At 52.1% G+C, this 57,078-nt stretch carries 52 protein-coding genes (2 of these 52 running past the window's edge); 25 read left to right on the forward strand and 27 right to left on the reverse strand.

Translation table 11 applies throughout. The annotated features are described in order from the left end of the window. The 3 genes in view from LGT44_RS15030 to LGT44_RS15040 are tightly spaced (at most 27 nt apart) and all read left to right on the forward strand, a layout consistent with a single transcriptional unit that may run on beyond the window. A protein-coding gene (locus LGT44_RS15030) for a GNAT family N-acetyltransferase (protein WP_230331159.1) crosses the window boundary here: on the forward strand, nucleotides 1-454 show its 3' portion. It extends 164 nt beyond the left edge of the window; 454 of the gene's 618 nt are visible here — the last part of the coding sequence; its start codon lies off the left edge, out of view; it ends in the stop codon at nucleotides 452-454. Then, nucleotides 451-981: a GNAT family N-acetyltransferase gene (locus LGT44_RS15035; RefSeq protein ID WP_230331158.1), complete on the forward strand. Its 531-nt coding sequence runs from the start codon at nucleotides 451-453 to the stop codon at nucleotides 979-981. The genes LGT44_RS15030 and LGT44_RS15035 overlap by 4 nt, the downstream gene beginning before the upstream one ends. Before the next feature lie 27 nt (nucleotides 982-1,008). Continuing rightward, the gene (locus LGT44_RS15040) at nucleotides 1,009-1,794 is read left to right on the forward strand and encodes a hypothetical protein (RefSeq protein ID WP_230331157.1); all 786 of its coding nucleotides are present in this window, start codon (nucleotides 1,009-1,011) and stop codon (nucleotides 1,792-1,794) included. Between the two features lie 92 nt (nucleotides 1,795-1,886). Here the strand turns inward: LGT44_RS15040 and LGT44_RS15045 are convergent, their stop codons facing one another. Then, entirely contained in the window at nucleotides 1,887-2,603 is a 717-nt protein-coding gene (locus LGT44_RS15045; RefSeq protein WP_230331156.1) for a hypothetical protein, read from the reverse strand. A 198-nt stretch (nucleotides 2,604-2,801) separates the two neighbouring features. Here LGT44_RS15045 and LGT44_RS15050 point away from each other — a divergent pair, with 198 nt between their 5' ends. Continuing rightward, complete coding sequence (locus tag LGT44_RS15050) at nucleotides 2,802-3,434, forward strand: glycoside hydrolase family 25 protein (RefSeq protein ID WP_145470910.1); 633 nt, start codon at nucleotides 2,802-2,804, stop codon at nucleotides 3,432-3,434. A gap of 39 nt (nucleotides 3,435-3,473) precedes the next feature. Here LGT44_RS15050 and LGT44_RS15055 read toward each other — a convergent pair whose 3' ends face one another. Beyond that, entirely contained in the window at nucleotides 3,474-4,661 is a 1,188-nt protein-coding gene (locus LGT44_RS15055; RefSeq protein WP_230331155.1) for an ABC transporter substrate-binding protein, read from the reverse strand. Between the two features lie 190 nt (nucleotides 4,662-4,851). Next, nucleotides 4,852-6,888, reverse strand: coding sequence for a TonB-dependent copper receptor (locus tag LGT44_RS15060; protein ID WP_230331154.1), 2,037 nt, complete (start codon nucleotides 6,886-6,888; stop codon nucleotides 4,852-4,854). A 238-nt stretch (nucleotides 6,889-7,126) separates the two neighbouring features. Here LGT44_RS15060 and LGT44_RS15065 point away from each other — a divergent pair, with 238 nt between their 5' ends. From LGT44_RS15065 to LGT44_RS15095, 6 genes are all read left to right on the forward strand, one after another. After that, nucleotides 7,127-7,627 carry a FecR family protein gene (locus LGT44_RS15065; protein WP_230331153.1) on the forward strand — a complete coding sequence of 167 codons (501 nt, stop codon included), beginning with the start codon at nucleotides 7,127-7,129 and terminating at the stop codon, nucleotides 7,625-7,627. Nucleotides 7,628-7,813: 186 nt separating this feature from the next. Further along, nucleotides 7,814-8,344, forward strand: coding sequence for an RNA polymerase sigma factor (locus tag LGT44_RS15070; RefSeq protein ID WP_186436034.1), 531 nt, complete (start codon nucleotides 7,814-7,816; stop codon nucleotides 8,342-8,344). A gap of 53 nt (nucleotides 8,345-8,397) precedes the next feature. Next, nucleotides 8,398-9,438, forward strand: a complete 1,041-nt coding sequence (locus tag LGT44_RS15075) for a FecR family protein (protein WP_230331152.1) — start codon at nucleotides 8,398-8,400, stop codon at nucleotides 9,436-9,438. Nucleotides 9,439-9,451: 13 nt separating this feature from the next. Then, nucleotides 9,452-12,370, forward strand: a complete 2,919-nt coding sequence (locus tag LGT44_RS15080) for a TonB-dependent receptor (protein ID WP_230331151.1) — start codon at nucleotides 9,452-9,454, stop codon at nucleotides 12,368-12,370. 457 nt (nucleotides 12,371-12,827) lie between these two features. After that, entirely contained in the window at nucleotides 12,828-14,939 is a 2,112-nt protein-coding gene (locus LGT44_RS20195) for an autotransporter-associated beta strand repeat-containing protein (protein ID WP_328296355.1), read from the forward strand. 185 nt (nucleotides 14,940-15,124) lie between these two features. Beyond that, nucleotides 15,125-16,849, forward strand: coding sequence for a jacalin-like lectin (locus LGT44_RS15095; RefSeq protein ID WP_230331325.1), 1,725 nt, complete (start codon nucleotides 15,125-15,127; stop codon nucleotides 16,847-16,849). Between the two features lie 76 nt (nucleotides 16,850-16,925). Here the strand turns inward: LGT44_RS15095 and LGT44_RS15100 are convergent, their stop codons facing one another. Next, nucleotides 16,926-17,594, reverse strand: a complete 669-nt coding sequence (locus LGT44_RS15100; protein ID WP_230331326.1) for a replication protein P — start codon at nucleotides 17,592-17,594, stop codon at nucleotides 16,926-16,928. Next, complete coding sequence (locus tag LGT44_RS15105; protein WP_230331327.1) at nucleotides 17,503-18,702, reverse strand: DnaT-like ssDNA-binding domain-containing protein; 1,200 nt, start codon at nucleotides 18,700-18,702, stop codon at nucleotides 17,503-17,505. The genes LGT44_RS15100 and LGT44_RS15105 overlap by 92 nt, the downstream gene beginning before the upstream one ends. 244 nt (nucleotides 18,703-18,946) lie before the next feature. On the opposite strand from LGT44_RS15105, the gene alr reads away from it, so the two are divergent. Both alr and LGT44_RS15115 read left to right on the forward strand, forming a co-directional pair. Then, nucleotides 18,947-20,062 carry an alanine racemase gene (gene alr, locus LGT44_RS15110; protein WP_230331328.1) on the forward strand — a complete coding sequence of 372 codons (1,116 nt, stop codon included), beginning with the start codon at nucleotides 18,947-18,949 and terminating at the stop codon, nucleotides 20,060-20,062. Nucleotides 20,063-20,090: 28 nt separating this feature from the next. Further along, nucleotides 20,091-20,480 carry an MmcQ/YjbR family DNA-binding protein gene (locus LGT44_RS15115; protein WP_230331329.1) on the forward strand — a complete coding sequence of 130 codons (390 nt, stop codon included), beginning with the start codon at nucleotides 20,091-20,093 and terminating at the stop codon, nucleotides 20,478-20,480. A gap of 62 nt (nucleotides 20,481-20,542) precedes the next feature. On the opposite strand, the gene LGT44_RS15120 is transcribed toward LGT44_RS15115, so the two are convergent. The 4 genes from LGT44_RS15120 to LGT44_RS15135 form a co-directional block, all read right to left on the reverse strand. After that, entirely contained in the window at nucleotides 20,543-21,817 is a 1,275-nt protein-coding gene (locus LGT44_RS15120) for a hypothetical protein (protein ID WP_230331330.1), read from the reverse strand. 204 nt (nucleotides 21,818-22,021) lie between these two features. Then, a complete protein-coding gene (locus tag LGT44_RS15125; RefSeq protein WP_230331331.1) occupies nucleotides 22,022-23,494 on the reverse strand; it encodes a hypothetical protein in 1,473 nt (490 codons plus the stop codon). 235 nt (nucleotides 23,495-23,729) lie between these two features. Next, a complete protein-coding gene (locus LGT44_RS15130; protein ID WP_230331332.1) occupies nucleotides 23,730-25,040 on the reverse strand; it encodes a hypothetical protein in 1,311 nt (436 codons plus the stop codon). Between the two features lie 341 nt (nucleotides 25,041-25,381). Beyond that, nucleotides 25,382-25,933: a YdeI/OmpD-associated family protein gene (locus tag LGT44_RS15135; RefSeq protein WP_230331333.1), complete on the reverse strand. Its 552-nt coding sequence runs from the start codon at nucleotides 25,931-25,933 to the stop codon at nucleotides 25,382-25,384. Between the two features lie 215 nt (nucleotides 25,934-26,148). Between LGT44_RS15135 and LGT44_RS15140 the strand changes: the two genes are divergently transcribed. Further along, on the forward strand, nucleotides 26,149-26,877 hold the full coding sequence (locus tag LGT44_RS15140) for a tellurite resistance TerB family protein (RefSeq protein WP_230331334.1): 729 nt from the start codon (nucleotides 26,149-26,151) through the stop codon (nucleotides 26,875-26,877). A gap of 176 nt (nucleotides 26,878-27,053) precedes the next feature. Here LGT44_RS15140 and LGT44_RS15145 read toward each other — a convergent pair whose 3' ends face one another. The 6 genes from LGT44_RS15145 to LGT44_RS15170 all read right to left on the reverse strand — a co-directional run bounded on the left by LGT44_RS15145 (nucleotide 27,054) and on the right by LGT44_RS15170 (nucleotide 31,080). Then, nucleotides 27,054-27,476, reverse strand: coding sequence for a hypothetical protein (locus tag LGT44_RS15145; RefSeq protein WP_230333646.1), 423 nt, complete (start codon nucleotides 27,474-27,476; stop codon nucleotides 27,054-27,056). A gap of 80 nt (nucleotides 27,477-27,556) precedes the next feature. Further along, complete coding sequence (locus LGT44_RS15150) at nucleotides 27,557-28,006, reverse strand: hypothetical protein (RefSeq protein WP_230331324.1); 450 nt, start codon at nucleotides 28,004-28,006, stop codon at nucleotides 27,557-27,559. Nucleotides 28,007-28,090: 84 nt separating this feature from the next. Continuing rightward, complete coding sequence (locus LGT44_RS15155) at nucleotides 28,091-28,597, reverse strand: SMI1/KNR4 family protein (RefSeq protein WP_230331323.1); 507 nt, start codon at nucleotides 28,595-28,597, stop codon at nucleotides 28,091-28,093. Between the two features lie 101 nt (nucleotides 28,598-28,698). Then, the gene (locus LGT44_RS15160; RefSeq protein WP_230331322.1) at nucleotides 28,699-29,034 is read right to left on the reverse strand and encodes a leucine-rich repeat domain-containing protein; all 336 of its coding nucleotides are present in this window, start codon (nucleotides 29,032-29,034) and stop codon (nucleotides 28,699-28,701) included. Between the two features lie 63 nt (nucleotides 29,035-29,097). Beyond that, the gene (locus LGT44_RS15165; protein ID WP_230331321.1) at nucleotides 29,098-29,820 is read right to left on the reverse strand and encodes a DUF4261 domain-containing protein; all 723 of its coding nucleotides are present in this window, start codon (nucleotides 29,818-29,820) and stop codon (nucleotides 29,098-29,100) included. 228 nt (nucleotides 29,821-30,048) lie between these two features. Next, nucleotides 30,049-31,080, reverse strand: a complete 1,032-nt coding sequence (locus LGT44_RS15170) for an IS110 family RNA-guided transposase (RefSeq protein WP_230331320.1) — start codon at nucleotides 31,078-31,080, stop codon at nucleotides 30,049-30,051. 1,416 nt (nucleotides 31,081-32,496) lie between these two features. On the opposite strand from LGT44_RS15170, the gene LGT44_RS15175 reads away from it, so the two are divergent. The 4 genes from LGT44_RS15175 to LGT44_RS20200 all read left to right on the forward strand — a co-directional run bounded on the left by LGT44_RS15175 (nucleotide 32,497) and on the right by LGT44_RS20200 (nucleotide 36,158). Next, nucleotides 32,497-32,934, forward strand: coding sequence for a MarR family winged helix-turn-helix transcriptional regulator (locus tag LGT44_RS15175; RefSeq protein ID WP_145471108.1), 438 nt, complete (start codon nucleotides 32,497-32,499; stop codon nucleotides 32,932-32,934). Between the two features lie 171 nt (nucleotides 32,935-33,105). Next, nucleotides 33,106-33,528 carry an organic hydroperoxide resistance protein gene (locus LGT44_RS15180; protein WP_230331863.1) on the forward strand — a complete coding sequence of 141 codons (423 nt, stop codon included), beginning with the start codon at nucleotides 33,106-33,108 and terminating at the stop codon, nucleotides 33,526-33,528. 107 nt (nucleotides 33,529-33,635) lie between these two features. Further along, on the forward strand, nucleotides 33,636-34,637 hold the full coding sequence (gene ahr / locus LGT44_RS15185) for an NADPH-dependent aldehyde reductase Ahr (protein WP_225692477.1): 1,002 nt from the start codon (nucleotides 33,636-33,638) through the stop codon (nucleotides 34,635-34,637). Between the two features lie 222 nt (nucleotides 34,638-34,859). Beyond that, nucleotides 34,860-36,158: a methyl-accepting chemotaxis protein gene (locus LGT44_RS20200; protein ID WP_274704269.1), complete on the forward strand. Its 1,299-nt coding sequence runs from the start codon at nucleotides 34,860-34,862 to the stop codon at nucleotides 36,156-36,158. Here the strand turns inward: LGT44_RS20200 and LGT44_RS15200 are convergent. Beyond that, entirely contained in the window at nucleotides 36,149-36,646 is a 498-nt protein-coding gene (locus tag LGT44_RS15200; RefSeq protein WP_230331864.1) for a MerR family transcriptional regulator, read from the reverse strand. The two genes, LGT44_RS20200 and LGT44_RS15200, sit on opposite strands and share 10 nt — an antisense overlap. An 82-nt stretch (nucleotides 36,647-36,728) precedes the next feature. Between LGT44_RS15200 and LGT44_RS15205 the strand changes: the two genes are divergently transcribed. Beyond that, nucleotides 36,729-37,958 carry an NADH:flavin oxidoreductase/NADH oxidase family protein gene (locus tag LGT44_RS15205; RefSeq protein ID WP_230331865.1) on the forward strand — a complete coding sequence of 410 codons (1,230 nt, stop codon included), beginning with the start codon at nucleotides 36,729-36,731 and terminating at the stop codon, nucleotides 37,956-37,958. A 47-nt stretch (nucleotides 37,959-38,005) separates the two neighbouring features. On the opposite strand, the gene LGT44_RS15210 is transcribed toward LGT44_RS15205, so the two are convergent. The 3 genes from LGT44_RS15210 to LGT44_RS15220 all read right to left on the reverse strand — a co-directional run bounded on the left by LGT44_RS15210 (nucleotide 38,006) and on the right by LGT44_RS15220 (nucleotide 39,784). Further along, entirely contained in the window at nucleotides 38,006-38,446 is a 441-nt protein-coding gene (locus LGT44_RS15210; protein WP_145471102.1) for a hotdog fold domain-containing protein, read from the reverse strand. A 65-nt stretch (nucleotides 38,447-38,511) separates the two neighbouring features. Continuing rightward, nucleotides 38,512-39,354, reverse strand: a complete 843-nt coding sequence (locus LGT44_RS15215) for an alpha/beta hydrolase family protein (protein WP_230331866.1) — start codon at nucleotides 39,352-39,354, stop codon at nucleotides 38,512-38,514. A 16-nt stretch (nucleotides 39,355-39,370) separates the two neighbouring features. Next, on the reverse strand, nucleotides 39,371-39,784 hold the full coding sequence (locus tag LGT44_RS15220; protein ID WP_230331867.1) for a MarR family winged helix-turn-helix transcriptional regulator: 414 nt from the start codon (nucleotides 39,782-39,784) through the stop codon (nucleotides 39,371-39,373). A gap of 240 nt (nucleotides 39,785-40,024) precedes the next feature. On the opposite strand from LGT44_RS15220, the gene LGT44_RS15225 reads away from it, so the two are divergent. Genes LGT44_RS15225 through LGT44_RS15235 form a run of 3 tightly spaced genes read left to right on the forward strand, consistent with a single transcriptional unit; the run spans nucleotide 40,025 to nucleotide 42,120 of the window. Next, entirely contained in the window at nucleotides 40,025-40,738 is a 714-nt protein-coding gene (locus LGT44_RS15225; protein WP_186436051.1) for a TetR/AcrR family transcriptional regulator, read from the forward strand. Next, the gene (locus LGT44_RS15230) at nucleotides 40,725-41,270 is read left to right on the forward strand and encodes a PaaI family thioesterase (RefSeq protein WP_230331868.1); all 546 of its coding nucleotides are present in this window, start codon (nucleotides 40,725-40,727) and stop codon (nucleotides 41,268-41,270) included. Before LGT44_RS15225 ends, LGT44_RS15230 begins: the two co-directional genes overlap by 14 nt. Nucleotide 41,271: 1 nt before the next feature. Further along, a complete protein-coding gene (locus LGT44_RS15235) occupies nucleotides 41,272-42,120 on the forward strand; it encodes a patatin-like phospholipase family protein (protein WP_230331869.1) in 849 nt (282 codons plus the stop codon). Here LGT44_RS15235 and LGT44_RS15240 read toward each other — a convergent pair. After that, nucleotides 42,112-43,164: an AraC family transcriptional regulator gene (locus LGT44_RS15240; RefSeq protein WP_145471096.1), complete on the reverse strand. Its 1,053-nt coding sequence runs from the start codon at nucleotides 43,162-43,164 to the stop codon at nucleotides 42,112-42,114. The genes LGT44_RS15235 and LGT44_RS15240 overlap by 9 nt on opposite strands. 172 nt (nucleotides 43,165-43,336) lie before the next feature. On the opposite strand from LGT44_RS15240, the gene LGT44_RS15245 reads away from it, so the two are divergent. The 4 genes from LGT44_RS15245 (at nucleotide 43,337) to LGT44_RS15260 (ending at nucleotide 47,201) form a co-directional block, all read left to right on the forward strand. Further along, nucleotides 43,337-44,410, forward strand: a complete 1,074-nt coding sequence (locus LGT44_RS15245; protein WP_230331870.1) for a 2Fe-2S iron-sulfur cluster-binding protein — start codon at nucleotides 43,337-43,339, stop codon at nucleotides 44,408-44,410. A gap of 26 nt (nucleotides 44,411-44,436) precedes the next feature. Continuing rightward, nucleotides 44,437-45,651 (forward strand): alkane 1-monooxygenase, encoded by a 1,215-nt coding sequence (locus LGT44_RS15250; RefSeq protein WP_230331871.1) that lies wholly within the window; start codon nucleotides 44,437-44,439, stop codon nucleotides 45,649-45,651. A gap of 217 nt (nucleotides 45,652-45,868) precedes the next feature. Further along, entirely contained in the window at nucleotides 45,869-46,420 is a 552-nt protein-coding gene (locus LGT44_RS15255; protein WP_230331872.1) for a PepSY-associated TM helix domain-containing protein, read from the forward strand. Nucleotides 46,421-46,961: 541 nt separating this feature from the next. Continuing rightward, a complete protein-coding gene (locus LGT44_RS15260) occupies nucleotides 46,962-47,201 on the forward strand; it encodes a hypothetical protein (protein WP_145471093.1) in 240 nt (79 codons plus the stop codon). Nucleotides 47,202-47,226: 25 nt separating this feature from the next. Here LGT44_RS15260 and LGT44_RS15265 read toward each other — a convergent pair whose 3' ends face one another. From LGT44_RS15265 to LGT44_RS15295, 7 genes are all read right to left on the reverse strand, one after another. After that, complete coding sequence (locus tag LGT44_RS15265; protein WP_230333647.1) at nucleotides 47,227-53,064, reverse strand: PKD domain-containing protein; 5,838 nt, start codon at nucleotides 53,062-53,064, stop codon at nucleotides 47,227-47,229. Nucleotides 53,065-53,500: 436 nt separating this feature from the next. Beyond that, nucleotides 53,501-54,421 carry an AgmX/PglI C-terminal domain-containing protein gene (locus LGT44_RS15270; protein WP_145471092.1) on the reverse strand — a complete coding sequence of 307 codons (921 nt, stop codon included), beginning with the start codon at nucleotides 54,419-54,421 and terminating at the stop codon, nucleotides 53,501-53,503. A gap of 1 nt (nucleotide 54,422) precedes the next feature. Then, nucleotides 54,423-54,926: an ExbD/TolR family protein gene (locus LGT44_RS15275; RefSeq protein ID WP_145471091.1), complete on the reverse strand. Its 504-nt coding sequence runs from the start codon at nucleotides 54,924-54,926 to the stop codon at nucleotides 54,423-54,425. Between the two features lie 5 nt (nucleotides 54,927-54,931). Further along, nucleotides 54,932-55,420, reverse strand: a complete 489-nt coding sequence (locus tag LGT44_RS15280; RefSeq protein WP_145471090.1) for an ExbD/TolR family protein — start codon at nucleotides 55,418-55,420, stop codon at nucleotides 54,932-54,934. Then, a complete protein-coding gene (locus LGT44_RS15285) occupies nucleotides 55,420-56,109 on the reverse strand; it encodes a MotA/TolQ/ExbB proton channel family protein (protein ID WP_145471089.1) in 690 nt (229 codons plus the stop codon). Before LGT44_RS15285 ends, LGT44_RS15280 begins: the two co-directional genes overlap by 1 nt. Nucleotide 56,110: 1 nt before the next feature. Next, entirely contained in the window at nucleotides 56,111-56,392 is a 282-nt protein-coding gene (locus tag LGT44_RS15290; RefSeq protein ID WP_145471088.1) for a hypothetical protein, read from the reverse strand. 3 nt (nucleotides 56,393-56,395) lie between these two features. Beyond that, on the reverse strand, nucleotides 56,396-57,078 hold the 3' portion of the coding sequence (locus LGT44_RS15295) for a tetratricopeptide repeat protein (protein ID WP_230331874.1). Its footprint extends 46 nt past the window's final position; only the last 683 of its 729 coding nucleotides appear in the window; its start codon lies beyond the right edge, outside the window; its stop codon occupies nucleotides 56,396-56,398.

Below are 57,078 nucleotides of genomic sequence, written 5' to 3' on the forward strand. Positions count from 1 at the left end.
GATGGCCGCCACCCAACGCGGCATGATGTGGGCTCTGGAAGTGGATGGTGCCATCACCGGCATGGTCAGTGCCTTTGACTGGCAGCCGTCATTGCTGCGCACCATGTTGCGCGTTGATGGTCTGCCACAATTAACGCTGGCGCAGCGCAGTTCCGCGTTAAAAGTGTGCATGGATTTTATGGCGGAAAAATATCACCTGCGTAATTTTGGTTATCAGTGGATTGAAGGCCAGAACGAAGAATTTAAAACCATGCTCACGGAGCTGGGCTTTAAACAAAGTGCGGTGATGCGTGATGCCTGGCGCAGCGGTGAAACATCCTTCGCTAATGTGGTGCAATTTAACATCGTACTGGATAAGAAAAAGCCGGTTGCCGGTCGCCTGGGTGAAGACAGTGATATTAATCCCGGCCAGAATCTGAATGGCGATAACAACAAAGACGGAGGTGCTGCATGAACTGGAATTTTTCCGCCGGTAATTTCAGCCTGCGCCTGCCGGTATCCGAGCAGGACGGTGATGCGCTGTTCGCCTTATTAAAAGAACAGAGCCGGGTTGACCATATTCCGCGTTCAGCTATGACGGTGGATGTTCAGGCGCTGGATGAGCTGCGCCGTATGGCAATGCGCTTTGAAACCCGCGAGGCCGCTTTCTGGCTGGTGGAAGGTCTGTACGATAAACAGCTGATTGCGCGTATCGGTATTCAGAAAATTAACTGGATGCTGAGCTGTGCCCAGTTGCAGTGGGAATTAAGTAATGCGGCCGACTTGCCGGTGCTGCAGGAAGTTATGCCACCACTGTTGAATTTCTGCTTTAGCGAACTCGGGTTGCACCGTATTGAAGTGCGTTTGCGTGCCGGTTCTGAGCCGCACGAAACGCTGCTGCAGCAACTGGGTTTTCACTATGAAGGTTGCCTGCCTGCTCAGATTGAATATAACGACACCAGTGTCGATATGGCGTTGTACTCCAGATTGTCTACGGACTGAGATTGGTTGAGTAAAAAAGGAGTTATTTTGCGATACATTGCATTTTTGTTGTTTCCTCTGATCGCCATAACCGCTGTTGCGGGTGAGTTGGACAATTTTGAAGCTTCAGCCAATAAGCCTCAAAAGAAAAAAGCATCAACTTTGCCGAAGGCACCTGACAGTACAGGTTCAGACGAATTGGATGCGGATATCAGGGCATCTGCTATTGAGCTGACGGCGAAAATTGTTGGTGGTGTGATACTTTTAGGCACTGCGGGCAGCTTGAATGCAGCGAATGAACGCTTGGGAAGCGACGATGTGATCGTAGAGCTTCCGTATGATTGGTCTCTGTCTGATATGGCAACTCCCTTTGTTCAGGTAGATCTTGCTCGTGGCTCGGGTGATCACATTGAATGGCGGGATAAAAGAATCGAGGCAGGATTCGGCCCTGTCAGTGCATTTCATCGCAAATCTGTTTATCAGGAACCGGACGCTGATGATGAAATGTACATCATAAACAACGGTTTTAATTATCGGCTTTTATTTGGTAAACGGGTTGAGGTTGATCTTGGCATTGGCAGATACCGTCTGACTGGGAATCAGCGTTACAGTAGTGAGTCTTTTCAGTTCGGATTAAATATTCAGATCACAGATAATGTGTGGCTGGATTATAACCGAACCTCGGTGAGTGGCAGGAACCTGAATCTGGCGGACAGTGAATATGCGGTGCTGTATGGCGTCAAACATATATTCCTGAGCCTTGCGTACCGAAGTCTGGACGCTCAGGATTCTTCTCTGGATGGCTTAGTCACAGGCATAACTCTGCTCTACTAGATAATCTCTTAAAACCTGGATTCAGCGCTGATAAATTGTTTGCCGATATGGTGCTCCAGTTTATCCAACGATAACTGAAAACTGTTCAAGTATTAGAGCATTAGGGCCTGAATGGCCCGTTGCCCGTCGTGTTCGGCGGGCTCCGACATCATGCTGAGTTCCTGCAGCAATACCTTCAGAGTTTTGTTCCAGTCGGCGATAAATTGATCGCTGGCTTTGCTATAACGCCTGATGTTGGTGTCAATCCAGAACAGCTCACCGTTATCATTCGTCATCATATTGCGGAAGGATAAATCCCGGTACACACAGCAGGCATCGCGCAGGCGCTGCAGATCGCGTATCAGCTGGGTCAGTATTCTTTGCCGGGCAGTCTGATTACAATGACGGAAATGATGTTTGACGATGTCCACCGCCGGATGTTTTTCCATCAGGTAATAACCAGTTACCCCCCACAGATGCCCCGGAATAAAAGCCATACCGTATTCCAGAATAGTGGGGACGCGCAGGCCAATATTCTGCAGAAAAATACAGCTTCTCAGTTCGGCGGAAATTTTACTGGCACCAAAAAAGATACGCAGATTGTCGTGCCAGGTGCGCTGCTTAATGTACTTAACGATGTAACCTTCAGGGGTTTCAATCACCCGGGATATTTCATCGTTTTTAATTTCATGAGCGCTTTCTTCCTGCCAGTGCGGCGCCTGTGGTTTTCTGTGGACAATAAAGCACTGGCGCTGCCGGTCTTTATTAATCGTCCTTACTTTAAGGCTGTGCTCAGGAAACTGATTCAGTACGGAGGTGAAAAAAGGCATAGGTTTCTTGCCAAAAAAATGGGCGTCTGTTGCGATTCTGCCTGACCAGCAGATATTGCAGTCTATACGGTATTTGTCCTGCACTCCCGGATAATATAGGCTAGTCTGCATTTGAGAATCAGTGTTTCATTCACTGAATTTATCCGGCGCAGAGTTTCTGCCGGAACCCGCCTGCCATTTGCCGACAAGGAGTCTGCGATGCTTAACGCCGTCATCGACCTTTCCCACCATAATCAGATCAGCAGTTTCCAGCAGATAAAAGACGCCGGTATTCTTGCGGTTATTCATAAGGCCACCCAGGGGCAGAGTTACACCGATCCGACGTTCAGCAGCCATCGTGATGCTGCACATGGCGTGGGGCTGAAATTCGGTGCGTATCATTTTGGTACCGGTGGTGATGCTGTAGCACAGGCCGAGCATTTTCTCAGCGTAGCCGGCAACGATGGCCTGCTGGTGCTCGATTTTGAAGATAATACTCAGGGTCAGAGCATGACGCTGGCAGAAGCGGAAGCCTTTGTCAGCCATATTTATTCAGTAACCGGACGCTATCCCGGATTGTATTCCGGTAATACGCTGCGTGAAGCTCTGGCCGCAGCTGGTATTACCCGCCCGGAGCAAACGGTGCTGTCAAATTGCTGGTTGTGGCTGGCGCGTTACGGTGCTGCACCGGTTGTACCGTCACCATGGTCGCAGTGGACCCTGTGGCAATACACCGATGGTAATGTCGGTGATGAGCCGCATACCGTCGATGGTGTCGGCCCCTGTGACCGTGAGCAGTTTAATGGTACTGCCGGGGAGCTGGCGACATTCTGGGCGGCGCAATGCGGTTGAGAGAAGGCCGCCGATAATACGGTTCTGAAGTGATGTAAGTCAGTGGATTGTACGGTGCTGCTGGTGAGGACGGTTGCTGACGGTATCGTTCGCTGGCAGTAATAAACGTTGCATCACATCACGGGTATCAAAGGCATACTTCTGCGCGGATGTTCCGTGGCTGCGGGTCAGGCTGCGGAAATTCATACTCTGCCAGCGCTGCGGGTCCAACAGTTGTCGGTAACGGGCAAGATTACTGTGCGTAATAATATCCATGTGCCGCAGAATATTTGCTTCCTGTGCATCCGGCCCTTTGCCATTGGCGTGGTCGTAAATTATGGCCAGTGCCAGCGCACCATCCATAAACTGTCCTCCGGCGGAGGCGAATAATGAACCATCGTCAATGGCGTTGAGGGCTTCTGCTGTCCAGTCGGTACCGACAATCAGAATGTCTTTACCCGCATGCCGTCCGAGCGCCTGAGCTTGTTGTATGACAGCCATGGCCATTACATCGCTGGCCGTCCAGATCAGACTGGCAGACGGATAACGTTGCAGCAACGCCCAGCTTTGTCGCTGAGCGGTGTTGGCTGACCAGTTAGCGTGTACCAATTGCATCAACAGCGTATTGTCCTGCTCATTGATTGCCTGCAGCAGCCCTTCATTGCGTAAGACAGTGGCTGATGTATCACGCATGCCGGAGATACCAATCAGCTCTAATTTGCCGCTGGCGCCCTGCAATGATAAATGCCTGCCTTCGGCGATCAGTTGTCGGCTTAATTCATAACTGGCCTGGCGGTCATCCGGCATGATGCGCGCAAGAAAATGCGGAAATTTATCCTGCGGTGTACCCGCGTCTTTCTGATCCTGTTGCGGAATATCGGTACTGATGAGCAGCGTATAAACGCCAGCTTTTTCTGCAGCCTGAAGAATCTGCCAGCCCTGAGAGAAAAAGTAATTACATATCAGATAATCAGGAGGATTTTCACGGTTAAGAATGTCGTAGGCTTGTTGCGTTGTGTGGAAGCGATTATCTGCGCCATACACAATTTCAAGATCAATCCCCAGATCTGCAGCTGCCGCCTGCATAAACTGTGTTTGCATATTCCAGAAGAGATTGGCCGGAGTGCTTGGATTCAGCATGGTAACGCGAATATTATCTGGCGTTGCCTGACTCCGATTAGCCAGCAGCAGAACAATCATGATTCCTGCCAACAGGACACTGCGTAAGGTTCCGGTGTGAGCGGTCATAACCCGAATAATCCATTATTACTGTTGCAACGGGGCAGTATAGCAGTGCTTATCGCGGTATTAATGTAACAGTGTGTTTAAGGCACCTCTGGATAATTCTTTGCCCGATATGGCTCCGGCCCCAATTCAGCAGATACTGATGTTGGGCCGGATAACCACGATATTGGCCGACGTTTCAGGGGCGGTTGTATTATTTAAACGCCCACTGCATTTTTAACCATAGTGTGCGTCCGGGTTCATTTACCCGGGTGGTGCTTTCGTAACCCGGAATAGCCGCACCGCTGCGGGAGATATGTTCGGCGTAGGTAACGTCAAACAGATTGTCGATACCGGCGGTCAGCAGCATATCGTCCAGCGGGCGATAACCGGCATTCAGCGAGAACACATTAAAGCCACCGCTTTTACCAATATCCTGACCAACAATATTACCGCTGCCTTCAGCAACGCGGTTCTGCTCTGCGACTAAGCGCCATAACGCACCGGCTGACCATAAACCGTTGCCGTAATTCAGACCGAAGCGGGCTTCGAGAGGAGGCATCTGGCCCAGTGCACGGTGGTCGCTGTCGTTTTCGCCATGCACCCAGGCGAGGGTGGCGGTGCTGTTCCAGCCGGGGGTAAATTCCCAGCGGCTGTCGGCTTCTGCACCGTAGCTGGTGGCGTCGATATTACGTGCATTACTGGCAAAGGCACTCACATCCGGCAGGGTTTCAATCAGGATGTAATCTTTGTGTTTGGTATAAAATGCCGATACCGATGCCTGCACATCCTTGCTGTTGTGCAGCGCGCCGATATCCAGCTGAGTGGTTTTTTCCGGATCAATATCAAAGGTTGATGCCATGCCTGTCATCATAGTGCTGGTGGCTGCCGGATTTTTACTGCGCTCCCAGTAATCGGCCGCGCGCTCGCTGTGACCCAGACCGGCGTATAAACGATTGGCGCTGTTCAGCTGGTGTTCGTAGCGGATAAAACCATTACGCAGCGTGTTGTTGTCTTCCATGCCGCTGGTGGTTTTATTGCTGCGTAAATCTTCGGCTTTATCTTTATTGATGCGTACACCGGCATGCACACTGTGGCCAGCGTTATAGCGATGATCCAGTTCGGCATAAATACCGTTGCTGGCGAAGCGCATATCATCCACACGGCTCAGGCTTTCGTAATCCGGTGTGCCACTCATGCTGCTGGCTTTACGCAGCGAGTGTTCATTGCGCTGGGTATCAACGCCGATTTCCAGTTCGGTCGTATTGCTTAATGCCAGCGTGCTGCTGAGACTGGCGCCTTTGGTTAAACGATCCGGGTTGGAAACCATTTTCATACCGCTGTTAGCGCGTAATGAATAATTATCCATCACGTGGTCAACGTAATTGCGGTAAATACGGGCTTTTACGTTATTAAACAGCGGCGAGATATTTTCCTGTTCGTAGCTCAGTCCCAGATTGGAACGATCGAATTCTGCGCCGTCCATACTGCGGTCGCCGTAGCGTGCTTCACCATCGCTTTTCGCGCCGCTCAGCTCGATGCGGGTATCGTTATCCGGCGTCCAGCCCAGTGCTGCGTTGGTACTCCAGCGGGTATAGGCCGAGTGTACTTCGTTGCCGTCACCGTCTTCATAGTTATTGGCGTCGGAGCGGGTACCGCTTAAATCGATATAGCCTTTCTGGCCACCGGCCAGCAAATGGGCAACCTGATCGTTACGGTCGGCGCTGCCTGCCAGCAGGCTGACTTCGCCCTGTACCGGCGTGGTGGAAAAATCCGGCGCAGCACGTTCAAACATCACCACACCGGCACTGTTGCCGGGGCCGTATTTAACCGTTTGCGGGCCTTTTAATACGGTCACTTCGTCATAGGCTTCGGGGAAAACATAAGCGGTGGGCGGGTCCATACGCATACCGCAGCCGCCGAGAATCATTTCACCATCCAGTAAAATTCCCAGACGTGATGCTGCCATGCCACGGAATACCGGATCACCGTCGGTACCGCCTTTGCGGATTACTGAAAAGCCAGGAATATTTTTTAATAAATCGGCACCATCATGGGCAGGAATGGGCTGGCGCGGCGCTTTCGGGTCGGTGGTAACTGTCAGTACATCGCTCATTGGCGGAGCGGTAACCACCATCGGCTCCAGTTGGGTTGCAGTATCAAAAGCAGTATCAGCTTCTGCCGCCAGGGCATTCTGCACGCTCAGGGAAGTAATCAGAAACGCTAATAACGATGGTCGGAAGGCCGGCATAAATACTCCGCAATAAAAAGATAAATACATCAATGGCGCGCAGGGTAACTGCTGGGGCGCCTGTGCGGGATGCGACAGGGTGTCGCAGGGCTGATATGCGTCAGTTATTGCCTGTCTGGCCGGCGTTAGCGAAAAGTCTCATGCCTGAGAATGGATTGCGGTGTTAGGGTAATTGTTCTGTCACAGTGGCAGCCCATAACAACAAAATCACCCGATCCGGAATGATATGAGGCCTTTTATGGCAGGACGATACGACTCTTCCGCAGAGCATCAGGCAACACCGGGCAACCCGCGTATGCTGCTGGCTGCGTTACTGCTGCTGGTGGGTGTGCCATTGCTGGTGTATCTGTTTCTGGCCCCCGCACAGAATGAACAGGCGGCGGATGTGGAAACCTACAGCACGGTGAGCGCCGAACAGCGTGTGCTGCGGCTGGATGACGGTTCAGAATTACGCCTGCAGGAAAACAGCAGCGTGGCGGTACGCTATACCGCAGAGCAGCGCCGCGTGCAGCTGTTGCGTGGTGAAGTGCTGTTTATTATTGCTCCGGACAATGCCCGGCCTTTCTGGGCGCAGGCCGGAACCCTGAGACTGCGCGCCGATGCCAGTGCTTTTGCACTGCAGATGGGCGAGGGGGTTGTGGCACTTGAGGTACTGGAAGGCAGTGTGCGTGCACAGTCTGGCGGTGGTGTGCAGACACTGAATGCCGGCGAGCGGGTAGAACTGGCACTCAGCCGCTGAATTATTTTCCGTTGTAATGTCCCCCTTTGACGCCTTGCGGCGTCTTCTTCCCTTTAATTAGTGTGAACAGGCCCTGGAGCAGCGCATGGCTGCTCAGCCGTTCCGGCATAATTCGGGGGTTTATTCATAATGTTGTCATCCGCCGCTGGCAGATTGCGCCCTTCTGTATGCGATATCGGGGGCTCCATGTCAGCAGGCAAGTCATATTCTGCCGGGGTTAAGTGTAATCAGCCTCAAGCTTATGCTCAGCAGCTGACCGGGCATCTGCCGAATATCCGCAACTATATTGCCAGCCGGGTGTACAACCATCAGGACGTGGACGACCTGCTGCACGACACTCTGGTGCGCGCATTAACGGCGGTGGCGAAAAAACCGGTGGATAACCTGCTGGCGTATAGCCTGACCGTGGCCCGCAGTGTGGTTTTTGATTACTGGAACCGTAACCGCCAGCAGCCATCCGGCAGTGACAGCGTACCGGAAATGGCATCCATCCCCTTGGACGACGTGCATATTCAGGCGCAGAAGCTGGAACAACTAGAAAAAATCCTGCAGCAGCTGCCGCCATTAAGACGGCAGGTTTTTATCATGCGCCGCTTACAGGGCAAATCGCGTGAAGCGATTGCGCAGGAATTAAATATGAACATCGAAGCCGTTAAAAAACACATCACCAGAGCCACGCTGAGCATTGCGGAAGCCATGGAAAAAAGTGGCTGTTAATCCGGCGCCGGCCGACCGCCGGAATTGAAAAGTTAGTGCGGAATACGCGGTATATGACCATACAAACAACAGACAATAACATCCGTGAACAGGCTGCAGACTGGTACGACCGGCTGCATGAGCTGAACGCGGCAGAACAGCAACAATATCAACGCTGGCTGATGCAAAGCCCGCAGCATGCGGCAGCCATGAGCTGGCTGCAGCAACAGCTGGGTGAACACGACGAGGCGTTATTAATCGCGCTGGAACGTGTGGCCACAGCAAACCACAAAGCTCCGTCAGTTGCGGTGGCAGAGGGCGAGGAGGTTTTGCCAGCCAGGGGAACAAAACTGCTGCAAACACTGTGGCAAAAGCTGCGGCCTGTATCCGGCCCGCGCTGGTGGCCGGCACCGGCGGCACTGGCCATGATGCTGGCACTGGTGCTGGCTTATCCGCTGCTAATGCAGCCGTCTGTACCGGCTGTTCAGCCGCTCAGTTTTAATACCGCCGTGGGTGAGCAGCGCCGTGAGCGTCTGGCGGATGGTTCAGAAATACACCTGAATGCCGGTTCTGCGGTATCGGTGGTGCTGGAGGAAAAACAGCGGCTGGTCAGCTTGACTCAGGGCGAAGCCTATTTTTCGGTCGCAGCCGATAAGCAGCGACCGTTTTATGTTGATACCGGCAAGGTGCAGATCCGGGTTGTCGGTACCGCATTTAATGTGGATAACACCGCCGGAGCGGTCAGTGTTGTGGTTGAGCATGGCGAAGTAAGGGTAACGCTCGCCGGGCAGGAATGGACGCTGCATGCCGGTGACGGTGTGCGTATCAGTGCCGACCGTGGCGAACGTTTCCAGCGTGCCGTGGTATCTGACTGGCGTCAGGACTGGCGCCGTGCAGAGGCGGAACCGCTGGCCGATGTGGTCGCGCATTTACAGCGCTATTCGGCACGGCCCATCCGTTTGCAGGGCATTGAGCAGACGTTGCCGTTTTCCGGCCGTTATAACCAGAGCGATGTGGAAGGAACCCTCAGCCTGATTGCCAGTTTGTTTGATCTGTCACTGCAGGTCAGTGACGATCTGATACTGCTGTCGGGCAATGATCCGGAAACGCGCTGAAGAGCAACGGAACATGCGCAGCTGGCGCAGATTATGGCCGCAGCTGGGGCTCGGCCTGCTGCTGACCGGCAGCGCTTATACACAGGCCGCCAACCGCTGCTTCTATGATGGCGTCAGCCAGACAACCCTCAGTCATATTATTCAGCAAGTGTCTGACCGTTATCAGCTGGCGGTGCTGACCAATTATCCGCAGCCGGATACAACCTGGCTGGCACAGCCACTGGGTGATTGTTCGCTGAGCGAATTTCTTAACTATGCCACCGCCAACAGTGGCTGGCATTACCGCCAGACCGCTGCCGGAGTGGTGCTGGTTTTTCAGCCGCAGAATGCAACAGAAACGGCAGCCAACAACATCGCCGAAGAAGTCATCGTTACCGCAGCGCCTTTTATCCGCGATGCGTCGCTGGCCAGCCGTTATAACAGCAATACCCTCAGCACCCGCGCGACGTTATCCCGCGGTCAGCTAGCCGGAAATAATGATCTGACCTCGTCCGTTGCGGCAACCAGCGCCGTGGCTTTCAGTCAGGAAGCCGGTATGGACCGTAATCTCAGTATCCGCGGTCTGGGGGCTGATTTTACCCGGGTATTGGTGAACGGTATGCCGATGCTGGCTACCGGTACCAGCATCGATGCGCGGGGCTCGGTGAATAATTCGCGCAGTTTTGATTTTGATATGTTGCCGCCGGGGCTTTTTACTCAGGTCGAGCTGGATAAATCTGCGGCGGCGCGAACGGAAGAAGGTGCCATTGCCGGTTCGGTTGATTTACGCACGCCGCTGCCGCTGGCGGATAACAACGCCGGCCAGCAATGGTTCGCGCTGCAGAATGAACAGAACCTCAGCCATGATGGTAAGGGGTTTGCCTTATCGGGTGGATTACAGGGGGCCCGCGATAACGGCACGGCAGGAACCATCGGCTGGTTATTGGGGCTGAGTTACCGTACCCGGGCAACTCAGGAGCGGGGATTTTCCACCGTACGCTGGCAAACCGCTGATTGGGGAGAGCAGCCGGCATTAAGTGTTGAACAGCAGACGCAGCTGGAAAATGGCGCAGTCTTTTATCCGCGCCATAACCGTTACGATATTCTCGATCGTGAACAAATTTCCTACGGCTTAAACAGCGCACTGCAATGGCACAACACCGGCTGGGGCGACTTTGACCTGACGGCCTTTATGGCCCGCAGTCAGCAAACCATGCACGAATACCATATCAGTTCGGCCGGACTGAAAACCCAGGACCTGAGTCATATCAGGGTTAACGATTTTGCAACCCGTCATGCCGGTATGGTGTACGGTAATTTTTCCGGCGTTGATATCCGTAGCGAACATAATTACGAAACCGACGAAACCCGCCTCGGCCAATTAAAATTTGACTGGTATTTACCGTTATCAGAACGCGTACGTCTGCATTCGGCACTGGGTTACCAGCGCTCGGTTTTCGACAGTCCGGACCACGATAAAGTGACGCTGATGTCGTACGCTCAGGACTTCAGTTTTGATCTGCGCCAGAACGATCGCTTTGCGCTCAATCATTACGGCTTTGATATTACCAATCCGCAGGAATGGCAGCTGTACCAGATTAATCTGCGTGAAGATCAGGTAACGAATCAGTATCGCGTTGCTTCCTTTGAGCTCGACATTAAGCACAATGATAATTTCAGACACTTTGCCGGGACGCAGTTGCAGGGCTTTTTAAATGACCGCGCCGAGGGCGAATATAATAACAGTGATATTAATGGCCCGGTCGGTGAATTTTACCAGCGTACCCCCGGTGATTTTTCCGCTGGTCCCGGGCCATCAGGGTTGCCGCATCACTGGATTGTTGGCAGCCACGCGGTTATTGACGCCCTTGGGACAAACACCGCACTGGTGCATGATCCTTTACAGCAGCGGCGGTTAAACGAATATACCTGGTCGTCCTGGTGGCAGACCTCTTACGAATTCTGGCAATGGCCGTGGCCACTGCGTGGCGATCTGGGCCTGCGTTATTCGGCTACCCGTCAACTTGTGCGCGGGCGCTGGTCGATAGACAGCGACAGCAGCGCCGTTAATAACAGCTCAGATTACGCTGACTGGTTACCGGCGTTTCATCTGGTTATGCAGGCGCGCGATGATTTATTGCTGCGTATCGGTTATCGCCGTGATCTGGCGCGACCATCGATAGAAGACCTGACGTCACCCTTATTATTACGCAGCAGTGCCCGGCTGGTGGAAGGTGGTAATACCCAACTGCAACCGTCGCGCGCGCACTCGTTTGATGTCTCTGCGGAATGGTACGGTGATGAGCAGCAGTTTTTTTCCGCCGGATTATTTTATAAACGCATCGACAGCCTGGTCGTCGCGCAGGTTGAAGAACTGACGCTGGAGCAGTTGCCATATTACAACCCGCAATGGGATCAGCTGGCACTGAGCGACGGTTTATATACTTACCGGCGGCCGGTGAACGGGCCGGGAACCGATATCAGTGGTCTTGAACTGAACCTGCAACTGCCATTTTATTTTTTGCCCGCTGCGCTGCAGAATTTTGGTGTGCGGGTTGGCTATGCACTGAATCGAGGGCTGGTCCGTTATCCGCTGGATGACGGCGTTACCACCTTGCCAGCACCAGGGTTATCACGCCATGTTGTGAACAGCGAATTATGGTTCCGCAACCAGAGTGTCAGCGCTGGCCTGACATTAAAGGCGCGTTCGCAATATCTGACGCGGGTGCCGGGTGCGAATAATAATGACCGCGAAGGTGTGAATGCGTCATTAATTACCGGTGCTTATCTGCGCTGGAATGCCAGCCCGGAACTGACATTTTCTCTGGATGCCCGCAATCTCGGCAACGAACCCTTTGACCTTTTCGTTGATAAAACCAACCGGGTTTACAGTTATTCCACCACAGGTACAGAAATACTGGCCGGTATCAGTCTGAATTTTTCTGATCACTGAATATTAACCACCCCTAAATAATTCCGGCCTGTGGATATCCTGTCAGGGCCTGTTAACACTAATTAAACAGGCCTGTTATCGGCTAAAAATTTCTCAAACAAGGCGCTGAGAGTGTGGCCTAACGGGTTAAGCGAACGAACAGCAACGCAGGATGAGGGATTTTTAGCCATAACCCTTCGGGCTGAGGCCAGTTTTCCCCATGAGCATCGTCGTTCGTCATTCATTTAGCCCGCTAATATCACTCCTCTCTCCTTGTCCTGAGAAAAACTGGATCTCAGCAGGCCGGATTCACTTAGTGTTAACAGGCCCTGAAAAATTTCACAGAATTGTAATGTCCCCTTGTGCTGCTTAAGCCGGTCTTCACTGGTGTCTCTCTCAACATAGATCGCATGTTTGGCATGCGGTTTATGTCTTTTTAAATCTGACAAATTTTAAATCCGACAACCAAGTGAACGTTATGAATACTGAAAAAAACCTGAATAAACGCAACGGTCTGTATCTGGCCATGGTCGCGGCCGCTACGCTGATGCTGAGCGCCTGTGGCGACGATAATAACGATGACAACAGCACGGCAGACATCAGTAAACCGGTAATGCCTGCAGGCCTGGGTTTTGAGCAATATGTAGCAGCCCCTGATGCTGCCTATCCTTTGCCGGTGATTTTATACGGTAAAAATAATGGTCACAGTACGCTGAAATACAGCATTCATGACAACCCCTATCCACATGCCCTGAAAGGTATTAACAGCATCTGGAAAGGCACCAGTGACGCTTACCAGAGTGCCGCCAGCGGCAGCGGTCCGGACAGTTATGAAGCCAATCCGATTAAAAATGCAGCGGTCTGGGCGGCCAATATTGCCTACGTTGAAAAAGTTACGGCTGAGCGTTCTGACGAAGCAGCAATTCGCGCTTATCTCGATGACCGCCGCGGTAAAAGCTATTCCGTTGTTGATGGTTTTGGCCCGCTGACCGAAGACTATGTGGCGAACAGCGGCACCTATTACGATATTACCGAACCGACCGTGGCGCAGGTGCTGGAAGACAGCCATTACCTCGGCGACAGTGATGATAGCTGGACCTTTACCGGTGATGAAAACAGCGCGTTCGGCGCAGCCGTACGTTTCACCAATAATGTGCGTTACAACATGGCTGCAACATCAACCAGTGGTTCCAAATATATTTTCTCGACCCCGCGCCCGTGGCGTATGACCAGCACCGGTGCGGTGGAATATCTCGGCAATGATCTGCGTACCTGTATCAACAGCAGTGGTGCACCGGCAGACATTAATTTCGATATTTATAACAGCGATGTCAGTGTGATTCCGGGGCTGGTATGTGCCCGCCGTAAGAGTAACAGCGGTGATGAACAGAGCCTGCGCAAAGACGGTGGTTATCCGAGTGGTCACACCAATGCCGGTGTGGTGTCGTCATTGTCGCTGGCGTATGCCTTCCCGGTACGTTTTGCCGAGCATGTTGTGCGCGGTTCAGAGCTGGGTGAAAACCGTATTGTTGCTGGTATGCACTCGCCTGTGGATGTGATTGGTGGCCGCATTATGGCGTTGATGAGTGCGGCCGATGCGCTGAACACCACAGCAGGTTATGAGTCCGGCCAGGCCGCTTACAACCAGTTGCATGCTTTCTACGAAACCAAAGCCGCAGAAGCGGGTATGAATCTGTACGACTATGCCCACCGCACTCTGGCAGAAGGTGAAACCGGCAGCGTTATCGAGGCCGACGGCGTTACCGTTAATGCCGATGTGTTTAACAATAATGACTACGATGACCACGCCGCGATCAAGGCGTTATACCGCTTCCGTATGACCTACGGTCTGCCACAGGACAGCAGCAAAGCCGGCCAGCCTGCGGTCGTGCCTGAAGGTGCGGAAGCCCTGCTGAAAACCCGCCAGCCTTATCTGTCCGATGCCCAGCGCCGGGCGGTGTTGTTTACCACCGAAGTCGATTCCGGCTATCCGATTCTGGATGACTCCAACGGCTGGGGACGCATTAATCTGGTCGATGCGGCTGACGGTTACGGCGCTTTCCTGGGTGATGTGAGCGTGACTATGGAAGCCAGTGATGGCGGTTTCTCTGCCCGTGACTGGTGGCGCAACGACATCAGCGGCGCCGGCAAGCTGAGCAAAGCCGGCAGTGGTCACCTGACGCTGACCGGTAACAACAGCTACAGCGGTGGCACCGTGATTAACGGCGGTACGCTGGAAGCAGCGTCTGCTTCGGCCTTCGGTCAGGGCGATCTGTTTGTGAACTCCGGTACGGCACTGGTTGATGCCCGTGGTGCATTGCAGCTGGGCGGCAATATCACCCTGAATGGCGCTGCAGTACTGAAGCTGGCCATGGATGCAGACAGCACTCAGGTTGCCACTGCTGAAACCCTGTTTATTGATGGTGCCATGCTGACTCTCGATTTTGCCGGCCTGACGCCGCAAAGCGGGGCTGCTTATACCTTGCTGCAGGCAGGTAAGGTTGCCGGTGAGTTCAGCCATGTGGATGCCGGTGATTACGGGGTAACGCTGGAATACACCGGCACCAGTGTCATCGCCCGTCTGAACTGATCGTTCACGGTGGCGGAAAACGAGTGGTTTTCCGCCATCTGGTCATGATGGGCCGCTGTTGGCATCTGGCGTGTTACGCAGCGGCCCGTGTTGTCCTGCCGCGGATGAGTTCTGATGTGGTACAAAAGTACCGCAATCTGATTGCGATGGGCCAAATAATAATCATAAATACGAAGGTAACACTTATGAACAGATCCATGCTGACCGCCGGCATGATGCTGGCCGCACTCAGTGCCGCGCCTGCTCAGGTATCGGCCTCACAGGAAGGCAGCTTCAGTACTCTCACCTACAACGTCGCCGGTTTACTGGAATTGTTTTCCAGTGCGGTATCGCCGCGCCAGAGTGCCACGGAAGAGATCAGCTGTTATATCAACGAATTTGATGTGGTGAACGTGCAGGAAGATTTTAACTATCACGCCGCACTCTATGACACCTGCAACACCCATCCATACCGCTCCGCCACCACCGGCGGCATGGGCATTGGCAGTGGCCTGAATACCCTCAGCCGCTTTCCGTACAGCGACTGGGAGCGGGTCCGCTGGAAAGACTGTAATGGCGTTGATTGTTTAACCCCCAAGGGCTTCACCCTGGCGCGCACCCGTCTGGCAGAAGGTGTGTATGTGGATATCTATAACCTGCATACCCAGGCTCAGGTGGGCGATGCCGATCTGGCTGCCCGTCGTGGCAATATCCGCCAGTTAATCAGCTATATCGATGCTAATTCTGCCGGTAATGCGGTGATCGTGATGGGCGATACCAACACCCGTTATACCCGCAGTGGCGATAATATCTGGGAACTGCTGAACCGTGGTTTCAGCGATGCCTGGCTCAAACTGTCGCGTAACGGCGACGTGCCGGTAAGCGGCGCTGATGCCCTGACCTGTGATCCGCAGACCTCGGCCCCGGATTGCGAAATTGTCGATAAAGTGCTGTTCCGCGATAACGGTTTTGTCGGGCTGGATGCGGTCTATCACCTGCTGCGTCAGGACGACAACACCAGCGATGGGCTGCGTTTATCTGACCACCCACCGCTGCAGACTGACTTTGTATATTCCACCCCGGCCGACCGCCAGCTGAGCGATCCTTTTGGTGGCCCGCACGGTACGCATTTTAACGATGTGGCGGTATTACCGCAGAATCCGGCTGTAAGCGGCGTTAATATCCGCGCCGGTTCCCGCGTTGACCGTATCGACCTGACCCTGAGCAACGGCTTCGTGCTATCGCACGGCGGTAATGGCGGTACGGATCATGTGCTGAACCTCAACAGTGGCGAATACCTGACGTCACTGCAGCTGTGCAGCGGCCAGAAAGACGGCAGAACCCGTATCTTCTACAGCCGCTTTACCACCAGTCAGAACCGCAGCGTAGCGGCGGGCTCAACCACCGGCAGCTGTCAGACCTTTAATGCTCCGGCTGGCTGGCAGATTGTTGGCCTGCATGGCCGCGCTGGTGAAGAGCTGGATAAAGCCGGTGTGGTTTACGCACCGTTCCAGGCGGGCAATATTCCGCCAGCGGTGGACTACGTGCAGTTTATTAATAATGCCTCCGGCCTGTGTCTGGATATCAGCAATGCCAACATGAGCAACGGCACCAACGTAGGCCAGTGGACCTGCAATAACGGCAACTGGCAGAAATGGCATTACGACGCCAGCAGCGGATTAATCCGCAGCCAGCAGGACAACCGCTTTTGTCTGGATAATGGCGGCAATTTTGCCAACGGCGCCAACCTGATGATCTGGCAGTGCAATGGCAATGCTAATCAGCGCTTCAGCCTGAATGCCGATGGCTCAGTAGCTATGCGTACATTACCGGAACAGGTGGTGGATGGTTACGGCAGCAATGCCGGAGATAACGCCGGAACCTGGTATAACTGGGGTGGGAATAACCAGCGCTGGACGCTGGTGCCTTAACGGTAAGGCTTTTGAAGTGTAATCAGCGCTTCATCATGATTTAAATAAAAAAATCCCGGAGTATTCCGGGATTTTTTTAACTTAACTGCTTCTTCAGTTCCTGCAACCGCTGTTGCTGCTCTTTACGCGGCAGCGGTGTCTCGCTGTGTTCGGGCAGCGCTTTGGCTACTTCCATCTCGATACTTTCGCCATTCTGCAGGCGCTTCAGCAATATTTCATAATTGCGTTTAAATACCGGGAAGGTTTTTTCTTCAATATTATTGGCCAGAAAAAACCAGTCGCTGGCACGGCCGGCGTAATACACCGCCGGATGGCTCCAGTTAAATTCTTTTTTCGGTGATGGCGCGCGGCAGGCTTCCATAAAAGCGGCGTGGGCCGAGGGTAAACCCAGGCTGTCGGCCACGTCGCAACGGGCCAGTACTTCGTGCACACTGGGCAGAAAACTGCTTTCTTTTACCGCTCTTTCAGCGGCCCGCATCATCACGTCACCACTGTATTCACCCAGCAGCCGCGCCCATAACCGCTTTGCCATAATCATGGTGTCGAGGTCGGGAAAGGCCTTTAAAAACTGGTTGTGATAATTAAAGCGGAACAGCTCAAAAATCTGGTTAATGGCTTCTTTCTGCTCAATGCTCGGCTCGTGCGCCAGGGTTTCACCAGCTGGTGTCTTTGAGTCGCTGGACGCTTGCTTCAGCTGTTGCGTAACCCGGTTGAGCAGTTGTGTGCTGGCCGGTGTGCGTGCCATAGGATTCTCCTGACGAAGTCTGGGCTAAACGCTTGCCCCATTGCTGTTTAACGTATTGCAGAAAACGGCTGTTCCAGCTGTTATGTACCTGATTGGAGTCGCGCCAGTAAAGCACAAATTCCGGTACCAGACCCTGAGCAAACTGACGGTCGATATGACCCATGGCGAGAATGTCGTAGCAGTCTTCCGCCGGCTGCCAGTTATCGGGAATGCGGGTCGGCAGAGAGGAATGCTCCACCGAGGCACTGTAGCGCGCCCATTGCTGGCGCACCTGCTGAATAAACTTGCTGTTCCAGGTTTTAAACGCGTCGCCACGTTCGGCCCAGTAGAGTACAAACTCGGCCACGGCATCGGTAATAAACTGCGGGTCGATACCGGCACGCTGCAGAATCTGGCAGGCATCCTGGCTCGGCTGCCAGTCGAGGCTGATAGGGGCAGCTTCATCCTGTGCCGGCTTAAAGGCACTGCGTTCCTGTATGCTCACGCCCGCCGCGGTGCCCTGAAAACCACGCTCAAGGGTGCGTTGTTGCTTCTGTGCATCGTTCTGAGTGAATACCCACTGACTCTTCACATGGCGGAAAAAGCGGGTGTTCCAGTCATTGCGGTTCGCGCCCTGTTCCTGTCCCTGCAGAATAAAGGTATCCAGCTGGGCCCAGGCAAAGCTGCGCGGAATGCCGTGTTGTTCGAGGCGGGCGAGGGTGTCTTCCTGTGGCTGCCAGCGCGATTCCAGCGGCTGCTTAAAGTGGCCTGGCTGTGTAGGGGCAATGGTCTGTTGTGGCTGTGCTTCGCTGCCGGGTTGCGCACGCCCCTGTGGTTGCGCGGCACTGAAGGCGTAAATAAGACCTTCGGCATCGGGAAACATCGGCCCCTGCAGGCTGAGCAGGCCTTTATCGAGCAGGCTGCGCAGCACCCGGCGGATGCTGACGTCATCCCAGAACGGCAGCTGGTTGCGCAGTGCCTGATTATGCAGCCGCGCCCATTGCTGCCCCTGGATGCTGGCGGCATCGTTAAGCACGGTCAGCAGCACAGCTTCTTCCAGGCCAATGGTCGCCGCCAGCGTTGCCGAGAGGGCAATGGTTTTGTCGGTAAACAGCGGGTGACTGGGCATGGTGATTTCCGTAGCGGGTTTGCAGCCAGAGGCAGCGGGTGTTTTTGCTGGACAGGCCTGACATAATGGCCGCCCGGCAGATTCTGCCGGCATTGTACTCCGGCGGCCCTGCACTAAATACCCGGCATTCCGTATCAGCAACGATTCCCGCCTGTAGCGGTTACGGCGTTATTGATACCGGCATCACTGGTTGTGGCAGGGCCAAAGCGCTATTGTACCTATTTTCGAGGTTGTTCCCACGTCCATGACACGTCCAACGCGCGCATTAATCAACTGGTCTCACTTCCGCCACAATTACCAACTGGCCAAATCCGGCGTCAGCGGTAAGGCCTATGCGGTGATCAAAGCCAATGGCTACGGCCACGGGCTGGTCAACTGCGCCCGCGCCCTGAGCAGCGCCGACGGCTTTGCCGTGGCCTGTGTTGACGAGGCTCTGGCCCTGCGCGAAGCCGGTATCCGCCGTCCGCTGGTGGTGCTGCAGGGCGCTTACGACGCGCATGAATGGGCACTGGCCGCCGAACATAAAATTCAGCTGGTGGTGCATCACCGCAAACAGCTGCAGGACCGGGCCAGCGCCACGCTGAGCCAGCCGGTGGGGGTGTGGCTGAAGATCAACAGCGGCATGAACCGTTTAGGGTTCCGCGTCAGCGAAGCCGACGACATCCTCGCCCTGATCGGCGCCGATGAACAACTGGAACTGCGCTATGTGATTTCGCACTTCTCCAGTGCCGATGAATGGCAGTCTCCGGTACTTGCCGCACAGCTTGATACCCTCTACAGCCGCGACTGGCCGGTGCCGCTGAGCATCAGCAACAGTGCCGGCCTGCTGACCGAAAAACGCATCAATGATGACCTGGTCGCCGAAGGTTTAAGCCGCCCGGGCATCATGCTCTATGGCAGCTCGCCGCTGAATTATAAAAGCGCTGCCGAGCTGGGCCTGAAAGCGGTAATGAGCCTCGAATCACAACTGATCAGCACCCACGACGTACCCGCCGGTGAAACCGTAGGCTACGGCGGTGACTGGACGGCTGAACGCGATACCCGCGTCGGTGTTGTCGCTATTGGTTATGGGGACGGATATCCGCGCCATGCGCCGGCCGGCACGCCGGTGCTGGTGGACGGTGTTGAATGCCCGCTGATTGGCCGGGTGTCGATGGATATGATCACCGTCGATCTTACCGACCATCCGCACGCGCAGATCGGTTCGCCGGTTGAACTCTGGGGCGAGCATCTCAGCGTCGACCGTATCGCAGAACTGTGCGGCACCATCAGTTACGAGTTGTTCTGCCAGCTGACGCCGCGGGTAAAACGCGTGGCGCGCGAACTGCCGAGTGATGGCGCAACAGTACTTAATCCCTGATTTGCCAAACGTAAATATGAGAGCGTAAATGGACTTCCGCACACTGCGTACTTACCTGCTGAGCAAGCCCGAAGCACTGGAGGATTTTCCCTTCGGCCCGGATGCTTATGTTTATAAAGTACAGGACAAAATGTTTGCCCTGCTGTACGAAAAAGACGGCAAAGCGCGGATTAACCTGAAGTGTGATCCGCAGCAGGCGGTGGAATTGCGCGATGTGTTCAGCGCCGTTATTCCCGGCTACCACATGAATAAAACCCACTGGAATACCGTGCTGCTGGACGGCGATGTGCCCGACGGTGAGCTGGAACGTATGGTCGATCATTCTTACCGGCTGATTTTTCAGAAATTAACCAGAGCGCAGAAGCGCTATCTGACTACCCGTTACAGCGACGCCGAGTTGTGTGGGGGAGACGTATAATAAATGCAGGACACCAGGGCTTTTCAGCCTTTGGTGTCCGCAAAAGGGAAAATTCAATTAGACTAAGTCGGCTGAAAAACTAATACAGAACGATAAATATAACCATCGTCATCTGAGCCGAGCGCCATTTTATGCTTGCCCTGCAGATGATCAAGAGTGTTGGTCACAGTAGTATTGTTATCGAGCTCTATACTTCGGCTATGGTGCCTGTGCTCTCCTTCTTCGCTTTTGACCCAGTCTGATAAATCACTCTGGCTGATACCAGAAGAAACTCCCAGAGAGTTTTTGCCACTGAATGGAATATCCCACATTGCTCCAACCGGGGCCGTCAGTTCATTATCCGTACCGGCTTCGCACAGGCGAAATGACAACCCCCATTTACAGCCATGTGTTTCTGAGTCGCTATAAACATTGAATTGGCCCATTGATGCTGTATTTACAGGAGCAATAAATCTTGAGGGCGAGGTTGCACTCATGGCGGGCAGGCACTGTGCGGGCGTATCTCCTGTCGTATCGGTTACCGGTTGCATAGTAATCATGGCGTCATGCTTCAGTGATGCATCTCCCCACTTTAAATCGTAGGGAGTAAAATTATAAATGATCAGCTGATGGTAAGAAGAATGGACGATCAGAATGATTCCAACCTGAATTGCTATCAGGCCAACAAAGCCAATCATTGCCAGGCCACCGGTTTCCAGGCTTAGTGATGCATCAATTGCGGACTCCTCCAGAATCAGTTCAGTAACATCCGCAGCTTCTGCTGCGGCATCGGCTGCCGCAGCTACCGCAGTCTCATCCATACCTTCTTCAACCGTCGTTGTCAGAGCTTTACGGATTCCGGTATATAAACGTTGCGCCAGTGGTTTTAAAAAGGCGCTGTATCCGACTTTTCCCAATATCGACATTGGTACTGAGCCAAGCAACATCACCGGCAGGGTTACGCTCCAGCCAGTGACATTATTAAAAGCGATGGTATGTTCGATTGAGCCGATAATATTGTAGGTCTGACCATTATGCAGATACTGGTCTGGTACGCTCTGGCCACTGATGGCTTCCTCATTCAACGTTGTATACGACTGGATTGAAATGTGGATATCATCGACAGTTGATTCGAAAAAATAGTCGCCATTATCATTTTGATTCGGAATATGAGCGGGCATAGCAGCGACAAGTTGCTGAATGCCACTGTAATTCAGTACCCAGTCATGTACTTCATCGCCGCCATCCAGACAGTTCATGACGGCGTCATAACCCGATGTGGGTTGTCCCGGTGCCGCGGCTGTCATTGGCATGCCCATGGCGGCAATAGGAACGCAAAATGGTAGGTTTGTGCTCATAATTACTATCCTCTTGAATACGGATTTTCAGTGAAAAATGAATCATGAAAATAAACTTCTGATAATCATGAAAGAAAAGAACCGGGCCTTATTGAGATTGGAAGCACTGTGACCAGAATATGGTTTCGCCACAGTGCTTTATCAATTCCTGATATTGTTAGCTGAAAATGTTTGGGGTTTTCAGCTAACAATATAAGAGTCTGATTAAGTAATATCGGAAATGATTACGACACTCTGGTAATAATAAGCCAGTTGGCCACTGCTCTCCGGGTGGGTGCCGCTGAGATAATCGATACTGACTGTTATTTGTAACCCCAGTTCAGCAAGCTGTGCCGTTAAACTGGTTACCTGTTGATGATTGCGCTCATTCCAGTAATCGTTGGAGCTTATTGGATTTTCGGACATAGTACAGGCAATATCATTATCACCAGCCCAGGGGATATTAATCGCCATTGCTCCATAACCATCAGGCGTTACTCCATCGTAATCGCTCGCCGTGGTAGCGGATCGGTTCAGTTTGTAAAACTTAAGTCCAAATGATTCACCGACACCGTCCATTGCACCACTGGAGGCGAATGAAAAAACACCATAGCCGTAACCATCCTTGCCCTGAATCCAGGGCTCTGGAGAGCGGTTCCTGACTCCCGGAATTAATTGCTCATAATCTTTATCGTTATTGTTAATGATTGGTGCCTGAGTCATTATTCCACTATTAACAATAAATGGCGTGTCCCAGATCATGTCGTAATGATTGGACAGGTTATAGAGCTGAATATTGTTGTAAGAGTAATGTTCAATCGCCTGCACTATGATAGGTACTGCAGCCAGTGCCAGAACTATACCAAAGCATGCCGCTCCCGCTGTAGTAATGGCAATTTCAGCACCTTCTTCTGCTACAGTTTCTGCAGTGCCTTCTTCTACACCCTGTTCGATTAATGTTGAAGTTGAGTCATAGTTAACAGCGCTTCCAACATTTCCCCAACATTGCTTCTGACCTTCCCACCAGGCCTTTAAACAAGGTTTTATGAATTCGGAAAAAGACGTTTTGACAAAAGGTATTGAGGAAAGAGTAGACAACGTTCCAAGAGCTGCCGGCGCTACCCATAATGGCGTTTGGTGATATGAGAATGTTGACTCGACCGAGCCAAATGTACAGTAAGTCGTACCATTAACATTTATCAGATTGGTACATTCGCAGGTATCATCGGAGCAATCCAGTTCCAGACCACGCATGCGGCGATAATCGTTCTTTGTTGGCAGCAGCTCTGCAATTCGCCATTTCTTGTAGTAGTTTGGATAGTCCTTTATGTGTAAATCCTGGTCAGCTGGGATTGTGAGAGAAGAGCTTCCGGACATTTGCTCCCAGATTTCTCTCATCACCTTACCATACACAACCAGATCAATTGTATTGTCGCCAGAGCCAGCCATTGCATAAGTAACTGGCATAATATCTACCCAATCTCCGTCTTTATAGAAACCGATGGTTGAGTTAAAAATAGAGATGGATCCGCTACCTACTTCCTGCAGAAATTCTGTATATGAAATCTGTTGGTTAAGAAAGCTGGCGGTTGATTCACCGCCTTTTCCGGCGCCGGCTATTGCACTGAAGTTACTGTCAGTTCCTGGAGTAAACATCTGAGTTTGAACCAGAGAAACATTGATATTTGAGTTAGACATAACATCCTCCATTAATTGCCAAAAAGATATGGATAACCAGACTTCCTGTCAGGGGCTGTTAACACTGATTAAACAGGCCCCGGCTTTGTACAACTAAGGGGAAGCGGTCAGTTCCAGTCCAACACAGAAATCCCCCTGCTTGTGAATAAGCAGGGGGATTATCATTAAAAAGTCTGGTTTTTTTTCGACCGGCGGTAATCGGGGACTGTTTAATCAGTATTCACAGACCCAGGTGTTACTGGTTGAATGCTAAAATAGCGTTGTAATAATAGGCCAGCTTACCATCTCCCATTGGCTGCCTGCCGGAGAGTGCATCAATGCTGATATCCAGTGTTGTTCCATCGGTAAAAATGGCGCTTTGTGAATTTCCTGATGATATGTCGCTTTGCTGATCCCAGTAATCAGCTGCAGTTTGTGGATAACTAGTTGATACATGAACTTTGTTGTCACCTGACCAGGGAATATTTATCAGACTTGCGCTGCTTTTCGTCAGATCGCTTTGGGTAATTAACGCCACGCCCGTTCCTTTCAGTTCACTGGCACAAATCTGTGTAATAACTGCAAACTGCACCAGCTCAATACTGCGATCATACGGAAGATTAACTGTCTGAGGTGGCTGAATAATTAAGTCAACAGGGGTTGATACAGGATGACCTGATGTATCTGAACAACTCGTCAGACCGGCTTCATACTGATACGAATCGCTTATTGTCAGTGTTGATGAGGAAAAATTTGCAATTAACCATTGAAAGGCGCTTGGATGCTTAACAATAGTAACACCAAGTTCGGCCAGCTTAATTATTGTAAGCGCAATATTAACGGGAGTTGAAACCTGACAAGCTAACCACAACCCTGGGTGTATTGCTGGTATAGCCGGGTCATCAGACGATACACCCGGCGGTATATATAGCTGGTTGATACCTTCAACCAGTCGTGGTAATACACTGCTCAGTGTTGACTGCCAGTCCACCTCAGTAAACTGCTCCGTGTTTAACTCGTTTAGCCCAACACCGATCTTTGCCAGCATGGTGTAAACGTCTTGACCCGCGAGTCTTACAACCATGGAAACCGTTGCAACCTGATAGTAACTCTGCTGATTATCTTCAAATACAGGAGCTGCCTGAATACCATCCAAAACGTTCTGATTGAATAACAGTGTCAACACTACGCTGTTACTGTTGTCGCCAATACCCTCCATTAAAAATGCAACCGGAAATTCGCCCGAAGTGGTTTCAGAATAAAACCAGCTGATTTCAGAGACTGCAGCAAAACCGAACATGCTTGTGATTGCATTAAAATCATAAAATACCTTGCTGACTTTTGATGAATCACTACCTGATGACCGGATTAAATCAGCCATCACAGAACCTGAAGGAATTCCGGCGGCTTCCAGTGCTATATAAGTATTTGGAGTTAACATATTCATCCCTGATCTGATGGTTGCTTTGATCGCATTTAAAGAATGATTGTCTGCTTTATATCCTGATGTGCTAAAGGTTTCACTTGTTGTTCCGCCTGGTTGGCGGGGTACAGGATGGTGGAGCACTGAGTGCTTTTCTGTTTGGGGGATTATATAGATCTTTATCTGAGCTAAGTAGAAACAAATATGTAAATGCTGCTTCTTATTAATTATGTGAAACCAGTTTTTTATAGCAAGAATTCCAATGAGCTAAGAATATTTTATTATTGCTGGCTTCTCAGTGCAGGGTGCAGTTCTTTAGTACTATTCGTATCTGCATTGGCCAGATACGGTACTCAGATTGTATCTGGTCAGAATTTTGTATCAGATATAAACGATAAAATATTGTGGATGGCCTGTCTGTGCCAGGCCACCCGACTGGCTGGTATGGCTGAATGCAGTGGATCAGCGGCAAAGGCTTTTGTTATTCAACCTGCAGGTGATGGTGAGCTGAGACTTTTGCTGTAAAACCCGGACTGATCAAAACAGCACACCCGCTTTTTACCCGAGGCGAGCATATCGCAGGCGTTTTCGATACGGGTTGCGCGGGTTTTGGCCTGCTTGGCAGACTCAATCCAGTGAATCCAGTCTACCCGGGCAATGGTGGTTGTTGCTTCCCATACCGCTTTGGCCTGCGGTGAAGTATCAAGAAGGGCCTGAAAATCGGCAGGCAGCGCAGGCTCCGGTTCCTTTTTCATGGCAGCAATTTCTACAATGACAGCCTCACCGATTGTTGCGCCGCAGGCCTCATACAGGGCTTTATCCATTTTAAGCCAGTGACTGAGCTGGCCGTCCGGCTCCAGGGTTGCCTGAAACGGGTGATTATTGATGGTGCCTTTGACACTGGTGCGGCCACGGCGGGGCAGCAGATCACTGACTTCTTTAGGCAAAATCAGAAACGCCCGCAGATCATCGCCAGCGGCTTTTGCCGGAGCGAATAACTGCGCGGTAAATGTGGTTTTTTCTGCATCCTTGCTCATAAATAATTCCGTCTGCACTTAATGATTAACGGAATGATAGTAGCGGCTCAGGCTGCTGCTGTTAACCTCTGTGGCTGCGCTGCCTGCTTATTATTTTGTAAATTTTATTGCATAACCTTGTATGCCCGGCCTGACCCTTCCTCACAATCCCTGACCCAACCTTAAATTTAAATCCGCATACTGGTAATGGACTCATTTGTTATCAGGTATGCGTTATGGATATTAAAGGACTGGTGAATCTGTTCCTCAGCTCTGCCACGGATCTTGCCCAGCAAGGCAGGCAGGGCGCGGAGAAGGCGCTGAATATTCCTGCCGAAGGCGAGGCGCGCAGCGATACCTTATCGACCCTGGCCAAAGGCGCCTTGGGTGGCGGTGCACTGGGTTTGCTGCTGGGCTCAAAAAGCGGCCGCAAACTTGGGTCAACCGCCCTGAAAGTCGGCGGCAGCGCCGCGCTGGCTGCTGTTGCCTTTAAAACCTACCAGAGCTGGAAAGCCGGAAAAAACACAGCGGCGACTGGTAATGACCATGATGCCGCACTTCAGACTCCGGCCGCTTTGCCAGGGCAGACCGCTGTCAGCGCCCCCGTACCGAACGAACGCGAAAGTCTGCTGCTGTTATCTGCCATGATTGCTGCCGCCAAAGCCGACGGCCATATTGACGACGCCGAACAACAGCGCATCAGCAACGCCGTACAGGCCATGGGCGCAACAGCAGACGTAAACCGCTTTGTGGAACAGGAACTGCGCAAGCCACTCGACCCGGCAGAAATAGCTGCTCAGGTAAAAACACCGGAAGAAGCCGCCGAAGTCTATCTGGCCTCGGTGTTAATCGTGGATGAACAAAACTTTATGGAAAAAGCCTACCTGCAGGAACTGGCACGGCAATTAAAACTGGAGCCCGGTTTGGTGGCTGAACTGGAAAAACAGGTACAGCAGGCGGGGTAGGAAAGGCGATTAAGAGGAGGCTGACTAAGGAGAGCAGGCAGAAAAATGCGCGGGATTCAGAATTTAGTTCTGGCGGATTAATGCGGATTTTTCAGGGGGGGGGGGGGGACACCTGTTGGTTTGATTTTTGTGTCCGTTAAAGCGGGGCAGGATCACAGTCCGCGTGCTTTGACTTGTTAGGCCGTGACTTTCGCACTGGCACTCTCCGCCTGGACAGCTAAAACTGCACCAGACATAAAATCTATTGCTGTAAGCCAGTGAGGCTCAGCCGTTTGATTTGGCTCGACCATAATGACACCTTCAGCCCAATCTTCATCTACCCAGTAGCCAAGCGAGTTAATACAGTCATCTTCGGTAAAGGGAATTTCTGAATCCCGAGGCATGAAACGGAACTCACTTACTTCTTTGAACTCTATGACCAATGCCTTTGGAGTGTCTGAGCTGACCCAATCTCCATTTGAGCGTTGCCAATTTAATACTAACCTTCGGTGCTCAACAGAATAATCCAGATTCGTGAAATCGAAGTTATTGTGCAAATCAAGTTCGTACCCTTCCAGCACAAGATATATTCCATCAACGATTTTAAAGTTTCGATTCATAGATTACTCGTGGGCCTAACGTCCAAAGCAGCGGCGCGCGCTAGCCCGTCCAGCCCGAAGGGCGATACTGCCTTTGTTTGTTAGCAAAAATCTTCCCATGGGGTTTCACTAGTATTTAGCAGTATATCCCATACGCTATCTTCATCATTGCTTTTTAACATCTTATGAAAATCGCTAGATTTTGGTTCTAACACAATTTTGTACTTTAACTCTTCTGGAGATACTAAAATTGTGGCTCGTTGAATTTGGGTTGTGTGCCAGACCTTTCTTTCATTGAAATATCCTTCCATGCCTTCAAGCCAATCACAGGTAAAGTACTTTCCACATTTTGACCAAAGAAGGTATCCACACCAAATATAGCCTCGTATTGTTTTGTTACTGATGACTAATTGGTGATACGAGTTACCATGTGGGGGCTCGCTTTTATAAGGAAGAAGGATCTTATTTTTACTGAGCTGGGAATAACAATAAAAGTCACCATAGCCCCAATAGTCAGATCTTCGGCCATCTTTGAATTCAATTTCTCTCATAGGAACTCATGCTGACGCCGTTCTCTGGGGCAAACCGAAGCGAAGCGTAGGTTTGTCCCTAGCAGCACTTTGTTATGGCTAGAGCTACATTTCATCTTCAATATTTGTTTTTTTTGAAAAAACCTCTTCAAGCGTACGACCTAGAACAATTGAGTCTTCCCAATCTAAAGCACCTGATGATACCGCAATTATAGGCGCGCCTAACTCTATGTTACGCAAATCATATGCATAGAATACACCACCACCATTGAAACCAATAGGTATCGCCCCTGGCTGGTACTCAGGAAACATATAGCGTAAATAATAATCTCTAATTTCTTCAATGCCGAAAAATCCAAGCTCGCGCTCACCCTTTCTGAGCAACCCACTGCGCGAATATTTTAGAAGGTCGATATATTCGTTAGGAAGAATGTAATCAGGTAATTCCCAGCATCTAAAATCTATCTCACCAGTTACACGGCAGAGGTCCTCTAATGCTTCAATTTCATTTTCCGTAAGTGGTTTAGATAGAAAACCCTTAGCGTGTTCCAATTCAGCCTCCGTAAGAGGCTCTTCTTTGTTGTCAAACGTGACTTGATCTATCCAGCTCATTGTATTGTTTTTTGCTTCCTTAAATAGATGCGCGAGTAGCAATGACGCCTAAAGCAACCGCGCGTATTCTGCGCGTCGGCTTGCCTTTACTTGTTAAATTTTTAGTATTCAATTGTGATGCCATCTATTGTTGCCCTTAGTTCCTCTATGGCTTTCTTAGATACATTTTTGCAAAAAGACAAATCAATATAAGTTAATGTTGATAGTTTGCAAAGATAACTGATACCTATATCGGTGATTTGTGTTGCCCACTCGAGGTCTAGCTCCTTTAACCCATCTAATTGACTGATGTGTTTCAATCCATCATCAGTTATGTCTGAGTTATTTCCATCTGTTTTTATGGACGAAACTTCACGACCAATCAGATCGAAAAAATCTTTGTCATTAGCTTTCTTGAGGTATATATCATTCATCTTGGTGAAATTTAACGCCCGCATTTGCGGCTGTTTTGAAGCGCAGCGGAAAAACAGTCCGACAACATGCGCTTGTTAGTTTTCGTACTAGCACATTTGGAGTAGCCAAGTGCCATAAGGATTATTAAATAATGAACCTTCTCCATAATTTAAAGGAGCGTGCGCACTAATGCGGTATCCAGGAGAATCCGAATCTACCGAAAAAGCTTGGCCTTCTTTAATTACTGGGGATTCGGATAGCAAGTAGTGCGTAAATACCCTTAATAATTCAGCAGGATTTTCCGACTCGTTGCTATCAACGATTGCATCCGGCAAACCAAAATTATGCATGCCACAAGAATATGTATAGTCTGATGTGATATACACAACGTAAGACGAATGACTCTTAAACAAGTAATTATATTGACATTGCTCTCGCCAATCTTCTGGAGAATGAGCAATACCAGAACTTTCAACTTTAACTCCAAACCCGCCTGCATTTAGTAATGCATTGGCGGCATTCATTATTGAGTGTGCAGACTCGATAGTGCCGCCATTAGAAATAAGATAACAGACGGATTTATGAGAATCGATTTTTTCCATTTCTGGAGTGTCTCGCCAGTGAGGACCCGCTGCTTCAAAAGCTGAAAGCATCCTTTCATCTGGACCAGCAAACTCTAGCTCAAAAGATTTGCCGGTCTCTGAGTGCATTAAGACCCTGCCTGCAAAGATATAGCCACCGCTATCTTTTACGATACTCTGCACTAGCTCGCTGCGATCCGCCCAGGGACCAGGGATACACAAAACGATTTCCATTTCTTTATTCGGCATGTATGTATCTCAACTTAGAAAACTAACATCTATGGACCCCCCCTCATTGTGCAAGCGAAATCTGTCTTTGGTGTAGTGCAGCCATCTATTCGGATTCCAATTGGCCTGTAGGCCAGATCCTTGATGAACTTCGCCAACCCGGTTCTTATCAGTTTATCGTTCCCGAAGAACGTAGTTAGGAACAGAGTTTCCGGATTGCGGTCCTACCTGCCAGACATCAAATTTCACTTACGCAACTACAGTGTCTTCATATTTCTTGTAACTCTGCGCCTTGCTCAGCAAAGCCCAGATCATTCTTGCTAGTTTGTTCGCCAATGCCACGATGACTACATTGTGGTGGCGACGTTTCATAAGATCTTCAAGCCAATCTACCGGAGCACTATTCCTGTTCATATGGCGAATTACGGCTCTGGCACCATGTATCAACATCTTACGAATGTAGGCATCACCTCGCTTGCTGATACCTTGTAAATTTTGCTTTCCGCCACTTGAATGTTGTCTGGGAACCAGACCCAACCAAGCTGCGAATTCTCGTCCTGATCGAAATTCTTTTGCATCACCGACGCTGGCTACTATCGCCGAAGCTGCCAACCGACCAACACCAGGAATTTCAATTAGTCGCTTACAGCGTTCATCTGACTTATTCTGATCATTGATTTCCTTATCAAGGTCAAAGATCTCAGACTCAATATAATTTAGCCGATCAACCATCCGAAACATCAGGCGATTAAGCGTTGCTGGCAAGGTATTTTCCACATCCCCGTATGAATCAGAAAACCATTGCCTCAACCGCTTTGGCCCTGCAGGAATCGCGACTCCAAATTCAGAGAAGGATGAGCGTATGCGATTAATTACTGCCGTACGTTCCTTTATCAGCCCTTCCCGCTCTCGATGTAAAAGCAGTACTGCTTGTTGCTCCGGACCTTTTATTGGCACAAACCTCATTGTTGGCCGACCAACCGCCTCACAGATTGCTTCTGCATCCGCTGCATCAGTTTTATTCGTTTTGACGTAAGGCTTCACGAATTGTGGCGGTATAAGTTTCACATCATGGCCAAGCTGTTTTATTTCTCTGGCCCAGTAATGAGATCCACCACAAGCTTCCATTCCTACTAAGCAACGAGGTAACTTAGCCATAAATGGTAACAACTGATTACGTCGAAGCTTTTTACGAATTAAGCATTTCCCTCTGCTATCACTACCATGAATCTGAATCACCGATTTTGCCAGGTCGATTCCTATCACTGCTAGCGGTTCCATAAACCACCTCCCGCGAAGAAACTGAATTTTCAGTGTAAGGGAGGGGTGTCCATTTCATTAGTTTATTCGTAGGCATGCTCGTTAACACACCTAAGCCCTTATTCAGATTTCCAGCCTAACCCATTGTCCGGGCTGTAAAAATCATCGTTATTCTCTTTCTTGTCAGGATATAAACGCGCATGCGCGCTTTTACCCTGAACCGTTCTTTACACTTTGCGCGTTATCACTTTTCGTAAAACCCTAAATGATTGATTTTTCAGGCATCTTTCAGGGCTGAAGGTATCAACTCGCGCATGCGCGTTTTGCTACAGGAGCGAAATCGCGCATCAGATTCCGGCAAACGGAAAATATACTGTTTGCATATACAGGTTTTTCTGTCGAAGGTTTTCCGTGTCTTCCGGTCACAGACAGCAGCTGATTTTTTTCACACACGCTGCCGCCCATCCTTATAAGCGCAGGGCAGGAATTGCGTGATAAAACAGTCGGATTTCAGACGGGGAGGGTATCGGTGCTGAGTCAGATAAACCGACCTGACGGTCTGAGTTCTGGTGTTGTTATATCGTGCGGATACGGCTTCCCTGCTGGTCTGAAGAGTACTGAAGTTCCGGGATAGGTTCAATAATTGATAAAACTGGTTACAAGTGGCAAAGGACGACAGTGGAAATCCGCCACCTATTGCTGAGCAGCGGCTTTCCTTTCAGATTATTTGGTGGGCAGTGCCCACCCTACATTTTGGTGTGAATGACAGGCTCTTGTCTGTCGTGGATAAGATCCACTCCTACGATTCGGCGTCTGTTTCATATTCGGCTTTGCGTGATTGATGGTTTGTGCGCCTGCAGGACGCCGGTTTGAATCATTCTGCGCCGGTACGTCCCGGCATGGATGCCGGGCGAGCGAATAGGGCCATGGATGGCCCATTATTCGCGTTACCGAGACCGCAGGATTGTTCAGGTCGGATGAAGTCCTGCACAGCGCGAAGCGGGGAGTTTGCCCGACCGGCGTGAGGGGTAAGACCCCTCAAAGAGGTCATAAGGCCGGGCGGTAGCCCAAAAAGCCAGCCCGCGCAGCGGCTACAACTCAGAACACAACTACCTCCAGCAGTAGCACTACCACGCAGAGCGTGAGAGCGAGTCAGACACAGCAACCAGTCCGCGCAGCGGCTACAACTCAGAACACAACTACCTCCAGCGGCAGCACTACCACGCAGAGCGTGGGAGCGAGCGAGTAGAAAGCAGAGCGGTGTAGCGAGTCGTATCGCGACTGAAAGTCGCTCCCACAAGTCTCTCCCGCATGTCGCGGATAAGATCCGCTTCCATACACTGCCAACCAGCAGCTGCCACCAACACTGTTCCGCAACGCCGGCTTATGGCAGCATTCCCCCATTGTCATCTTTGATCACCACAGGCCCGAGCCTTTATGTCCGATTCCAATCCGCTGCTGCTCGATAAGCAATTGTGCTTCTCTCTGTACGCCACCTCGCTGGCGATGACTCAGGTGTATAAACCTCTGCTGGAGCCGCTGGGGCTGACCTATCCGCAGTATCTGGTGTTGCTGATTCTGTGGGAGCAGGACGGTCTGGGGCTGAAGGATATTGCCGCGCGTCTGGGGCAGAAGCCGGGGGCGTTAACGCCGGTAATCAAGCGGATGGAGGCTGAGGGCCTGATCAGCCGTTCGCGCAGCAGCGCCGATGAGCGGTTGCTGGAGATCCGCCTCAGTGAGCATGGCCGCAGCCTGCGCGAGAAGGCGTTGCAGGTGAATGCCTGTGCCGCCAGTCACTGCAATGCAGCCATTCCGGAGCTGATGGATCTGAAAGAGCGGCTGGATGTTCTGCGCCGGGCATTGCAGGGGGAATGATTTTATATTGCACGCAATATATTATTGCGATAATCTTTTCTCCGTTCTGGCCGCACAAGGCCATTTTTTACAGGCAAATAGTTATCGCGATAACTATAGCTTGGTGGCAGCGGGCAGAAGCAAGCAGCAGAAGACGGTGCCAGCAACGACGAACCGAAAACGGAGAATTCTATGGAAATTTTGTATACCGCCCAGGCAACCTCAACCGGTGGCCGTGATGGCCGCTCTGTCTCATCCGACCAGGCGCTGGATGTCAAACTCAGCACACCCAAAGCACTGGGTGGTGCCGGTGGTGATGGTACAAATCCGGAGCAGCTGTTTGCGGCAGGCTATTCCGCCTGTTTTATCGGCGCGCTGAAGTATGTGGCGATGCAGGATAAAACCGCGCTGCCGGCAGACACCGCCATTACCGCGTATGTGGGTATTGGCCCTAATGATAAGGGTGTGGGTTTTGCCATCGACGTTGAGCTGCATATCAGCCTGCCGGGCATGGATAACACTGTCGCTCAGACATTGGTGGAAAAGGCACACCAGGTATGTCCATACTCTAACGCTACCCGCGGTAATATCCGTGTTGAGCTGGTGCTGGTCTGAGTCATCGCAGTCTTTTGTCGGTGTAATACAACGGCGTGTGAATACAGCACGCCGGCATCTGCTCAGGTGTAACCGCTAAGACCATTTTTTATGTCAGGAGAACAACCATGATCAAAGCCTACGCAGCCTTCGAACCGGGTGGTGAACTCAAGCCGTTTGAATACGATCCGGGCCCGCTGGGTGACCATGATGTGGAAATCGATGTTGAATACTGCGGTATCTGCCACAGCGATCTGAGCATGCTGAATAACGAATGGGGTATGACCCGTTATCCCTTTGTGCCGGGCCATGAGGTGGCGGGGCGCATCAGTGCGGTAGGCGCTCATGTGAAAAAACTGCAGGTCGGTGACCGTGTTGGTCTGGGCTGGCATTCCGGTTACTGCAACGAGTGTCAGACCTGTATGGAAGGCGACCATAACCTCTGTGCCGGCGCGCGCGGCACTATCGTTGGCCGTCATGGCGGTTTTGCCGACAAGGTGCGGGCACAGTCAGCCAGTGTGGTGAAACTGCCGGATAACGTCAGCAGCGAAGTGGCCGGGCCGCTGTTCTGCGGTGGCGTAACGGTGTTTAACCCTATTGTGCAGTTTGGTGTTAAGCCCACGGCGCGTGTTGGTGTGGTGGGTATTGGTGGCCTTGGCCATATGGCGCTGCAGTTCCTCAATGCCTGGGGCTGTGAAGTAACGGCCTTTACCTCGTCGGAAGCCAAGCGCACCGAAGCGCTGGAGCTGGGCGCACACCGTACGCTGGATTCCCGTGATGAGCAGGCGCTGAAAGATTCCGCCGGTTATTTCGATCTGATTCTGTCGACGGTGAATGTAAAACTCGACTGGGGTTCGTATGTAAATACCCTGCGTCCGAAAGGCCGTTTGCATCTGGTTGGTGCGGTACTGGAACCGGTCGAGTTGAATGTGTTCTCGCTGATGGGCGGCCAGCGTTCGGTGTCGTCGTCGCCGGTTGGCAGCCCGGCAGTGATTGCGCAGATGCTGGAATTTGCCGCCCGCCATCATATTGAACCTCAAGTAGAAGTGTTTGATATGGCGGACGTGAACAGCGCCATTGACCGTCTGGAAAACGGCAGCCCGCGCTATCGTGTGGTGCTGAAAAAGTAAGCGGCATTGCTGTTGTGCTGCTGTTGTACAGCTGTTGTGCTTAAAGCCCGGAGCCGCCTCGTTTGGCGGCTTTTTTATGCCTGCAACACGATGCCGGATTGTTATACATCACTGGTTTTTATAAATAGTGCCTGTCGCTTGTAGTCAGCACTGGCGGGCAGGCAGGACTGGGCTAGATTGAGAGCGTGTGTACCCTGTATGCAAACTTATTCCGGAGCAGTTATGTGGTTCGATAAAAACAAAGACAAGGTTCAGCAGCTTGAACAGGCCCTGGCCAGTGCTCAGGCACTGGAGCAGGCATTGCGTCAGGATTCCGCAATGATTGAATTCGCCCCGGATGGCACGATTAAGGATGTGAATGATCTTTTTCTGCAGGTGGTTGGCTATCGCCGCGATGAGGTGGTGGGCCAGCATCACCGTATGTTTTGCAGCACCGACTATGCGGCTTCCGAAGAGTACCGTGCGTTCTGGAAAAAGCTTGCCGCCGGACAATTTGCGAGCGGCTCTTTTCCGCGGATTAATAAACAGGGGGAGCGCCTGTGGCTGCGCGCTACCTATTTTCCGGTGTTGCAGAATGGCCGTGTGATTCGTGTTATCAAGCTGGCTCAGGACGTAACGGCTAATACAGAAAAACGCCGTAGCCAGGAAGCGGTAATGGATGCGCTGAACCGCTCGCAGGCCATTATTGAATTTACCCCGGATGGCACCATTCTCAATGCCAATGACAATTTCCTGAACACCATGGGCTACCGGGCGGAAGAATTGCGCGGTAAACATCACCGCATTTTTTGCAACGACGCTTTTTACCGCGAGCAGCCGGACTTCTGGCAAAGGCTGGCACAGGGGCGGGTGCAGAGCGGTAAGTTTGAACGACGTGACAAGCGTGGCCGTACTGTATGGCTGGAAGCCAGCTATAACCCGATTTTTGATGCGCAAAAACGCGTTATTAAGGTGATTAAGTTTGCCAGCGATATTACCGAACGGGTGCTGCAGGCCGAGCAGGTGCGTGAAGCATCGGAGCTGGCACGCAGTAATTCGGCCGATACCGTTAACCTGGCCCAGAATGGCAGTGGTCTGTTACGTGCCAGTGTTACGGCATCGGCGCAGGTGGCGACGCAGGTGGGTGATGTGGCACAGAGCATCAGCAAACTAAGCAGTAAATCGGCGGAAATTTCCGCCATCGTCACCACCATCAGCAGCATTGCTGAACAAACCAACCTGCTGGCATTAAATGCTGCGATTGAAGCGGCGCGTGCCGGTGAGCATGGCCGTGGTTTTGCGGTGGTCGCCGATGAAGTGCGCAGTCTGGCATCGCGCACTAACAGCTCAACGCTGGAAATCGACGAAATGGTTAAGGCGAATGAAGCCCTGACCCGTGCGGCGATGGAGCAGATGGAAAAAACCCAGCAGCAGACAAAGCAGGTGGGCGAGCAGATTCAGCAGGCAGCGGATGTGATTGAGCAGATCCGCCACAGCGCTGAAGATGTGGCCGCTACAGTCGCGCGCCTGAATCAGTCCTGATTGCCCGCACTGTCTGGCGGCTGCAGATACTGATCGCGCAGCGCCAGAATCTGCTCGTCACTCAGACAATGGCCTGCCTCCCAGCTGCTTTCCAGCAGGCAACGCAGCGCATGCAACTGATCGCGCTGCCGTTGCAGGCTGGCCAGTAAGGTATCGATATCCTCCAGCCGGCCATTCAGGGTCGTCATTACCCGCTCATGATCCACAGCTTTCTGCTCATCGCGCAGCAGGGCCGGAATATCCCCCAGCGCAAAGCCCATATTCTGCAGGCTGCGGATCATCTGCAGGCGTAACAGTGCGCTGCCATCGTAACGGCGGCTGCCGCCGGCGGTACGCTGCACGCCACTCAGCAAACCCTGCTGTTCGTAATAGCGGATGGTGGACGCAGGCGTCTGACTCTGGGCCGCCAGCTCACCAATGCGCATTAAGCGTGTATCCGCTTTGCCGGAGGGGGTTACAGAGGATTTATCGACAGATGAAAACGGCATAAAAAACCAGTTGAACTTAAAGTTAACTTTAAATTTAACATGGTGCTGTTCAGTTATCACCAATCAATGATCGGGAGTTGTTATGAGCTCAGTTGTCTTTACGCCGTTGACCCTGCCTAACGGTCAGCAGCTTGCTAACCGCATCGCCAAAGCGGCGATGGAAGAAAATATGGGCGATGCGCGGTTACTGCCGGATGCGGCACTGACTCATCTCTACCGGCGCTGGGGACAGGGCGGCAGCGGCCTGATCATTACCGGTAACGTCATGGTCGATCATCTGGCGATGACCGGCCCCGGTGGTCTGGCGCTGGAAGCGCAAACGCCGCTGGCCCCTTTTATTGCTTTGGCACAGGCGGCGAAAGAGCAGGGCGCAAAAATCTGGATGCAGATTAATCACCCCGGCCGTCAGGTGTATGCCGCACTGGGCGGTAAGGTGTTGTCGGCATCTGCAGTGGCGGTGGATCTGGGTAAGCACTCGCATTTATTCGCCCGGCCGCAGGCAATGACGCCAGCCGATATCGGCGATGTGATTGAACGCTTTGTAACGACCGCTCGCCGTGCCGAAGAAGCCGGTTTTGACGGTGTGGAAATTCATGCCGCACACGGTTATTTACTCAGCCAGTTTTTATCACCACTGACCAATCAGCGCACGGATGAATGGGGTGGTAGTCTGGAAAACCGTGCGCGCTTATTACTGGAAATTACCCGTCGTATCCGCGCGGTGGTTAAACCGGGGTTTGCTGTTGCGGTTAAATTAAATTCCGCCGACTTTCAGCGCGGCGGATTCGATATTGCCGATGCCAAAGCGGTGGTGGAATGGCTCAATCCGCTGGCGGTCGATGCCATTGAAATTTCCGGCGGCAGTTACGAAGCTCCGGCAATGCAGGGACGCACCGCCGATGGCCGCACTCTGGCACGCGAAGCGTATTTTCTCGAATTCGCCGCACAGATTGCGGCAGTCGCCAATATGCCGGTTATGAGTACCGGTGGTATTACCCGTCTGCAGACGGCGGAACAGGTTGTTAATGCCGGCGTGGCATTATTGGGGATGGCCAGTGCACTGGCGGTCTGCCCTGATCTGCCCAAACGCTGGCAACAGAATCCGGCGTTTGAGTTACCGCTGGCGCGTATCGAATGGAAAGATAAGGCCATCGCCAGCGTCGCTACCATGGCATTAATCAAACGCCATTTACGCCGCTGGGGGAGTGGGGCAAAAAAAGAAACGGTATTAAATCCGCTGTTAAGTTTGATACTCGACCGGGTGCGGCTGAAAAAACTGATTAAGCGTTATCGTAAGCTGATTGGTGTCTGATTACAGGAAAACAGGCGTCCATTAACGGACACCTGTTTTTATAAGCTTCAGGCATGCTTCACATTCATGGTGATATCGGCGGTAAAGCACAGCGTGTTCTGGTCGTCGTAAGCGGCGACCGGAATATGCACTTCTCCGGGTTGGGAAAAATCCACCGCACTGCAATCGGCCTCAACCTTTAAATCGGTTTTGGCTTTGGCCACATATTTCACACTCATACCCGCCGGAATCCAGCGTGCGCCAGCCGGGATGCTGGCGTCGGTCACAATGCCGGCCATTAATTCAGCCGCGTTGCACATGGCAATCGCATGAACAGTACCAATATGGTTATGCACTTTTTTCTGGTTACGCAGAATCATACTGGCGTAGCCCGGACGCAGTTCGGTGACTTCCGGATCAATGGTGGAAAAATACGGGGCGACCATGCCGATACCGGCCGAAAATTGCTGTGCACCGAGTTGTTCAAACATTTTTAAAAACTGGCTCATCGTTTTCTCTCTCTTATTTGGGTGAATTATGGTGGTGAGCTATTGTGATGAATTCGCGGTAAAACTTATTGCAGCAAGGGCAGTAATTGCCCGGCCCAGACGGAATCGCGGTAGCGCTCGCGGAACCAGCCCAGATGGCCGATTTTCTTTTCACCGATATCCGCCGGTTTCAGGCGGATCATGGTGCGTGGTGAATTCTGATAAAAGCTGTGCAGCGATTCGACATTGCGCCGTGACATCATTTCATCGTCGCTGAAGGCAACCGAGGTGATCGGAACCGTGACACTGGCAAAGCGTGCGCGCATAGCTTCACCTTCGGCGCCCACTGCGTATTCACGGTTCAGGCACCAGCGTCGCCACTGGCGCATCACATTGGCGGGCAGATCGCCGACCATGTTTAATCGGGCACCGGGAAAATAACCGGCCAGCGGTACGCTTAATGGTGCGATGAAATACCAAAGCAGCCAGGCCACGCGTTTGGTCGGCGGTGAATTTTCGCGCCAGTAACCGCTGCCTGAGGCCACGGTAATGGCCTGATCAATCTGATTAACGGCGGGAATCATTCCCAGCAACTGGCCACCAACACTGTGGCCGATCCACTGTAATTTCAGTCCGGGAAAATAATCCCGGGCGAAGCGGATAATGGCGGTGCAGTCTTCTTCGCCCCAGTCGCTGATATTGGTCTGGCAATGGCGCAGAGGTGTCTGCAGTGATTCTCCGGTACCGAAGTAATCGAAGGTAATAACGTTGTGGCCCTGTTCGCAGAGAAAATGCGCAAACTTTTCATAGCAGCCCTGGGGCACACCCATCGCGCCGGCAACGACAACAACCGAGCGGGCTTCGCTGGCGTTGAATAAGCGTGCGCTGAGCAGTCGCCCGCCCTGAGTCATCACTTCAATTTTTTCCATGCTGTCCTCCGTATGTTCAGAATTCGCTCAGTAAGCGGTTTAAAAATCGCAGGATGACCAACACTTCCTGCTCGCTGAAACCTTCGGTCATGGCGGCATTCAGCTGGCTGATCAGCGGCCTGGCGCTGTCGATCTTGCTGCGTCCGAGCAGGGTCAGATAAAGACGCGAAGCGCGGCCATCCATCTCACAGGCGCGGCGTTCTATCAGGCCGTTGTGTTCCATCCGTGCTGCCAGACCGGTCAGGGCCGAATTATTCAGATTCAGGCTCTGCGCCAGATCCTTCAGCAGACAACCTTCATTGGCGGTAATCAGCATCAGGGCGCCAAGCTGGGTTACGGAAATGCCCAGAGCTTCTTCGGCCTTCTGATCGGCGTGTTTGTATACCCGGTGGCGTGCGCTGTTGAGCAGGTAGAAGAGACGTTTATCCATAGTTAATGACCGCACGACAATTTAGTTCACATGTGAAGCAAATATAGTTCACATGTGAAGTAAGTAGCAAGCAGGTTTTGCTTTGCCTGATTTCAGACAGGGGTTAAGCCCATCCTTAACCGCTTTTCCGAACCCTCTGTTTCAGCCATTAACTAAATAGGCATTCAATAAATACTTGATAGTGGTGTTTTTAACCGCTATTTTTGGCTCATATTGGTGTTTTAAATAAACAGGTGTTCTTTGTCTGAAGTTCAGGAAAGCAAACAGCCTTCGCCGCGCAAAACCCGTCTGAGTGCCGGTGACCGGCGCGAACAGCTGCTGGATGTACTGGTACAGGTGATCCGCAGTGAGGGCTATGAACAGGTAACGATGGCACGGCTGGCGCAGGCGGCTGGGGTGAATCCGTCGTTGCTGATGCATCATTTCGGCAGTAAAGAAAACCTGATGCTGACGCTGGTGAATGTCAGCCTGCAGCGTTATGGCCAGCTGTTCCGCGAATTACCGGGCAGCGGTGATGCCCGCCTGCGGCTGGTACAGATGCTGGCTGTTTATTTCGGTCTGCGCTGGATGAACACCCTCGCGGCACCGGAAGTCTTCGCCATTATGTCGCTGGCCCGTCGCCACGAAGAGGTGCGGCTGGCGGTGGCCCGTATGTATCGCCGTTATCATCGCGTGCTGACCCAGGAATTGCGTTTCCAGCAGGAGCAGGGCTGTGTGCGTATTGCCGATGCCGCCGCCAGTGCTCAGGTGCTGATGGCTCTGACCGAAGGCGCGCATTATTTCTCCGACCAGCTGCAGCCACAGATCAGTGAAGCCCCCGGCGCTTATGGCCTGCGTATGGTGGAACACGCACTGTTGTTGCTCGGAGCCGGTCCGCTGACCCAGGCCGAGCGCGCCGGACTGAACGATTTTACTGTTACCGAGATGAATGGAGGTTCTTATGCAGCCGAATGAATGGCGACCGATGACCAATATTGCCCATGAGTGTTTTGGTTGTGGTCAGCACAATCATCAGGGGCTGAAAATGCGCTTCTTCACCAACGAGCAGCAGGTGCGTTCAGATCTGGTTATTCCCGGACATCTGCGCGGCTGGAGCAATCTGGCCCACGGTGGTGTTATTACCACGGTGCTGGATGAAGTGATGGGCTGGGCCGGCATGTATCTGCTCAATCAGTTTTTGCTGACCCGCGATATTAAAGTGCGTTTTAAATTACCGGTCCGTATCGGCGAGCCGGTCAGTGTTTATGGTTTTATTGCCGAACAGAAAAACGACCGTCAGGTTGTTCTGGCGGCTGAGCTGCGTAATGCCAAAGGTCAGGTGGCGGCCAAAGCAGAAGGGTATTTTGCGTTATTTTCTGCCGAAAAATTTGCCGCTATGAATATCATGCCGGCTGATGAACTGGAGCGTATGAAGGGAATGTTTTCATCGGTACAGCGTGAGCAGATGGGTGTGATGCAAGCCGAGAGCGAAAACGCAGGAGCCTGATATGAGCGCCGATCATTCTGCCAGTGCACTGATTGTTGAAGGCGGCGCTATGCGCGGTATTTACAGTGCCGGTATTCTCGATGCTTTTATCGCCGCCGATTATTATCCTTTCGACTGGTATCTGGGTGTATCGGCCGGAGCATCGAATGTGGCGGCGTATTTAGGTAAGCAATACGGTCGTAATTATAAGGTCTACACCGATTACTGCCGCCGGCCGCAATTTAAAAGCTGGCGGCGTTTTCTGCGCGGCGGGCATTTAATTGATATCGACTGGCTGTGGGATATTACCGAGCGAGAATTACCGATCGGGCTGGAGCATATCGAAGCGGTTAAACACCGTTTTCTGGTGGTGGCGACCTGTGCCCACAGCGGCGAAGCACATTATTTATCGCCGCAGGCCGACGAGGTTTTTCAGGCGTTAAAAGCCTCGGGCAATATGCCGCTGGCGTTTAAAGGGCAGGTACAGCTGCGCGATAACATCTGGTTCGATGGTGGTGTGGCCGACTCACTGCCGGTGGAAGAAGCCTGGCGTCGCGGTGCGCGTAATATTCTGGTGCTGCGCTCAAACCCGGCTTCGTACCGTAAAAAAGCCTATAAAATCGCACGATTTTTTCCGCGCTTATTAAAAGACTATCCGCACATTGCGGCACGCCTGCAGCAGCGTCATGACGACTATAACCGGGCGCTGGATTTTATCCGCCAGCCACCGGCCGGCTGCAATATCGTTGAAATCTGTCCGCCTGACGATTTTTCTGCCGGGCAGTTCACCACCGATATGAACATTCTGAATAAAGCCTATCAGGATGGCTTGCTGCAGGGTGAAGACCTGCTGCGGCAGAAGTTATTCTGAACGGCTGATTGCCGGCGCTTCCTGCCCCTGCTGGCGGAAGCGCAGCGGCGAAATTCCCTCGTTACGTTTACGGAAGGCGCGGCCAAAATTAGCCGGGTCGTTATAGCCCAGCAAATAACTGATCTGCTGCACACTGAGATTGGTGGTGCGTAAATACTGGTGTGCCATTTCCTGACGCCAGATTTCCAGTAATTCCTGATAGCTGGTGCCTTCTTCTGCCAGTCGCCGGCGCAGGGTGCGTGGTGACAGCGACAGTTCATCGGCTACCTGTTCAAAGCCCGGAAAGCGTCCCTTGGCCCGGCCCAGCATCATGCGGATCTGGCCGGATAATTTCTGTCTCTCCTGCCACTGTTTTAATTGCTGTTCACACTGTTGGGCGGCCTGACGCTGTACCTGAATATCGGCGAGACGTGAAGGGATATTCAGGTCGGCAGCGGGCAGAATGATCTGATTCTGTTCCTGATTAAAGCGCACCGGGCAGGGGAAAAAGGCTTCGTACAGTGAGCTGTATTCCGGCGTCTGGAAGGCAAAGTTTACCTGGCTGACACGGGCCTGGCCGCCGGCAACAAAATCAATCACCGCCAGCAGCGTTACGGTCAGGGTTTCCAGAAAGGTGGCGCGGATATCGCCCAGTGCATACAGCTCGTCGATGGTCAGCGATACCTGCATGCCTTTCTTTTCCAGCCGCAGAGAAACCAATGGTGTTCGTGTTGCCACGTACTGGCAGGCCAGCCGCGCAGCATCGCCCAGGGTTGGGCTGCTCATCGCCGCCAGTCCCAGCAGACCGTGGGTGGTGATGGTCAGCTGACTGCCTAAATAAAGACCCAGTCCGGGCTCATTAATCTCGTTGCGGCTTTCGCGCAGGGCGCCACTGAACTGCTCCCAGCTGATCTGGCCGTCAATGGTATCGATCAGCTCAGGGCTCAGGCCGCTGCGCTGCATCATCTGCAGACCGTCACCACCACGCCCGGCTACCAGATCCAGCAGGTTGCGCAGGTAGTTGGTGGGCAGTTGTATCGAAGTCTCTGACTGTGCTGTTTTCATTCTTTTATCTTACCCCGCGATTTCTGACTGACCAGATTATTGGCCCCAGATGACCATTCTCTGTCTGGTGCTGCTGTAACCCGGAAAACCTGCCAGACATAGACTGGTCCCTGTCCACTGCGCTGGTTGTAAACCAATACGCAGCTAATAAAACAATAAAGGTCATTTGCTCATGCTGTCATTGTTTAAGAAGAAAGCCCGACAAGTCACCCTTGCCAGTACCCACCAGAGCTTTACCGCCGCCCCGGGCGAAACCATTTTGCAGGCGGCCCTGCGCGAAGGTATCCGTTTTCCGCACAGCTGCCGTGTGGGTGGTTGTGCCGCCTGCAAATGCCGGCTGCAGCAGGGCAAGGTGAAAGAATTAACCGAAAGCGCTTATGTGTTAAGCGCTGAGGATCTCGATAATAACTACATTCTTGCCTGTCAGAGCGTGCCGAAAAGCGATCTGTTGCTGGATATTCCGCACTGGGATAACCGCAGTCCGGTTCATTCGCTACAGACCGTATCCGGTGTGATTCAGATGATCCGCCCGCTGACCCACGATATCAGCGCGCTGACCATCACGCTGGACGAGCCGCTGATCTTTACCCCCGGCCAGTATGCGCAGTTAAGTCTGAGCGGAACGGCTGCGCCGGCGCGTTCGTATTCTTTTGCCGGAACCTGTGCCGCCGGTGGCAGTACCGGGCTGGAATTTTTTATCCGCCATATTCCCGGTGGCGCGTTATCTCCTTTATTGCAGGACAGTGCGCGTATCGGCAGCAGGGTGCAGGTAGAAGGGCCGCTCGGCGATTTCTGGCTGCGCCCGGATGACACTCCCATTTTTGCCATTGCCGGCGGCAGTGGCCTGGCCCCGTTGCTGAGTATTCTGCGTCAGGGCGTGGCCGAGCAGTCACGTCGTCCGGTGACGTTGTTGTTTGGTGCGCGCACGCAAAACGATCTGTATTGCCTCGAAGAAATTCAGCAGCTGGCGGATCGCTGGGCCGGGCCGTTTGAATTTGTCCCTGTGCTGTCCGGCGAGCCTGATAATTCTGACTGGGACGGCCTGCGTGGCTGGGTAACCCAGGCGATCGAAGGGCGCATTGCTGCAGACAGCCAGGTTTATCTGTGTGGTCCGGCGCCGATGATTGATGCCGCCATAAGCGAATGCCAGAAATTCAGCGTGCGCCCGCATCAGATTTTCTTCGATAAATTTCTCGACAGCCGTGACTTATCCGGTGCCGCTGCGGCACTGGCAGCCAACGCCTGACTTATTATAAAAAAAGGAAAATTCCTATGTTCAAATATGCGAAATATACGTTGTTTCATATGCTGACCATTCCCTTCGCCATCGGCCTGACACTGGGTGGCGACTGGATGTATCTGGGTCTGGCCGCCGCCGCAGGCTTTGTGATTCTGGGCGATCTGTTGTTTGGCGACGATACCGTAGAGCCGGTATACGGCCATGAGTGGATTCTGAACCTGCAGCTTTATTCATCGCTGGTGCTGATTTTTGCGATGAATTTTTTAATGGTGTGGACGGTCGCCGATTCCGATGTACTGGGGTACGGCGCACTGGTGCAGCAACTGACCGGTTATGACGCCGCCGCTGCCCGTGCCGACAATACCCTGCTGCAATATGTAGTGGCGATTTTCAGCTGTGGGTTATTGTCATCGGTAGTCGGTACTATTGTTGGCCATGAATTAACGCACCGTACCTGGGACCCGGTGGCGATGTTTATCGGCCGCTGGTTGCTGGCGTTCAGCTGGGATACCGGCTTCTCAATTGAGCATGTTTACGGCCACCACATTTATGTCAGCACCGTTGGTGATCCGGCGACGGCCCCGCGTGGCCGCAATGTGTACTTCCATATTCTGGCTTCAACCTGGAAAGGAAATATCAGCGCCTGGAAACTGGAAAAGCAGCGCCTGCAGAAAAAACGCCTGCCGGTTTTCAGTCACCATAATCTGTATATCCGCGGTTTGCTGATGTCGTTGCTGCTGGAAATTGCCGCCTTTGTCATGGCCGGCTGGATCGGTGTGCTGGTTTTTACCGCCTCTGCACTGATCGCCAAAGCTTTTCTGGAAATTGTGAATTTTATGGAACACTACGGCATGGTGCGTAACCCGAAAACGCCGGTACAACCATATCACAGCTGGAATACCAATAAGCGCGTCAGCTCCTGGGCAACCTTTAACCTGACCCGTCATTCTCATCACCATGCCGAAGGCGATGTTCCTTTCCATAAACTGCGCTCGTATCAGGACGCACCGATGATGGTGAATGGTTATCTGACCACGATTTTTCTGACACTGATTCCACCGCTGTGGAACCGCATTATGGTACCAAAGGTACTGGACTGGGATCGCCGTTATGCCAGCGCAGAAGAATTAGAGCTGGCGATGGAAGCGAATAAACGCAGCGGTATTAAAGAATTTATGCAGCAGGATTACCGCGAACTGATCGTGGCCAAACAAGCCGCTATGAATAAGCCTGCACAAGCAGCCTGAGAACAACACGCCAGTGAGCTTTGCCGGAGTTCTGTGTACAGACTCCGGCTTTTTTATACCAGCAGCTGAATGATATGCACTTCGTCTTATGACTTGTTGCAGGTCAAGAAACAGCCATTCCGGCGCGACGGGCAGTCTGCTTCTACGATTCTTTACATGCAAAGCCCGGTAGCGGGGAGGATAATCTGCTGGTAACTAATGTATCAGGAGATTTCCAATGGCGGCCCTTATTTCACGCAAAACGCTGGTGTCGGTGCATTTGTATCTGGCATCTTTTTTTGCTCCCATCATCATTATTATGGCGATTTCCGGTGGTCTGTATCTGTTTGGAGTAAAGGGCAACACCACCTATACCGACGTTGGCCAGGTTACTGGTGTGACGCTGAGTGCAAAAAGCCCGACACTGACTGCTGATGTTCAGGCGGTATTAAAAAGTGCGGGAATCGAAACCAGTTTCGAATACGTAAAAGATAAAGGCCGCAGTTTTTACACCCGTCCGACCAGCCGTGAGCATTACCTGCTGCAGCAGCAGGGCAACAATATTGTGATTCAGCGGGGCGAACCGGATCTGCAGGCCGGATTAATGGAACTGCACAAAGGTCATGGCCCTTCGCTGTTTAAATGGCTGGAAAAATTGTTCGCTATCGCTCTGGTGCTGATTATGGCGAGCGGCCTGTATCTCGGCCTGCAGTCACCGATGCTGAAAAACAAAACGCTGGTATTAAGCGGTGCGGGTTTGGCGCTGTTTATTGTGCTTGGCTTGCTGTAAGACTTAACTCAGCGGCGTTAATTGGCAGAGCGACAGGTCAGACTACCACGCAGAGCGTGGGAGCCAGATACATAAATAAAAAAGGGCCTTCAGACCACTACTGTCCCACAGTTTGGAGTGACATAGTTTCACTCCAAACTGCAGCTTCATCGATTACTGTTTTTCAATCAGAAACGCCTTTCCGGGGCTCCGCCCCTGGCCCCCTGTAAGGAGAGGTATCTCCTTACGATCCTCTCTTTTCGGCGCGTCCGGCTTCACCCAGCCAACTGCAATGATTATGCGGCACGCAAAACAATTCGCCCCGGAACGACACTTTAAAACACCAACAATTTGCATCGTTCCGGGGCAGGGTTTTGCTCTGAAGGCCGCAGAATCATCTGGTTGTCTGGCGCCGCACGATCGCCGGTTTAACCAATCCGCTCAGCCGTATTTCAAAGGAAAGCGTGTTTGCGACATGACATTTAAAGAATACGTTTGATCTGAAAAGCGGCATCGCGGGGAGGGTTTCTGCGCCTCTGGGGCCGCCGCAGAAACCGCAGATATGTCTGGTCTGTCCGCAGGGATGCGGACAAGCGGCTCCGGCCATGGATGGCCGATGGGGCGCGTGGCCATTAAATATCAAGGTTTCAAGGGTAACGGCCCAGAAAGCGCGAAGCTGGGGTCGGCCCGCCGGCAAGGGGATAAGTTCCCCTGGGAGGCAACAGGCCTGGATGTTAAAAAATGCTGTTTTTTGTCAGCTCTGGTGCTGATTAAAAATTATGGGCAGAAGGGCCTCAATTGAGGCCCTTTTTTATTTCTCGTTATTTTTAATGTACCCGTGCACCGCTATCCAGCCATTCGCTGATTAAACGCAGTTCTTCTGCACTGAGCATGGCGCTGTGATTAATGCGCGGGGTATTTTCATCCGGGTTAAACAGGTAGTTGCTGTGATCCGGTTCGGTGCTGAACAGTTCGAAGAAATTCGCTGATTCAAGAGTTCCCAGATCGGACATCAGCACGCGGCTGTAGCAGGTAAAGCAGTCGTTGCCTGGCTGTTCAACAAAAGGCAGTTCCTGCTGACGACGGCAGTGGTTGCTGCTCACCGGGCTGAACTGGTTAGCCAGATACATATAGGTCGCGCGTGGGCTGAACAGCTCGCGGTATGACACGATATTGGCTTTATCCAGTGCTACGCCGTCCCAGGTCAGATCCAGGCCGGTGGCGCCGGAATTATCGTGGCAGGCAACACAGCTGCGACCACTGTTGTCGCGTCCGCTTTTTTCCCACAACGGCTGCACATGGTCGGTGTAGGTGATGCGGGCACTGCAGTCTTTATCCCAGCTGTTAATACAGGCGCTGCTGGCCGGTGCCGGAGTATCCAGCTGGCTGTAGCTGTAGCTGATATCGGCGGCGGCATTGCTCAGGCTCCACACGTCCTGATAACGGATGTCGGCGCTGACAACAGGCAGACTGTGCTGATGATCCGCCAGTGCTTCGGCCATGGTCTGACCATCTTCGCTGGCAACAATCGCGCTGTTGGTATTGGCGAAGGCATAACCGGCATGACCGCCCGGATTGACCTCAGAATCTTGCTGATAGTGCAGGGTTTCACCGGCAGCAACGTTCAGCGTGTGCGCTGACAGGGCATTCAGGTAAGCATAATGCTCGTTCTTGCTGGCCAGTGCTTTCAGACGGCTGTTCACCACTTCCAGCGTAAAATCGGTGTTGGCTGGTACTTTAAACAGAGCGGAACCATCGGGCTGAACCGCGGCGTAACCCAGCAGTTCTTTGTCTGAACTGAGGACGCGGATAAAACGCTCACTGCGTTCATTCAGCGGAAACAGGGCCGGATCGCGCAGCGCAGCAATGCCACCCTGGCTGGCCATCATATCGACGCCTTCAACTTCATAAATGCTGCGGATATTCACCACACCATAGTGGTTGCCGATAGGCTGGTCCGGCTCGGTGTAGGCGCAGTCTTCGCTGTCGTTAAAATCGTCGAGCAATGATGCGAGAGCAACGGCTTCTTCACGCTCGGCACGGCTGATGCGGCACTGAGCCAGCAGTTCGCTGCTGCGGTTAATGGCATCGCTGATGGTGCCGGTTAAGGCAGCGCCATTGGCCTGGTTCAGGCGGGCGGCAATCCACTGATGTGACAGAATAAAGAGTGCATCGCCACGCGGTGGCGTATGCAGGTTATTCAGCCAGGTCTGGCCACAGATATTGGTGTCTTCGCTGACCAGATAATCCGGAACGGCAGGCCATGCAACCTGCTGGCTTGGGTTGCTGGCATAGCGGTTATGGTTTTTCCAGTAACCCTGACCGGAATAACAGGCGCCCGGAGTTGGCCCGGTAGGATCGGTAGGATCGGTAGGATCGGTAGGATCGGTAGGATCGGTAGGATCGGTAGGATCGGTAGGATCGGTAGGATCGGTCGGATCGGTAGGATCAGTAGGATCAGTAGGATCAGTCGGATCAGTCGGATCAGTCGGATCAGTCGGATCAGTCGGATCAGTCGGATCAGTCGGATCTACATCATCACAATTTTTCTCTTCTTTATAAGTCACGATAAAGGACGTGATTTTAGGATCTTTAAAGAAGTTATATTCAGTTCCTTCACGGGAGAAGAAGCTTGCTCCGGTCAGGTCTTCACCCACCGGGCTTTGCGATGTTGCGCGCACTGCGATGGTAAATTCTTCACCACGGAACGGACCGACTACACCACCATCGGTGTTGTACCAGTACTGGAAGTCACCAACATAATGCTTGTCTGCAGCGCTGCCGTTACTTACTGAATAAAGTTCGTGGCCATCGTCTGACAGAATCACCTGATCAACCGGAATGCCTGCGGCATTCAGATTGTTGTCGGTGAGCACCTCAAAATACACTTTGTTGTTGCTCTGTCCGGCGGCATCTTTATTAAAGAAGAAGTACAGGAACAGATCGCCTTCATTCAGCTGGCCGCGTGGTTTAATCGCAGAATTGTTCGAGTAGCTGCGTGCGGCATGGGCAACCGTCGACTCATAGAAGAAAATATGAGCCGAGCTGTCTTTTGGCTGCGGCAGTGCATCATTGTATGCGTCTGCCACATAGGTCGGATGCGCTGAATCACTGTAGTAGTTGTAACTGGCCGCTGGCGTATTGGTTCCTTTGAACGAGGTGATATTGCCCAGGAATACATCTTTAACCAGTTTGTCCGGGTTATTTTCACTGGCTTTTGCCGCCCAGATGGATAATTTCTTGCCGCTTACACACATCTGATCATCAGCAACGGCTTCGATCATTACGGTATCCGGCGCGCTGACACTTTTGCCGTCACTCACGGTCAGTTCAACAACATAGAAACCTTTTTCGACCAGCGTCAGTGTTGGCTGCTGGGCGGTAGGGTCGGTCAGCAGGTCAACATCGATTTCTGCCGGTGAACTGATCACTCTCCAGCTGTAAGTCAGGGTATCACCGTCGGCATCGGAGCTTGCGCCACCATCCAGCATAACGGTTGTGCCAACCTGCTGATTCAGGATATCCGCACCGGCATTGGCAACCGGCTTATGATTGGTTGGATCAGTCGGATCGGTAGGATCAGTCGGATCGGTAGGATCAGTCGGATCAGTCGGATCAGTCGGATCAGTCGGATCAGTCGGATCAGTCGGATCAGTCGGATCAGTCGGATCAGTCGGATCGGTAGGATCAGTCGGATCGGTAGGATCAGTCGGATCGGTAGGATCAGTCGGATCGGTTGGATCAGTTGGATCGGTTGGATCGGTTGGATCGGTTGGATCAGTCGGATCAGTCGGATCAGTCGGATCAGTCGGATCAGTCGGATCGGTAGGATCGGTAGGATCGGTTGGATCGGTAGGATCGGTAGGATCGGTTGGATCAAGCAGATCTGCCACGGTAACTGCCAGAGTGGTACTGGTGCTCAGCGGATAAATCACGCTGCTGTCAGCATCGCTGTCCTGACTTTTCACTGTCATGGTCAGAGTGAAATCATCGCTCAGGCTGGATGGCCACAGCAATTGCAGTGCACCCTGATAATCGCTGTCGATTTTCCAGCTGTTCTGGTCAATCCGTGTTGCGTGGCTCAGCAGGGCTTTTTCCGGTACGCCGGAAATAACGGTGCTCAGAATACTTTCGGAGCCATCAGTATCCAGCAGCTGTGCGCTGGCAGTCAGTTCGACGCCCTGAGCAAAAATCAACTCGCCGCCCTGACTCAGGTTTTCAATGCTGCGGTAGGTTACCGAACCACCACTAATAAATTCGATACGGCCGGCGTGCTCGCCCAGAGATTCGATACGGCTGACCAGCGACCGATCAACGATCAGGTGATCAAAGCCATCGCCGCCGTCGATATCGGTATTAACGGCATCAGACCAGCCTTTGATCTGAATAACGTCATCGTCTTCGCCGCCATTAACACTGCCGGCATTAATCTGAATCAGATCGTTACCACGGCCGCCATTTACGCTGCCGCCAAGCATTTGCACGATATCGTTACCATCGCCGGCATCGACACTGCCACGATTAACCTGAATAACATCGTCGCCCGCAGAAGCAGAAATATTGGCATCGTTTGCGACAATCCATTCATCGGCGGCACCGGCCTGAATATCGCCACGGGTCTGAGCGGTACCGACCAGAACATAATTGCTGCTGTTCCGTTGGCTGATGACCTGATCAATATTCAGGATGGCGCGGTTTTCCTGCAGATAAGCACTGGTAAAACGGTCACTGGCCAGAGGCTGTTGGGTCAGGCTTAACTGCGGTGCATCGGCAACGGCCTCAACTGCCACGCTGATCTGACCAGTAAAGGTTTTGCTCTTACCCTTGGCGCTGTAGGTAACGGCGGTTTTCAGAAGGGCATCGCTGCCGCTGTGTTCGGCAGGAATAAATTGCGCTTCGGCCAGTTTATTCAGGGCGATGGTCCAGCTGCCGTCAGCATTGCGGACGCCGACATTAAATGCAGCCGCGGCAGGTACGTCACGGACAACCAGCGCACCCATCGAACCATCATCAATCCAGCTTTCATAGGCGGACAGATCAATGTTGAGCGCTACGGCGATATCTTCACTGGTGCTCAGCGTGCCATTAATAGCGGCACCGGTTGGCTCTGCCGGATCAGTCGGATCGGTAGGATCAGTAGGATCGGTAGGATCAGTAGGATCGGTAGGATCAGTAGGATCAGTAGGATCAGTAGGATCAGTAGGATCAGTAGGATCAGTAGGATCAGTAGGATCAGTAGGATCAGTAGGATCAGTAGGATCAGTAGGATCGGTAGGATCGGTAGGATCGGTAGGATCAGTAGGATCAGTAGGATCAGTAGGATCGGTCGGGTCCGGAATAACCGGTGCAAAATTCAGATTGCTGCCCTGGTATGGGTAAGCAACGGCCAGTTCGGTATACACCACTCCGGATTTACCATTAATAACCGGCTGACGGGTATTGCTGGCCGGATCATAGGCCCAGACGCCATAGCGGGCACTGACCGAATCAAAATCGGTTGTGTCACGGCAGGAATCGGTCAGACCACTTTTTTGGCTAAGACACTGAGTCCAGCTGATCAGCATACGGCCGCTGCCATCACGGTAAGGCCAGAAGGCACTGTACCAGCCACCACGGGAAATCTGCCCCGGGTATACGTTAACCTGACCACCGGTATAAGACTCAGGTGATAAACCGGCAAATACCGTATTGGCCTGCTGGCCGCCGGTAATGGTAATAACATCGCCGCCCATCAGGCTGTGATTCTGGTGTTTAATCAGTGCGCCCAGGTGGCCATCGGCATCCTGTACAACATTCATTAATTGCAGGCTGGCTTCATCACTGCCCAGCGGAATTTCGCCGCTGGCTAATTCTTCCGGTTCACCGTTGCTGCTGTTCAGACGCAGCAGACTGTATTTTTTACTGGCGGCGGTTGCACCGCTGGCGCTGACACAGCGGCTGGCACTGATGCTGGTGGCTTTTACAGTGCTGCTGTCACTTTCACATACCGGCGCTTCACTGCCGCTGGCAATGCGGATAAAGACCAGGCTGCCATCGGCCATCATGGTTGGTTTGTAGTCGTAAACGCTGCCACTGGTCAGCTGGGTCAGATCGCTGCCATCACGACCCATTTTAAACAGTACTGAGTTTGCGCTGTCGTTTTGTCCGCGGGTGGAGGAAAAAACAATATCGCCATCGCTGGTGTAAGCAGGGTTGGTGTCCTGGCCGCTGTTTGCCAGGCTGTCATCGCTGAGCACGCGACGGACATTGCCCTGATTAAAATCGTATTCGTACAGATTCCAGGTTTCGCCGCTGTTGGCGGTTGCGCTTTTTTCGTTCAGGGCACGGGCAGAAAAAATCAGGAAGCGACCGTCGGGTGAGACGTTCAGGTCTTTAACATCGTAGAGACTGCTGCCGATGGCGTTGGCCAGAACTTCTTTATCGCTGGCGCTGGATGAAACACGCTCGCGTACAATCAGCTGTGCCCCGGCCAGATAACTCTGAGCGGAAGCTTCTGTTGCACTGCTCAGTGTTCGCTGCACATAAGCAAAAGGCACATCGTTGGTAAAGGTGGTGTCACCTTCGCTGATTTTCGGATCAACGCCAAGATCTTCACCACAGCCTGCCAATAACAGGCTGCTGCACAGTACGCCGGAAGAACAGAATTTAATTACAGCTGATTTCATCGTTGCTCACCCTTGAACTAAAAACCGGTAACGCTGCCTGAGCAACGTGTTGAACCAGTACTTACACCGGATGCTCAACAGCGAGATCCGGACCCGAAATTGGGCATCGCTATTGTGTCATTTTGTTAAATGGGAAGATGGAACATGATCACAAACCAGAAGGGCAAAGGGGGCAGTTTCCGATATTGTGAACCAGTGCTGATTTGTCAGAAGAGATTGGATTAAGCGTGAAAATCCGCGGGTTTTATTGCGCTTTTTCCATGTGGGAGTCGCTAAATGGCCAGCCAGAATTACACAAATCAGGACGCATTCAGCAGGCGGCCCGAATTATCTTATTTCTGGTTTTTACGTAACCAAAATGTTGCACAAAGAAGATTCGGCAGAGTAAATCTCCCCGTAAAAAAGGATACGGAGAGATTTATTCTAACAATGCCGTTCAGCTCGGAATCAGTACAAAGGTGTACTGCACTTTCGTTGGTGCCACCTTTTCCTGACCGAAATTAATACCGGATACTTTCGCCAACATCTTTTGCTCAAGATCCGGCATGCTCAGATCGCTGCGGATTAACTTCAGGCGCGATACCGTGCCGTCAGGTTCGACCACCAGTTCAAAGACAAACTTACCGCTCAGATCCGGATACTGACGCAGGGCTTTGGCATACAGGGCATACACGCTGCCTTTGGTATTTTCGATGGTCCGGCGGATACTTTCCATATCGCGCCGGCCGCGGGCCCCTTCGCTGTAGCTGCCGCCTTCATCCGGTAAATCGAGATAGGCTATCGGACTGTCGATCGCTGTCCCCTGATGTTGCGCCAGTGCGGTTCCTTTTACCTGCATATCCATATCGGCATTTTTCAGACCGCCGCTGCTGTTCAGATTCTCCTGACCCAGGCTGGAGCGGGTATTCGCTTTGGCTTGCCCGCCTTTTTCCGACAGGTTTTTATTCTGTAATTTGCTGACATCCACTTTGGTTTTCATGGTGTTCAGCGAAGACAGAGCCTGCAGTGCCTGAGCCGGTGCTTTTCCTCCGGCTTTGGGCTGCGGACGATCGGCAGCGGTTACTGCTTCCTGTGGTTTCGGCTTTGGCTTGGGTGGCGGTGGCACCACTTCCTGTACCGGTTTGGATTGTTCCGGCATTTTCGGCGGTTCCAGCATCACCTTGGTACGCACGACAGGAGGCTGTTCTATATCACTGAAATGCACATCCCAGGTCGGTAAAAAAGGCACGGCAATAAACAGCACCAGCAACACAATAGCCAGACGTTTAACCTGGCGGATAAAACGCTGGTTATTTTCTTCGTTAACGCTCCACGGCAGATCAAGTTGCAGCGAAACAAACTGAGCACTGGCTGACATACTATTGTCCTCCGGCAGTCAGTGCGCTGGCGGCAACCTGATTAACCGCAAGCGATACATCACGGAATCCATAGGCACTGCAGGTTGTCATCACGGCTTTTAATAAATCGTAGGGCACACTCTGATCACCCATGATGGTTACCGAGCGGCCGATTTTCTTTTCTACTTCGGTCAGCTCACCGCTTTCTTCGGCAAAGGCTTTTAACGCTTCGCCCAGCGGTTTATTAACTTCGCCCGGACGGCGGTTAACGTCGCTGACGGCAACAATTTCTTCGTTGTCGATCATGATGGCATTCTGAGCGACATTAATAACCAGTTGTCCGTGCAGGGCTCCATCGGCATTGGAGTCCGGCAGTTTGACAAAATTGGCTTTGGCCAACTCCTGGCTCTCACCGGTATTCATCAGCAGGAAGAACACCAGGATGGTAAAAATATCCATCAGCGAGGTCAGGTTCAGTGTGGCTGTCTTGGTGACTTTGCGCTGAATAAAGCTGTTTGAGGCCATATCCGTTACCGTTTTTTATCCCCGAGAGAAATTTCCGGGAAGAGTTCAACTTCGACCAGACTGGCAGCCACCACCGTTTTATACGATTTAACGGTATCCATGGTGGAAATCAGAGTCTGATACTCGACGTTTTTGGCAGCAATAATAGTTGCGTCTTTTTTATCGCTCAGCTGATCTTTCAGATCACGCATCAGCTGTGACAGCTCGCGATAATTGTACTGGTTGTCGCTGAGCGGAATCTTTTTCAGCAGCTTTCCGGTGGGGAAATACACGGTAAAGCCTTCATTATCGACCATCACATCCAGCTGCGACTGGCTGAGTTCCGCTGCAGACTGACCACCGCTGAGCTCAGGCAGGTTAATATCCAGCACCCGCACTTTGGTAAAGGTCAGACTGAGCAGCAATACCGGTACCAATACGATCATCAGATTCATAAAGGATGTGATATCAATATCGGTATCTTCCGCCATGCGACGGTTCATTTTAAAAGCCATCAGGATGCCTTTTGATCGTCGCCACGATTGTCTTTCGGATAACCGGCTTCAACGGCGCGGTTCAGAGTCATTACGTTGAGAAATTTCATCGCGGCCATTTCAATGCTGCTGACGATGGCATTGGTTTTGTTATTGATTACCGCACTGGCAATCAGCAGCGGGATCGCCGCAATCAGACCAAATGCCGTGGTATTCATCGCTACCGAAATAGACTGTGACAGCAGGGCAGATTTATCCGCCGGGTCGGCGTTGGCAACGGCAGCAAAAGCCGCGATCAGACCAATAATGGTACCAAGCAGACCGAGCAGGGTGGCAACGTTGGCCAGCATGGCCAGGTAGTTGGTACGGTTTTCCAGGCGCGGCAGAACTTCCATCACACCTTCATTCATGGCTTGCTCAATATCGGCACGCTGCTTGGTGATTTTCATCATATCCAGACCACAACCAATAATGCGCGATACCGCCGCCTGATGATCACGTGTGAACAGGGTCATTTTTTCGTGATCGTTGGTGCGCAGTAATGGCAGAAAATCCTGAAAGGTTTTTTCGTTGCGGGCTTTTTCGCGCTTGAGGAATATCCAGCGTTCAAAAGCAATCGCCAGGCCCAGTACCAGTACGATAGAAATCGGATACATAAACAGGCCCCCTTCTTTCAGGAAGTTGACCACGATGCTGTAGATATCGCCCATTTTAGTTAGCCTCAGAATTTAAACTTGGGTTATTTTCAAGATTCATTTCGTCATAGATACGCATCGAGCGCAGCATAACGTCACGATCAATCGCTTCCAGACTGTTGTCGTACCGGTCTTCCACGTTCTGGTAAAGCCGGTCGACGCCGCTGGCTTCCTGCCAGGGCACAAAGTAACTGACAGAGGGTTGTTCTTTATCGCCGACAATCTTACTTTCCAGTTTGATTGGTTCTTCAGCGATAGCTGGCAGACTGAATAAACAGGCAATGAACAGATATTTCATGGTTTATTCCGCCGCCAGTTTGGTGCTGTCTTTTACCGCCGGTCCGGCATCGATAAAGCTTTTATTGATGCCAGTGCGGCTTTGCACTTCCTGATACCAGTCGGCCGCAGCGTGCGTCTTTTTATTGGTCAGAAACAGGTAGGCTTCATAGTGTGCCTGTGCCTGCTGCGGAATGTTGAGATACAGGTCATAAAGCACAGCCAGATTCAGATGTGCTTCAGGAAAGTCAGGCCATTGTTGCAGGGCTTTGGCATAAGTATTCTGGGCCGCAATAAATTGCCCCTGACGGCGCTGTGCTTCGCCAAGACCCAGCCAGGCATTAACATTTACGTCGTTAATCGCCAGTGCTTTCTGATAATACTCTGCAGCTTCGGCATAATGCTCATTGGTCATGCTGATATCACCGAGCATGGCCAGAGGGCCGGCCAGTGACGGATCTTTTTCGGCAATCACTTTCAGCTTCTGCACTGCTGTTTTTTCATCATCGGCGGCGAGTGCTTTTTTCGCCTCAATAAACAGCAGTACCGAGCCTTTGCTGATGGTACCGGTTTGTTTCAGATATGGATTCTCTGCCGGCACATAGGGAATTTTTTGCCCTTTTTCATCATACGCCTGGTGTGGCAGGTACTTTTCTGTCTGGGTCAGAGTCTGGCTTTCTGTTGTTGTCTGCGTCTGCTGGGCGGCAC

This window comes from Thalassolituus alkanivorans (assembly GCF_020447205.1).
GTDB classification, from domain to species: domain Bacteria; phylum Pseudomonadota; class Gammaproteobacteria; order Pseudomonadales; family Oceanobacteraceae; genus Venatoribacter; species Venatoribacter alkanivorans.

What these genes read in the sequence shown, in the direction of transcription:
- LGT44_RS15035 (WP_230331158.1), top strand. Translation starts at nt 451, where the DNA reads ATGAACTGGAATTTTTCCGCCGGTAATTTCAGCCTGCGCCTGCCGGTA.
- LGT44_RS15045 (WP_230331156.1), bottom strand. Translation starts at nt 2,603, where the DNA reads ATGCCTTTTTTCACCTCCGTACTGAATCAGTTTCCTGAGCACAGCCTT.
- LGT44_RS15050 (WP_145470910.1), top strand. Translation starts at nt 2,802, where the DNA reads ATGCTTAACGCCGTCATCGACCTTTCCCACCATAATCAGATCAGCAGT.
- LGT44_RS15055 (WP_230331155.1), bottom strand. Translation starts at nt 4,661, where the DNA reads ATGACCGCTCACACCGGAACCTTACGCAGTGTCCTGTTGGCAGGAATC.
- LGT44_RS15060 (WP_230331154.1), bottom strand. Translation starts at nt 6,888, where the DNA reads ATGCCGGCCTTCCGACCATCGTTATTAGCGTTTCTGATTACTTCCCTG.
- LGT44_RS15065 (WP_230331153.1), top strand. Translation starts at nt 7,127, where the DNA reads ATGGCAGGACGATACGACTCTTCCGCAGAGCATCAGGCAACACCGGGC.
- LGT44_RS15070 (WP_186436034.1), top strand. Translation starts at nt 7,814, where the DNA reads ATGTCAGCAGGCAAGTCATATTCTGCCGGGGTTAAGTGTAATCAGCCT.
- LGT44_RS15075 (WP_230331152.1), top strand. Translation starts at nt 8,398, where the DNA reads ATGACCATACAAACAACAGACAATAACATCCGTGAACAGGCTGCAGAC.
- LGT44_RS15080 (WP_230331151.1), top strand. Translation starts at nt 9,452, where the DNA reads ATGCGCAGCTGGCGCAGATTATGGCCGCAGCTGGGGCTCGGCCTGCTG.
- LGT44_RS20195 (WP_328296355.1), top strand. Translation starts at nt 12,828, where the DNA reads ATGAATACTGAAAAAAACCTGAATAAACGCAACGGTCTGTATCTGGCC.
- LGT44_RS15095 (WP_230331325.1), top strand. Translation starts at nt 15,125, where the DNA reads ATGAACAGATCCATGCTGACCGCCGGCATGATGCTGGCCGCACTCAGT.
- LGT44_RS15100 (WP_230331326.1), bottom strand. Translation starts at nt 17,594, where the DNA reads ATGGCACGCACACCGGCCAGCACACAACTGCTCAACCGGGTTACGCAA.
- LGT44_RS15105 (WP_230331327.1), bottom strand. Translation starts at nt 18,702, where the DNA reads ATGCCCAGTCACCCGCTGTTTACCGACAAAACCATTGCCCTCTCGGCA.
- alr (WP_230331328.1), top strand. Translation starts at nt 18,947, where the DNA reads ATGACACGTCCAACGCGCGCATTAATCAACTGGTCTCACTTCCGCCAC.
- LGT44_RS15115 (WP_230331329.1), top strand. Translation starts at nt 20,091, where the DNA reads ATGGACTTCCGCACACTGCGTACTTACCTGCTGAGCAAGCCCGAAGCA.
- LGT44_RS15120 (WP_230331330.1), bottom strand. Translation starts at nt 21,817, where the DNA reads ATGAGCACAAACCTACCATTTTGCGTTCCTATTGCCGCCATGGGCATG.
- LGT44_RS15125 (WP_230331331.1), bottom strand. Translation starts at nt 23,494, where the DNA reads ATGTCTAACTCAAATATCAATGTTTCTCTGGTTCAAACTCAGATGTTT.
- LGT44_RS15135 (WP_230331333.1), bottom strand. Translation starts at nt 25,933, where the DNA reads ATGAGCAAGGATGCAGAAAAAACCACATTTACCGCGCAGTTATTCGCT.
- LGT44_RS15140 (WP_230331334.1), top strand. Translation starts at nt 26,149, where the DNA reads ATGGATATTAAAGGACTGGTGAATCTGTTCCTCAGCTCTGCCACGGAT.
- LGT44_RS15145 (WP_230333646.1), bottom strand. Translation starts at nt 27,476, where the DNA reads ATGAATCGAAACTTTAAAATCGTTGATGGAATATATCTTGTGCTGGAA.
- LGT44_RS15150 (WP_230331324.1), bottom strand. Translation starts at nt 28,006, where the DNA reads ATGAGAGAAATTGAATTCAAAGATGGCCGAAGATCTGACTATTGGGGC.
- LGT44_RS15155 (WP_230331323.1), bottom strand. Translation starts at nt 28,597, where the DNA reads ATGAGCTGGATAGATCAAGTCACGTTTGACAACAAAGAAGAGCCTCTT.
- LGT44_RS15160 (WP_230331322.1), bottom strand. Translation starts at nt 29,034, where the DNA reads ATGCGGGCGTTAAATTTCACCAAGATGAATGATATATACCTCAAGAAA.
- LGT44_RS15165 (WP_230331321.1), bottom strand. Translation starts at nt 29,820, where the DNA reads ATGCCGAATAAAGAAATGGAAATCGTTTTGTGTATCCCTGGTCCCTGG.
- LGT44_RS15170 (WP_230331320.1), bottom strand. Translation starts at nt 31,080, where the DNA reads ATGGAACCGCTAGCAGTGATAGGAATCGACCTGGCAAAATCGGTGATT.
- LGT44_RS15175 (WP_145471108.1), top strand. Translation starts at nt 32,497, where the DNA reads ATGTCCGATTCCAATCCGCTGCTGCTCGATAAGCAATTGTGCTTCTCT.
- LGT44_RS15180 (WP_230331863.1), top strand. Translation starts at nt 33,106, where the DNA reads ATGGAAATTTTGTATACCGCCCAGGCAACCTCAACCGGTGGCCGTGAT.
- ahr (WP_225692477.1), top strand. Translation starts at nt 33,636, where the DNA reads ATGATCAAAGCCTACGCAGCCTTCGAACCGGGTGGTGAACTCAAGCCG.
- LGT44_RS20200 (WP_274704269.1), top strand. Translation starts at nt 34,860, where the DNA reads ATGTGGTTCGATAAAAACAAAGACAAGGTTCAGCAGCTTGAACAGGCC.
- LGT44_RS15200 (WP_230331864.1), bottom strand. Translation starts at nt 36,646, where the DNA reads ATGCCGTTTTCATCTGTCGATAAATCCTCTGTAACCCCCTCCGGCAAA.
- LGT44_RS15205 (WP_230331865.1), top strand. Translation starts at nt 36,729, where the DNA reads ATGAGCTCAGTTGTCTTTACGCCGTTGACCCTGCCTAACGGTCAGCAG.
- LGT44_RS15210 (WP_145471102.1), bottom strand. Translation starts at nt 38,446, where the DNA reads ATGAGCCAGTTTTTAAAAATGTTTGAACAACTCGGTGCACAGCAATTT.
- LGT44_RS15215 (WP_230331866.1), bottom strand. Translation starts at nt 39,354, where the DNA reads ATGGAAAAAATTGAAGTGATGACTCAGGGCGGGCGACTGCTCAGCGCA.
- LGT44_RS15220 (WP_230331867.1), bottom strand. Translation starts at nt 39,784, where the DNA reads ATGGATAAACGTCTCTTCTACCTGCTCAACAGCGCACGCCACCGGGTA.
- LGT44_RS15230 (WP_230331868.1), top strand. Translation starts at nt 40,725, where the DNA reads ATGCAGCCGAATGAATGGCGACCGATGACCAATATTGCCCATGAGTGT.
- LGT44_RS15235 (WP_230331869.1), top strand. Translation starts at nt 41,272, where the DNA reads ATGAGCGCCGATCATTCTGCCAGTGCACTGATTGTTGAAGGCGGCGCT.
- LGT44_RS15240 (WP_145471096.1), bottom strand. Translation starts at nt 43,164, where the DNA reads ATGAAAACAGCACAGTCAGAGACTTCGATACAACTGCCCACCAACTAC.
- LGT44_RS15245 (WP_230331870.1), top strand. Translation starts at nt 43,337, where the DNA reads ATGCTGTCATTGTTTAAGAAGAAAGCCCGACAAGTCACCCTTGCCAGT.
- LGT44_RS15250 (WP_230331871.1), top strand. Translation starts at nt 44,437, where the DNA reads ATGTTCAAATATGCGAAATATACGTTGTTTCATATGCTGACCATTCCC.
- LGT44_RS15255 (WP_230331872.1), top strand. Translation starts at nt 45,869, where the DNA reads ATGGCGGCCCTTATTTCACGCAAAACGCTGGTGTCGGTGCATTTGTAT.
- LGT44_RS15260 (WP_145471093.1), top strand. Translation starts at nt 46,962, where the DNA reads ATGTCTGGTCTGTCCGCAGGGATGCGGACAAGCGGCTCCGGCCATGGA.
- LGT44_RS15265 (WP_230333647.1), bottom strand. Translation starts at nt 53,064, where the DNA reads ATGAAATCAGCTGTAATTAAATTCTGTTCTTCCGGCGTACTGTGCAGC.
- LGT44_RS15270 (WP_145471092.1), bottom strand. Translation starts at nt 54,421, where the DNA reads ATGTCAGCCAGTGCTCAGTTTGTTTCGCTGCAACTTGATCTGCCGTGG.
- LGT44_RS15275 (WP_145471091.1), bottom strand. Translation starts at nt 54,926, where the DNA reads ATGGCCTCAAACAGCTTTATTCAGCGCAAAGTCACCAAGACAGCCACA.
- LGT44_RS15280 (WP_145471090.1), bottom strand. Translation starts at nt 55,420, where the DNA reads ATGGCTTTTAAAATGAACCGTCGCATGGCGGAAGATACCGATATTGAT.
- LGT44_RS15285 (WP_145471089.1), bottom strand. Translation starts at nt 56,109, where the DNA reads ATGGGCGATATCTACAGCATCGTGGTCAACTTCCTGAAAGAAGGGGGC.
- LGT44_RS15290 (WP_145471088.1), bottom strand. Translation starts at nt 56,392, where the DNA reads ATGAAATATCTGTTCATTGCCTGTTTATTCAGTCTGCCAGCTATCGCT.